The organism is Corynebacterium hansenii, assembly GCF_030408795.1.
Classification (GTDB): Bacteria; Actinomycetota; Actinomycetes; order Mycobacteriales; family Mycobacteriaceae; genus Corynebacterium; species Corynebacterium hansenii.
This window is the reverse complement of sequence record NZ_CP047211.1, coordinates 1952474-2006599: the sequence shown is the minus strand read 5'-3', so window position 1 is coordinate 2006599 and position 54126 is coordinate 1952474. Positions and strand designations below refer to the sequence as shown.

Below are 54126 nucleotides of genomic sequence, written 5' to 3'. Positions count from 1 at the left end.
CTGCTCGGCTCCTCGGCGGCCGTCGACATGGCGATGACCAAGGTCGGCTCCCCGTACTCCTGGGGCGCGGCCGGCCCGGACTCGTTCGACTGCTCGGGCCTGATGTACTGGGCGTACCAGCAGCTGGGCAAGGAAATCCCGCGCACCTCGCAGGCGCAGCTGGCCGGCGGCACTCCCGTCGACCGCGCGGACCTGCGGCCGGGCGACCTCATCGGCTTCTACGAGGGCATCACCCACGTGGGCATGTACGTGGGCAACGGCATGATCATCCACGCGTCGACCTACGGCGTGCCCGTCCAGGTCGTGCCGATCGAGCAGGGCGGCCCCTACATGGGCGCCGTCCGGTACTGATCGGCGTGCGCGGGCCGGTGGGCGCCCGATGACGGCTCCGGGGCGGGGGAGCGCGTCGCCGCTCGGCGGCGACGGGGCTGACGGCGTTTCCGCGGACGGCGGCCCGCTTTGCGACGGCCCGCGTGGCGCGCATCCGCGCGTCCTCCTGATCACCAACGACTTCCCGCCCCGCCAGGGCGGCATCGAGTCGTATCTGCGCGACTTCTGCGGGACGCTCGACCCGGGTTCGCTGACCGTGCTGGCGTCCACGCGCGTGTCGGCCGCGGAGACCCGGGCGCATGACGCGGCGCTGCCGTACCGGGTCCACCGATTGCGGGACCGGGTGCTGCTCCCGTTGCCGCACGTGGCGCGGGCGGCGGCGCGGATCATCGCGGAGGAGGGCATCGACGTCGTCTGGTTCGGCGCCGCGGCTCCGATGGGCCTTGTGGCGGGCGCGTGCCGCAGGGCCGGCGCGAAGCGGATCATCTCCACCACCCACGGCCACGAAGTCGGCTGGTCCATGCTGCCGGTCTCGCGCCGCGCGCTGCGGATCATCGGAGACGGCTCCGACGTGGTCACCTACATCTCCCGGTACACCCGCAACCGCTTCGCGGCGGCGTTCGGCCCGCGCACGGCGTTCGAGCGCCTGCCCTCCGGGGTCGACGTCGAGCGTTTCCGGCCCGACCCGGAAGCCGGCGCCCGCATCCGCGCGCGCCACGGCATCGCCGCAGATCAGCCGCTGATCGTCTGCATCTCCCGCCTGGTGTCCCGCAAGGGCCAGGACTCCCTCATCGCGTCGCTGCCCGCGGTTCTCGAGGACCTGCCCGATGCCCGCCTGATGATCGTCGGTTCCGGGCCGTACGAGGGCCGCTTGCGCGCGCTGGCCGACGCGGCCGGGGTGGCGGACCACGTCATCTTCACCGGTGCCGTCCCCTACGGGGAGCTGCCGGACCATTACAACGCCGCCACGGTCTTCGCCATGCCCGCGCGCACCCGCGGCGGCGGACTCGACGTGGAAGGCCTGGGCATCGTCTATCTCGAGGCGCAGGCCTGCGGCGTGCCGGTCATCGCGGGCGACTCCGGGGGCGCCCCGGAAACCGTCGTCGACGGCGTCACGGGCGTCGTCGTGGACGGCCGCGACCGCGATGCGCTGGCGGCCGCCGTCACCGGCATCTGCTCCGACGCCGAACGCGCCCGACGGATGGGGGAGGAGGGGCGCCGACACGTCGTGAAGCACTGGACCTGGGAGGTCATGGGCGCCCGGCTGCGCCGTATCCTCGCAGGCGGCGCGGCCCGCGGGTAACCTCTTAGGGCATGAGCGACCGAACGCAGGGACAGATCCTGATCAACGCCCCTCGGGAGCGGATCCTCGACGTCGTCGGAGACGTGACGGCGTACCCGGAGTGGGCCACCGGCACCACGGCCGCCGTGGTCACGGAAGAGGGCGACCGCCCGCTGCGGCCCAAGCGCGCCAAGTTCACGCTGGAGACCGTGCTCAGGGACGTGTACGAGCTCGCCTACGAATGGACCGAAGACGGTGTGAGCTGGTCGCTGCTGTCCTCGCAGCTGCAGAAGTCGCAGTCCGGCAGCTACTCGCTGACCGATGCCGGCGATGGGGCGACGAAGGTGCGCTACGAGCTGGAGATCGTCACCGCCGTGCCGATGCTGGGCTTGCTGCGCCGCAAGGCCGAGCACCGCATCGTGGACACGGCGCTGAAGTCGCTGAAGCGCCGCGTCGAGGGCCTGTCTGAGTGACGGCCGACCACGACGGGCGCGGCGCCGGCGAGGCCGGGGCGCCGCGGGAAACCGAATCGCAGCAGGCGGCCGAGTCCCCGCGAGAGCCCGGGCCACGGCAAACCGAGTCGCGGCAAACCGGACCACGGCAAACCGGGCCGCAGCGGAAACCCGGGCCATCGTCCTCCCTGCGCCACCCCGTGTACCTGGTGCCGGGCGCTTTCGGGGATCGCACGGCGGAGGGCTTCCTGCCGCCCGACCTCAGGTGGGCGGAGGTCGGCCCGGATCCCATCGCCGACGCCGTCGGGCTGCTGCGGGGCCTGGATGCCGACGCCTCGGCGCTTGACGCATTGACCGGTTTCGCCGGGCTGGAGCGTCTTCTGGTGTGGGCCAAGGCCCAGGCCATGGCGGCGGAGGGCCCGGTGGGCGTGCGCATCGGCCTGACTCCGGACCGGCAGTTGTCCTGGTTGCGCAGGGTCCAGGGGCCCGCGCAACTGTCTGATCTGCTCGACCTGATCAGCCCCCGCGTCGATCGCCACCGCGCGATGCCCGACGTCTTCGGCGACCGCGCCCGGCGAGCGAGGCTTCTCGAGGCCCTGTGGTCCTGGGGACGCGCGTGGCAGCGCGCCGTCGACGCCGGGAGCCTGCATCTGCGCGGCGACGGCCCGCCCGACCCGCGCGTGGCGGGCGTGGCGGCGTGGGCCGGCGTCGTCGTCGACGGGGTTCCCGACGGTTCGCCGAAGCCCCGCCTGACCCTCGCCGACCTCGGCGTCGGAGGCGACGGTGCCCGGCTGTTCCGCATGCGCGTCCACGCCCCGCTGCACCTCGCGTTGCCGGAGTCGTCCGGGGCGGATGAGGCCGCGGCTGCCGGCGCCGGGTCGGCCGAAGAGGTGACGGAGGGCCGTCGTCAAGCTTTTTCGCTTGACGACGGCATTGATCCGGCGGATATCCCCGGATCCACCGTGGGCGTGGACGTGTCGGATGGCGGTGTGGTGGTGCAGGTCGCCGGGTTCTCCAGGAGGTTCGCGGCACCCGCGGTCCTGGGCGCCTGCGAAATGGAGAAGGTGCGCGTCGCGCCGCCCGATACGTGGGCGGACGGCTGGGGGGATATTCTTGTTTGGTTCCGCGCGGACCCAGCGCGACTTCCGTGACCCCGACCGGGCCGCAACCCCGAATCCGGCCCCGGCCATCTTCGGCCATCACCCATGAGGAGCCACCCGTGACGATGCCCCCCGAAACCGCGACAGCGGGGCCGACCATCAGCTTCGACATCGGCGGCACCAACCTCCGGGCCGCCGTGGTGTCGGCGGAGGGGCACGTCATCGACCGCATGCGGCGGTCGTCGGACGGCACGGCGGAGGACCTCGAGGACGGCATCGTCGCCATGACGGGAGAACTGCTCCGCGACCACCCCGATGCGGTGGCCGTGGGCCTGGCCGTGGCCGGGTTCCTGGATTCCGCCCGCCGCGTCGTGCGTTTCGCGCCGCACCTGCCCTGGCGCGACGCCGACGTCGCCGCGCGGCTGGGGGAGCGGCTGCCGCTGCCGGTGACCCTGGAACACGACGCCAACTCCGCCGCCTGGGGCGAATACCGCTTCGGCGCCGCCCGCGGGGCCGACGACTGGGTGCTGTTCGCCCTGGGCACCGGCATCGGCGGCGCGATGATGAGCGGCGGCCGCATCTACCGCGGAGCCCACGGCACCGCCCCGGAATTCGGCCACCTCACCGTGGTGCCGGGCGGTCGCCCGTGCTCCTGCGGCAAGCGCGGGTGCCTGGAGCGCTACTGCTCCGGCACGGCCCTGGCCGCCACCGCGCGCGAGCTGGCCACCACCGGCCGGTTCGGCGGACCGCTGGCGCAGGCGTGCATCGACGGCACCGCCACCGGCTCCGACGTCATGCTCGCCGCGCAGGGCGGCGACCCGCTGGCCGTCGCCGCGGTGGGGGACTTCGCCGATTGGCTCGGACGGGCCCTGGCGCTGGTGGCCGACGTCTTCGACCCGGAGCTCATCGTCATCGGCGGCGGCGTCGCGCAGGCGGCCGACCAGTACCTGGAACGCGCCCGCGCCGTCTTCGCCACCGAGATCACCGGAGCCGGCCACCGCCCGACCGCGCGCATCGAAGTCGCCCGGCTGGGGGCGGACGCCGGCATGATCGGCGCGGCCGACCTCGCGCGCGCCGAAGCTGAGGGTAAGGTTAGCGACCGTGAATAACCCCTGGTACAAGTTCTTCAACTAGAGCACAAAAACCGCCCTGACCAGCACCACTGCCACTACTGGACGACCCGCAAACCCGGCAAATCCCGCACAAATCCCGCAAGAACATTCGCCGCCGCCTCCACCACATGCCCCTCCCGCGACGGCCACCAGTGAGCGTAAATGTCCAACGTCACCATCGCGCTGCTATGCCCCAGCCGATGCTGCACCGCCTTCACATCCACCCCGGCGGCAATCAGCGACGTCGCATGCAGGTGCCGCAGCGAATGCGGCGTGATCGAATCCGGCAGCCCCAGCGCCTCTCGCGCCGCCCGGAACCGCTGCTCGATCCATTGCAGCGTCATCCGCCGCCCATCCGAGCGCATCATCACGAAGCCCTCCTTCGTCGGGTACTCCGCCGCCCGCTTCCGCATCTCCCGGATCACCTCCGCCGGCACACCGATCGTCCTCGGCGCCGCATCCGACTTCGTGCCCCTCAGGTACACCGTCCCCCGCGCGACGTCGATATCCTCCAGGCGGATATCCAGCAGCTCCGACGGCCGCGGGCCGATTGCCGCCCCTGCCCGCACCAGGTACCCCATCTCCGGCACCGCGCGCATCGACGTCCACGGGGCCAACTCCCCGCGCCCGGCAGCCTCGCGCTCCGCCTTCGTCATCCGCCGCCGCCCGGACTCGAAAACGTCGATCATGGCGTTGGCCATGTCGGCGGTGAGCACCTCATCCGGCGCGACCTTGCGGATCACCTTCCTCGACTTCAGCACATCGGCAGGGCTTTTCCGGATCCGCTCATCGACCACCGCCGCGGTGAGCATCGCCTTCATCTCGCGGACGTACCCGCCGACCGTGCCGTCCGACAGGGGCTTACCGCCCTTCCATGGCCTGCCGGTGCGCAGCTGCTTCTCCCACTGCCGCATGTGCCGCGGCGTGAGCTTGCCGACCTCGATGCCCCCGAAGTCGCCCAAGTTGCGGCTGAACGTGATCCTCCCCGCAATCGTGTTGGGCACGTCAGACCGATCGATCCAGTCCTCCGCCAGCTCCAGGAGCGTGATCGTCCCGTCTGCGGGGTCGATCCACTCGCCACGCCGAAGCTCCCGCCGCGTCTCCTCGAGGAACGCCACCGCGTCCCGCTTGTAGTGGAAGGTTCGTGATCGGTGCCTGCCGGCGGTGTCCCGGTACCGGGCCTCCCACCGGGCCTCGCCGGACTTGAGAATGATCTTGCGGGGATTCGCTGCACTCACGGTAAGCTCTCCTTGCTGCCCCTACGAAGGGGGCGGTTGCCTCCGGCCCTGCCGCTCATGCTGTCCAAGGCGTGCGGCAGGGCCGGATTTTCTTTTACTGCCCGGGCTGCTTTCCGAACGGCGGCTGCAGCTTCCCACGGACGTTGAAGTACCAAATGAAGAACGCTGCCTCGGCGACGAGGAAGACCACGCCGATGCCGGCGAAGGTCAGCAGCAGCGCGGCGACGTTGAACAGCACCAGGACCGTGATGAACAGCGCCATCGAGCCGCGGCCGCTTTGCGTCAGCGGCGCCGGATCGACGCCGAAGTGCTCGCACACGCGGTGTGCCTGGCCGACGGTGAGGTAATCCATGCGCGGCGCGCGGGCGGCAGGGAAGTGCTTGCCGATCGACCCGCGAACGTAGCCGCGCTGAAACGGCGTCGCCCTTGGCGTGCCGTCCGGTGCCAGCAGCTCGAACCATGGCGGGGCCATTGGCGCGGGCGGCAGTGCGGAAGGGGGCGCGCCGTACGGATTCGGTGCGGGCTCCGGGGCGGCATCCCGCCGGGCCTCGATCGCATCGAGCTGCGCGATAGCCTCCGCCCGATCTAGGGCGAGCGATTTCTCGATGTCCGGATCGATGCCCGCCTTCGCCCGCGCCTGGGCAATCACCTCGTTGGGCGAAGGCAGATCGAGTCGAACGGAGGCATAGAAGTCTTCCCAGTCCCGGCAGGTCCACACGCGGGCGTCGACCTCGATGGTTTCTCCGAAGATTTCTTCGATGTAGGACATGGCTTCGATCCATGGCGCAACTTCGGCTGCGGGTATTTCACCGAACTTCCCGAGGTCATGCTCTGCTTCGACGGTGCCAACGAATTCGGTGAGGCGGACGGTGGTGGTGAACGACGTGCCGGGGGCGTGTCCGCCCTCTTCGGCTAGCTGGCGGATTTCATCGAATGCCCATGATTCGCCGTCGAGGTCCTGGGAGAAGGTGCCGGGGCCGGTGATTTTCATGCTGGGGTCCTTTCGTGGAGGGATTGCCACACCTGGAGGGTGTGGAGGGTGACGCCGAGCTCGCGGGCGAGTGCCCCAGGGTGGGGGCCGTAGAGCGCTTCCGCCGCGGCGTAGGCGTCGGGGGAGATCAGCCACCGCGCCGCGGTGATATCCGCCGCCCGCTCCATCCGGGCGTCCGCCCAGCCGATGCCCGTGGGCTCGTCGCCGGCCATCGCGTGGGCGAGTTCATGCGCCAGGGTGCATCGGTAGCGGGTGGGGCCGAGGTCGCAGCGGATGCTGATCGTGCGGGTCTGGTGGATGTACCGGCCTTTCGGGCCCGCGGCGTGCGATTCGACGCGGGCACCGATGGCGGCTGCTAGGTCGTGTAGGTCATCAATCGTCAAACTCGATGTCCTCCTCGGGGTTGTCCGGGCTGCTGTCAGCCACGTACGGGAGGTCATCGTCGGACACCGCCCGGATCGCGGGGGTGTCGTCAGGGCGTTGCGGCAGGTCGAGGACGGCCGCGTCGGGGTTGATCTGGTCATCTCCCATGCCGAAGAGGTACGTCGCTTCCGGGTCGGAGCGGCGGAGGATCGCGTCGAGCAACTGCTGATTCGTCGCCTTATCAAGGGCGTGGGGGATGCCCGCTCCTTCGACCTCCCAGGGGCGGAGGTACCCGGTCTCGATGAGCCCCTGGGCGGGAAGTCGGTCGTAGGCGCGGCACAGGGCAATGACCATCTCGGGGGAGAGGGTGTCGCGGCTGAGCTGCCTGGAAAGGGTGCTCTCCGATTTGCCCGCTTTTGCTGATGCTTCGCGGCGGGTGTCGTCGCCGATGAGTTCTTGAATCCATGCGTGGAAGTCCATGCCACGAACGGTACTTGATGAATGTATTCAACCGCAATAGACGCAGCGCAATCGGGCTAGCGGGGGTGGCGCGAGGGGGTGGCCTGGAATCACAGGCTTGCGATGCGTATCCGATGGGCGCAAACTGTATTCCAGCACCACGGAGACGGCCTAGCCGGGGAAGCGGTTGCAGGAGATGTTTGCAGAACTGAATTAGTGGAACGCGCTGGTCATGCACTTGCCGTCGCTATGGGCGCCCTGATTGGAAGAAGGGCGTACGCGGCGGACGACGGAACCGGCAGGGGTCGCGCCCTGCCGTGGTAGAGGCCAGCGCAGTACAAATCCAAGCCCGCGCATGGGCCCCACGCGGGAGTGGGGCGCGGTTCGAATCCGCACGCGGGCACCAGGGGCGGGGGACCACCAGATCAGGAGTCCTCCCTTTACAACCAGGACACCAGCCACACCCCGTGGCACCTGGCCCCCGCCCCTACCCACCGACGAAAGGAGGGCACATGGTTGCCTACCGATTCCAGCCCGGAGCGCTGGACATCATCGCCCAGGAAAAACGACTCACCAGCGAGCAAGCGCTCGCCACCGCCCTGGGCATCACCACCGACCAACTCGGCAAGCTCCGCCACGGAGCCACCGTCGGCGCACCAATGGCGCTGCACGTCTCCACCCTGATGGACACCCCCGGCATCTGGCACGGACTCACCATCACCCACGACAAAATCGCCGCATAAGAAAGGAGGCCCCAGATGACCAGCAATCACCTGGAGCCAGTCAACGGGGACGCATCCCCCTTTGACACCATCAAGCGTACCCGGCCCGACGGTTCGGAGTTCTGGTCGGCCCGCGACCTCATGCCCCTGTTGGGCTATGACAAGTGGGAGCGGTTCAACGGCGCCATCGAACGCGCTACCGCTTCTCTCGTCGCACAAGGGCACCGCGCAGACGAGGAAGCTTCCCGGCTCCGGGAACCTTCCGGCGCGACGAATCAAATGCGCGAGGATGTGCACCTGTCTCGCTTCGCGTGCTATCTCGTCGCGATGAATGGCGACCCGCGTAAGCGGGAGATCGCCGCCGCCCAGGCATACTTCGCGATCCGCACCCGCGAAGCAGAAACAGCGCCCCAGCGCTTCGAAATCCCCGCAACCTACGCCGGAGCGCTACGCGCCGCAGCCGAACAAGCCGAGCGGGCGGAACTCGAAGGCGCCCGCGCCGCCAAAGCAGAGCGACGAGCCGACGCACTCAACGCTTTCAAGCGTGGCATCGAAGGCAGCGACGGCATCACCCCGACGGACTTCGGCAAGAAGTATTTCTCCGACGTGCCCGCAAAGCAATTTCAGGAACACCTGTACCGGCACGGCTGGCAGATCGACCAGCGCGGCGCGCGCGTCAACCACGAAGGAAAGGCCCGCCCTGGCCCCGACCACGGCAAACCAAAGGCGAAGGGCCGCCCCTACATCTACAACCACGACAAGGGGGTTCACGGCGGCAAGCGCCGGTTCAACCCTCGAATCCGTCCGCAGATGGAGCTGGAGTTTCGCGACCGCCTCGCCGCAGAGGGACTGCCCGTCAACCAGCACAGCACTGGATTGGTGCTGATCAGCAACGAAGAGATGAAGGAGCTTGGAGCATGACTGACTACTACTACCGAGTGCAGATCACCGCTCAGCCCGAGTGGGAAAAGCGGATTTGCTTCAACACGTACAAATACGGGCCACGTGCAGGGGAGCGGTACTACACCGAGGAGATGTGCCCCGTCGGGTGGGAACCGCACGACGACTACATCAAGCAGTTCGGCACGTCCAAGTGGATTGAACCCAACCTCGACAAGGCGTGGAGGTCGCGGTCGTCGGCGGCTATCCGTCGGGACATTCTGGAAGCCGCCGGGTACAAGGCGATCATCCAGCGGTCAGCGCCGATCCAGTGGCCTGCCGATGGGGAGGAGCGGATCAGCAAGTCTGCCGCCAGTGAGGTGCTTGATGCGATAGCGGTGCTGTCCCGCGCCGGTCTGGTGAACGCCGATGAGTTGATTCGCAGTCGATGAGTTGATTCGCAGTCGATGACGGCCCTGCGGCTGGCCCCGGGCCGGCGAGCTGCGCACACCCAACGACGAGAAGGAGAACAGCAGATGGCCATCATATGGGCAATTGGCCTGGTGGCTCTGGGTGTACACCTAGTGTGCGGTCTGGTCTACCTAGCGGCCACCCTGGCAATTCACGATCCAAATAAGGGCGGTTTGGTGTCTTACACCATTTCCCAAGATCCTTAGGCCGGAAGACCTTCTCCCACCCTCGCGCCATAGCGACGCGCCGGCGCCAGAGTCGCCTCCGATTCCACTTCCAGTACTCCGTGTGCCGTTCCTCCAGGAGTCGACAACGGATCGCCTGGGGGAGTACGCCACCGTTGTAGTGGGACACCCAGTTCACGTGGATGTAAGCCTTCTCCGCTTCATCGTGTGTGAGTCGGAATACGCCACTGAGCGGCGGCGATGATGCGTGAAAGAGATCTACGGGGCCATCCAATACCCGAAACCGATCCCCGACGGAGATCGACAAATCGGTGGAGTGCCGAGTCCCGGGCCCGCCAAGGATGACCGTGCACTCAAATCTCTCTGCCGGCTCAGAGCCATTAACGGACACCGACGACCGCGACCTTTTCACCGTGATCTGGATTCCGCCGGCTTGCTCCAACTGCTGCTGCGCGAGAGACACCTGCCGCTTGGCGAGATACACGGAAAAAGGTGCGCCCATTGCGGCAATGCCCGCGAAAACCGCCCCAGCCACCGTCACGGGATCAGCCACGAACCCACCAACCCATCTATGTGAGTGCCCGCCCCGGGTTGCAGCCGGGGCGGGCGTTTTCAGTCCCTACCAAAGGAAACCACCATGAAATCTACCATCCAGCCCTTCGACTTCCGAGGGCACGAGGTCCGCGTCATCCAGGGCGACGACGGCGAGCCCCGATGGGTCGCCGCCGACGTCGCCAAGGTCCTCGGATTCTCCGAAGCGTCCGCGATGACCCGCCACCTCGACGCCGACGAAAAGGGTCTGTCGAATTGGCAGACCCCCGGCGGCGAGCAGCAGATGATCACCATCGCCGAATCCGGCCTGTACTCCGCGATCCTCCGCTCCCGCCGCCCGGAAGCAAAGGACTTCAAGCGCTGGGTCACCCGAGAGGTCCTCCCCCAGATCCGCAAGACCGGCTCCTACTCGGCACCGCTGTCGGACGATGAAATCGTCCACCGGGCGCTGCAGCTGACGTACCGCAAGGTCCAGGAGCTCGAAGCGAAGGTCGCCGAGGACGCCCCGAAGGTCGCTTACCACGACGAGTTCGTCGCCGACGAGGACCTGATCCAATTCCGCACCCTGGCGAACCAGCTGGAGGTGGGGGAGAAGCACCTCCGGCAGGTGCTGATGGCCCGCGGCTGGATCTACCGCCGCGACTACCAGCGCTGGTCGAACAAAAAGAACGGCCTGGTCACCGAGTACCAGTGGCGCGCCGTCGCCGACAAGAAGCGCTACTTCCGCCTGATCCCGGCGCACGACGCGCCGCGGCTGGCCGGTGAAGTGCGGCAGACGCTGAAGATCACCCCGGCCGGTGCGGTGGCGATCGAGCGGGCGATGCGCCGCTGGGCCGCCGAGGACGTGGCCGCATGACCCACGCCACCGCCCAGAAGCTCAACACCCTCGGCCGCCTAGCCGAGCTGACGGACCTGCAGGCCGCCGAGTACATGCCCGGCCGTGACCTGACCCGCTCGTCCCTGGCCGACAAGTGCCGCCGCGAGGGGTACTCCGCCCGCGCGATCACCATCGCCTACGTCGTCGGCACCGCCGGCCTGAATCCCGGAGAGGAATTCGAATCATGACGACCTTCATCACCATCTTGTTCGACGTGGCGGCGCTGCTGCTGCTCGTCGCGATCCTGTGGGAGCTGCGGACGATGACGCGTGTGCGCGTCGAGATCCGCCGCATCGCCCCCAAGAAGACCGCCAAGGCGGATTACAGCTTCTCCGGCCTCGATTCCGACGAGGCCCGCGACGCCTTTCACCGGGCGATGCGCCACCTCGACCGGGAGGACGGCCGCCGATGAGCGCCCCGGAGATCATGACCGGCCCGGAGATCCGCGAGTACCTGCGGCTCAGCGGGCCGCAGCTGACGCGCTTGGCGACCCGCCCGACGAACCCGCTCCCGGCCCGCAAGGTCGCGGGCATGGGGTGGCGCGCCCGAAAAGCTGACCTTGACCAGTGGTTTGACAACTTGAAGGACGCAGCATGACCTACACGAACTATTCCGACGAGTTGGACTTGATGCTCGCCGTCGGCGTGCCCGTCACCGTGCGCACGCCTATCAACGCACGCCCGCCCCGACGGTGGGCCACCGCCGCCACGTGGGCCACGCTCGCCGCCGCCGCGCTGGCGCTCACCCTGTGGATCGGCCACCAAGCAGACCAGCACCTCGCCGCCGCCCTGGATGCGGGGTGGGGATGATGACCGCCACCCCGACCCCGACGTCCCTGTGCGTCGTCCGCCAGCCCGCCAAGCCCGGCACCGCCGAGTGGGCGCGAATCATCACCGCGTCGAAGGTCGCCGGCATCGCCGGGGAATCCGCCTACGAGACGCCCTACAGCGTGTGGAACATGCTCAACGGCATCCGCGTCGAGGACTCCTCGATGGAGGATCGGTTCCTCACCGGCCACGCGATGGAGCACGCCCTGGCGTACTGGTGGGCCGAGCGCAATCCGGGGTGGCGTCTGTCGCGTGGGGAGGTGCAGGTGCAGAATCCTCACCTCGGGTTCGACAACGCGGCGACGCTGGACCGGGTGGCCACCATGGTCAACCGCTCCCGCGGGCCGCGTTTTTCCAGGTGTGTGCAGTTCAAGACGGTGCGGGACTGGGAGGAATTCCAGAACCTCACCGAGGAGACGCTGCCGGTGGACTGGCTGATCCAGGAGACCTGGGAAATGCTGTGCTCCGGCCTGGTCGAGCACCCCGCCGTGATCGTCGTCGCCGGGCCGTACTACGAGTGGCGCGAGTTCGAGGTGCCGTACGTGGCCGAGTTCGCCGCGGACCTCGTCGCCAGCGTCCACGCGTTCATCGCGACGCTCGACGGGCACCCGCCGACGCCGACGGCGCCGAATGACTACCGCATCGCGAAGCTCCGCCACCCCGACATTGACGACGACGCCGACCCGGTGTCCGTCGACGCGGATCTCGCCGCCGCGTGGGATCGGGCGAAAACCGCGTCGAAGGACGCGGCCGCCGCCAAACGCGCGGCCGACAAGGACGCGGAGATCGCCGGAGCGCGGCTGCTGGAGGAGATGGGCCGCGCGGCTGTCGCCATCGACCCCGATGGGCATGTCCTCGCCAAGCGCGTCGCTACGAAACGAGGCGTGCAGCTGCGGCACGTGCCGCTGCCGAAGGAGGTGGCGGCGTGACGACGAATCCGCAGATCCTCGACGGCGTGTGGCGCATCTACACCGCCACCGACACCCCGGAGGTGCACCCGTCGCTGCTCGGCTCCCTGCGCCGTGGCGGGTGGGTGCAGATGTCCGGCCCCGTCCGCCTGACCGAGAAGGGACGTCAGCTCGTGCAGTCCCTGGAAGCGGCGCACACCAAGTGCGGTATGCCGCTGCCGGCGGGCCGCACGGGAGGTGACGTCTGATGGGCCGGAAGATCCGCGAGGGACACCACGCCCTCCGCGCCCGGTCGCGCGGTGATGCGCTGCGCAGGCTGGGTAATCCGCTGCCGGGCACGTTCGTGCGGGTGGAGCCGCAGCTGGCTGTGTACGCGGCGACGGTGTTTCCGCTGGCGGCGGCCGCGTTCAGCGACGACCAGGTCGACGCCGTGCTTCATGCGGTGCTCCCGCACCGCGCGGACTGGCAGATCATCCGCAAGCAGGGCGGGGCGATCCGCGAGGTGCGGATTGCGCTGCAGGACGGGTCGTACCACCGCGCCAGGCCGGGGGACGTGCTGATCACCACCAGCAACCGCGACCGCTTCGCAGTGCTGCCGCCGGAGGTCGCCGCGACGTTGCTGACCCGCACCCCGATCACCAGCTAGGAGCCCCCGTGACCGTCATCAAAGCCGCGGTTGCCCTGCACCAGGCGTACGAGAAGCGCCAGCAGCGCCGCAATAGCTTTTACGCGCCCCGGCGGTGGGAGCAGCTGGACGATGCCAGCCAGGTCGAGCACCTGGGCATCGCCGAAGCCGTCGCCCACGGCCGCACCCAGTACCAGGACAAGCGCATTCCGACGTGGGTGCGCGACGTCATCAAGGAGCACCTGTGACCGAAGACCCGCGGTTCCCCCGCGACTACAAGCGCCTGCATGGCGCCCCGTTTGACGACGATCCGGGCCTGTGGCCGTACCTCATCGTCGTCGCCGTCGGCGTCATCGCCGCACTGGCAATCCTCATCACCACCTACATCTAGGAGACCACCATGACCACCCAGAACCTCCCCGACACCGCCCACCAGGGCGAAGCCATGCCCCTGACCGCCCCGTCCAGCTCGCAGGCCCTGGCTTCCCTCAAGGAGCAGGCCGAAGCGATGGGCGCGGCGATGCAGGTCGCCGAGGCGATGTGCTCCACCGAGCTCGTCCCCAAGCAGTACCGCGGCAAGCCCCACGACGGCGCGGCCGCCATCCTCTACGGCGCCGAGCTCGGCCTCAACGCGATCCAGTCGCTGCAGCAGGTCATGGTCATCAACGGCAAGCCCGGCGTCGAGGCCCGCACCATGGTCGGCCTGCTCCGCGCCCACGGCTACCGCTTCGACGTCACCGAAAACACCGACACCGCCGTCACCGTCGTCGGCACCGCCCCGACCGGCGAGACGTACACCGCCCGGTGGACCATCGACATGGCCCAGCAGGCTGGGTACACGAAGAACAGCCTGTACAAGCAGATTCCCGCGGCGATGCTCTACGCCAAGGCCGCCACCGAGGTGTGCCGCCGCCTCGGGTCGCACATCCTGTCCGGCATCGCCTACAGCGTCGAGGAGCTCCGCCTGTCGGAGCCCGTCCAGGCGCAGGCGACGCGCGCGGACCGGCCGACCGCCGGCGGTGGTGCGGTGTCGGCGATTGAGGCTGCTCGCAGCCGCATGCACGCCCGCCAGGACGAGCAGGCCCCCGTCGACGTGTCGGAGATGCAGGAAGCCCCGGCCGTCGACGCGCAGGCCGTCATCGACGGCAACGCGATGCTCCGTGAGCTCCTCGATGGGCTTGTGGCGTCGCGATCCGAGGAGGAGATGCAGTCCAAGGTCGGCGCGCATGTGTCGAAGCTCGGTGACGACGAGGCCGCGCTTGCGGTGCTTCGTGAGGCGTGGACCGAGCGGGCCTCCGAGCTCGCCGCGGAGGTGCAGCAGTAATGGCGCAGGGAGACACCCCGATCACGCTGGTCGGCAACGTCGTCGCTGATCCGGAGCTGCGCTACACCCCGTCGGGTGCCGCGGTGGCGAACTTCCGCGTGGCGTCGACGCCCCGGGTGTTCAACCGCGACGCCAACCAGTGGGAGGACGGCGACGCGGTGTTCCTGACCTGCAACGTCTGGAAAGAACAGGCGGAAAACGTCATGGAAACGCTGGCCAAGGGCATGCGCGTCATCGTCACCGGCACGCTGCACCAGCGGTCGTACGAAACCCGCGAGGGGCAGCAGCGCACCGTCTACGAGATCAAGGACGCCGAGGTCGGTCCGTCGCTGAAGTTCGCCACGGCGCAGGTGATCCGCAACCCGCGCGGCGGTGGCGGGCGCCCGGCCGTCGGCCAGCCCAACCCGGATCCGTGGGCGTCGTCCAAGCCCAATAGCGGCGGCGACCAGCCGCCGTGGGTGACCAACGACTAGTGAGAAAGGAGTCCGCCAGTGGCTCGTGAATATGCCCAGATCCGACTCAGCATCTGGAACGACGATGCATTTCGGGCGCTGACCCCGGCGGCGCAGTGGCTGTACTTCCTGTTGCTGACCCACCCGACGCTCACCAGCGCCGGTGTGGGGGACTGGCGGCCCAACCGTCTCGCCGCGCTCGCCCAGGGTCATGACGTGGAGGTGGTGGAAAACGCCGGCGCCGAGCTGGCCCATCACCTGTACGTCGTCATCGACCAGGAGACCGAGGAGTATCTGGTGCGGTCGTTCCACCGCAATGACGATCTCCTCAAGATGCCGAACATGGCCACCGCCGCTGCACGCGCCGCGGCGGAGGTCGCGTCGGCGGGGATCCGTGGGGTGCTCGTGCATGAGCTGAATCGGCTCAAGCGGGAGCGTCCGGGGATGAAGGGGTGGGGGTCGCAGGAGCTGTCGGAGTTGATGGCCGGGGACTCGATTGACCCTTCGGTTTACCCATGCTGGAACCCATCGGTTAAGGGTTCCGGCAACCCTTCGGTTAACCCTTCGGCTAACCCTTCCCCGAACCCTTCCGTTAAGGGTTCCGTTAAGGGTTCCGTTGACCCTTCCGGTAACCCTTCGGTTTACCCATCGGTTAAGGGTGAAGGCATCCCTTCCGGTAACCCATCGGTTAACCCAAGCCCTTCAACAGCAACAGCAACAGCAACCCTCAACACACAACACTCAACCTTGGGGGGAAAGGCGGTCGGGAACGTTACTGGGGGAGCGGAGCCGGGTTTTTCCCCTCCCCAGAATTTTCAGATTCCCGACGCGTGGCTGGATGATCCCGGCGCCGCGAGGTGTGCGACGCACATCGGAGATCCGCATCCCCCGCCGTGCGGTGGGTGCGCCGATGCACGCAAGTCGGCCGAGCGGGCGTCGTGGGGCAGGGCGGCACAGCGCCGGCAGCAGGCCGCCGCCAAACGCGCGGCGATCGAGGGATGCGAGCTGTGCGACGACGGCGGGTGGATCCTCGACGTCCAGCCCGTCACCCGCTGCACCCACGACCCCGACCGCAACTCCGAGATCGTCATGCAGCAGATCACCGAACGCGAGGAGAGGGAACGCGCCGCGCAGGAGGCCCGCGAAATCGCGCGGAAAGCCGCCGCAGACGCCCGAGAAAGGCGCACGGCATGACCGAGTACACCCTGTGGCTCCCATACGCCCTGCCGCCCCTCACGGCCAACCAGCGCATGCACTGGCGCCGTAAAGCCGACACCGTCCGCGACATCCGCTACGCCACCAACGTCCTCGCCCGCAACGCCAAGCTCCCCCAGGGCGTTGACCACGCCACCGTCGCCCTGCACTACGTCCCCCGCGACCGACGCCGCCGCGACGCCGACAACCTCGTCCCCACCCTCAAAGCCGCCTGCGACGGCCTCGTCGACGCCGGCCTCACCGCCGACGACACCCCCGACCAGATGACCAAGCACATGCCCACCATCGACCCGCCGCAACGCGACGCCCCCGGACCCCGAGAATCCCGCCTCTACCTCACCATCACCACGAAGGGAGCACCGCGTGCTTGACGCCACCCAGGCAGAACGCCTCGGCAGGAACCTCGCCCTCATCGTCCGCTACGCCCCCCGCCTCAACGGCACCAAAACCCGCAGCCAAGGCGGCACCGACAACGCCGGCCGCGCCCCCAACCTCCCCGGCCCCCGCCCACCAATGAACCTCCACCCCCTCGACCTGCAGACCGAAGCCGAGGAAATCCTCCACGGCTGGCTGACCAACCTCGCCAGCGACCTCGGCCTGCCCCCCGCGTGGTTCATCGGCCCCACCCGCCACCCCGGGCACCTCGCCGCCCGCCTCGGACAAGTCGTCTCCCACGTCGCCCAACGCGAATGGGGCCCCGACGCCGCCGACGAAATCGACCACATCACCGCCCGCATCGTCGCCTACGTCGACCCACCCAGCGACACCCCAGCCGCCGAGCCGACCCGCCGAACGATGACCGCCGACGCCGCCGAGCAGCTCGTCACCGCCGCCCAAGCCCAAACCGTCCTCGACGGACTCGGCTACCGGTGCACCACCGACCAAATCCGCAAGTGGCGCGAACGCGGACACATCACCCCGCAGGGCGCCACCCGCGCCGGGCGACTGCTCTACCGCCTCGGCGACATCTCCGCCCGCCTCACCCACAAATCCGCCTAACCACCAGGAGGACCCCGCCATGACTACCCCGCGCGAAGGAATCTTCGACCTCAACACCACCCCGCCGGTCGAAGGAACGCTGGCGATCACCGACGACGCCATGACCGTGTCGATGACCATCACGCCGGGCATCATCCCCCGGCCCGTCGCGATGACGCTGCTGTCCCAGGAGCTCGCCCAGTTCGCCGCCGAGCTGGGGGAGAAGGCCACCGTCGCCGGCGACACCTGGATGAAGCAGGTCGCCCGCGACATGCGCAACAAGGCCCGCGGCACCGACAACGACACGCAGGGAGGTGACCAGCAGTGAGCAACCACGTCAGCGTCACCGGAACCTTCCAGCACGGCTTCGGCCGGGTCTGGGAAGTACACGACGACCGCCTGCCCATCGACCCGAACGTCGGACGATTCTCGGATTGGGCCGACGCAGTGGCCTTCGCCCACAAGCTCGCCCGCATGGGCCACATCCCCGGCGGAACGATGGACGCATGGGCCGGGCGTACCGACCGCCCGTCGGTCGTCGCCCGGATCTACTACACCAACCCCGACGGGCAGGAAGTCCGCGAGGCAACGCTCGACGTCCCCGATCCCGACGGCTACCTAGCCACCCAGCTCAACGGCATCACCAACCGCTACGGGCCGCCGTGGTCCCCCAAAGGCCACCAGGTCTACCTGGATGACGCGAGGCTACTGTCCGACCGGAAGGTCACCGGCAAACGCACCCAGTGGCGCTTCCCCGACGACCACCAGCCGTTCGGCGGCGGCCGCCCGGTAGCTGCAGAAACCACCGTCATCGCCGAGATCGACCGGCCCCGCATGGAGCACCGCAATGGCTGACCTCACCGCGCGGGAACGCGCAGCCATCGCCGGGGAAATCAACACCGCGCTCAAATGGGCCCGGAACTGCCCCAGAGATGCCCTGGAAACGCTGCTCTGCCCCTTCCCAAGTGGCCTCGATGTCACCGAGTACGAGCGGTTCGCGCCGTTCGCCGTCGTCCTGGGGCTCCTGTGCGAAGCCCGCGGGATCCCCCTCTCAGACGTCGTGAAATCAGCGGACGACTACACGAGCCCCGAAGAAGTCCTCGTCGTCAACGGGCGCCGCTACCGCCTCGAAACGGAGGTCCGATGAGCACTCTCGATATCTGCTGGGACGGCACCGGCAAGCAGGCCGCGGAGATCGTCCAGCACCTACGCCGCGACGGGTACTCGGCCGCGTTCACCCCCGGCCGCCGCGAGATCGTCGTGATCGACCGCGCCGGCACCCTGACCCGCATCCCGCCCACCGACCCCTGCGCCACCTGCGCCACCTGCACCATCCGCGACCAATGGTGCTGCGACCCCTGGGAAACCCGAGACGAACACGAAGGAGACGACCGATGAGCTGGTCGCCCGCCGATGATTTCGACGATGACGGCAACCACTGCCCCGGCCCCTACCGCCGCACCCGCTTCAGCACTCGCCCCCAGTGCCAGCCCGGCTGCTGCGGAATCGGCCCCCGCCTCTGCGAGGAGCCCCGAGACCCCGACGGCGACCTGCACGAGGGGGCCGACCAGTGACCCCCGACGAAGCCCGCGACCTGCTCGACGGCACCACACCCGGCCCGTGGGACGTGGGCGGCGCGCCCGATGAGCATCCCGCCGTCGTTAAGCACCGAACCGTCGACGGTGGCCCGCTCATCGCCTGCGACAACATCGCCCAGGAAATCCACAACGAAGCCGACGCGGCCCTGATTGCCGCCGCCCCGGACATGGCCGCCATGATCGCCGGAATGCGCGAGGAATGGGGCGTGTCATGCGGCGGGGAGAAGCCCGGAGCGTGGTGGGCATCCCGCGAGGAAGCAGACCAGTGCGCCAAACGCATGGGCATCTGCATTCACTACCCGCTCCCCATCGTCGTCGTCCGCCGCTACGTCACCGAACCGGAGGAAGCATGAGCACCTTCGCCCGTATCCGATGCGCGATCCTCCGCGCCGAAGCCCGCGCCCTCCACATCCTCTGGGGCAAACCATGATCAACCTCCCGCAGCCCACGCTGTTCAGCGTGGTGCACGTCGAGGCGCAGCACCTCCGGCCCCGTCAGATCGTCAGCCGTCCCCGCGGACCGCTGCTCGAGGTGATGGAAGTCGCCGACCTTGGAGCCGTCGGTGTCCTCGTTCGCGGCCGCGACGTCGATCACGCGGGGCTCGTGGAAATCGGCTGCTCCCGATTCACCACCTTCGAGGTCCACCAATGACCGCGCCGCAGATGGAGCTGCTCACGTCGACGCTCATCGCACCGGCACCCGCCCACGAGTGCGGCGAGCTCACCGCCCAGGACGACGGCCACGGCTACGAACCACCGGCCCGCCGGGCGTCGATCGAATCCGCCAGCCTGCATGACGGTTTCGCCGGGCGGCTGATCTGGTGCCGCCCCGACGACCGGGCCTCAACGGCGGCGTCGGTGCGGTGGCGTCGCCTCGTCAGCACCGACACCGACCACCCGGACTGGACCGCCCGCAGCGTCACCGCCGCGGACCCCGACGGCACCACCCACCGGTGCGGCCTCGCCCAAAAATGCGCCATCGCCGTCACCCCAGGCGAGCTGGCCCGCGCCCACCACTGGCGCATCCACGAAGGCAAAACCACCTACGAAGGCCACGACCTCGAACCCACCGACTACATGACCAACCACTACCTGTAGAAGGAAAAGCAGCATGAACCGCAGCAGGAAAATTCACCTGGCGTACGTCGCCTTCAACGTCATCGCCATGGCGATCATCGCTGGTATCGCGTGGGAGTCACCCGCCCGCGACCTAGCCGACTTCCATCTCGCAATTGGAATCTTCATCGGCGCGTCCATCTACCCGATGGACCAGGCGATCAACGGCCCCTCACGTCAGGACAAGTGAATCGTTCACCGCCGAACGTACACTGGGAGACCCCGCCAAAAGGAGTGAAGCATGTTTTATCTACTGCACCCGTCCAAGCCCGCAAGGTTCTTGAAGTACCAAATAACCGACAACATGACACTGACGGAAACGTCCGTCGAAGAGCTGTCGGAGCCGACCGAAGGCTTTGGGCACGCCCACGAGTGGCTTCCAATTGCGCTGCGTAGCGGGGAAGCTCTCCCCGGATGGCTCGCGATCCCCGCATGGATCCCGGACTACGTCCGCACTGTTCAACAGCACGGGGAACTCACGAAGGAGACCGCCGATGGCCTTCGCCGGCTCGGCATTGAACCTGGCCCCGATTACTTCGAAGCAGCCGAAGCTTTCCAACGCGGGGAAAACGAAGAAGGCGACGACCTTCGTGAAATCATCTCGCGCCCAGTGGATACCAAGTTGGAAGACCACTGGAAAAACCTGAAGACGGAACTCTCCTAAAACGACCCCACAGGACAGGTCACCCCCAGCTGCCATCATGAACCCATGACTATCCGCTTCCTGGACGGCAACGTCCGATACCCAGTTGACATCCGACACGACGACGAAAGCAACGCCTACGTTCACACGGGAACCACCCCAGCCGGACTGATGCCAATCGAACACGTTGAACTCATATCGACCGACATTCCCACCGGCGAATTCACCGACAACCCCAGCGAAGGACCAGTCGACCTAGAGAAGCTCCTCGAAACCCGCCAGTTCGTCGTCTACTGGACCAACGAAGAACTCGACGCGGCCCCGGCCGACGACCTTGTCATCTCCGGAAAATACCTCTGGAAGCGAGAACACCTCCCAGAAGTGTTCTCCGGATGGGCATGCGGCGAACTGTCTCGCATGGACCTTGGCCCATACGTCGCGCTCACCCCACGCCGGAAAGAAACCCCCCCGACCCGCCAATAAGCCCGCGACCTGGACTGTCCGGTTACATCGTGTAAGCTAAGCGCTAGCGCGTGAAATGAACCCCCGGGAGGCCCTGTCTCCACGGGGGGTTTTCTCATGCGCTCGTCATGGTCCCTCCCCGTCGACCATCAGCGACACGACGCTGCGACAGGGGAGGTCGGGTGAAGGTCAAGACCCCCGGGGCCCCATCCACCCCGGGGGTCGACTGCCCCCCACCCCATGGCAACCCCGCCCCCACCAACACCCCCACCCCCGGGGTGCGTCCTCGTAGCCCAACCGGCAGAGGCAGCGGCCTCAAACCCCGCACAGAGCAGGTTCGACCCCTGCCGAGGACACCAGGCGCGAGCGTGCGGCACACGCCACAACAACAGGACACCAACCAGCGTGTCGACCAACGCTCGCGCCCCAAACCCAATGCACATCACCATCATCAGCCACGGCACCAAACGCGCACCACGCACCAACCGCACCATCGACTGCCGGCACCTACCCAACCCGCACGACGTCGAAGCACTCCGGCCACGCGACGGCCGCGACCCCATGGTCACCGACTGGCTCACCAGCCACGACGAAACCCGCGCGCTCATCGCCACCGAAGCCAGCCGCATCCCGACGATCACGGCAGGGCAGCTGACCATCGGCACCATGTGCAGTGCAGGCCGACACCGAAGCGTCGTCATCGCCGAAGCGCTCGCGCACGAACTCACGGCACGAGGGCACGACGTCGAGGTGCGGCACTCATGTCTCGAGGAGGTCGACATGGCCAAGTCCGGGAAGACGACCACCGAGCGTGGGCTCGGGTGGGATCACCAGCAGCAGCGCGCACGCCTGCTCAAGCTCCACGTCGACGGCACGCCGTGCTGGTGGTGCGGCGAGCCGATGTACCGATCCCAGGCCCTCGACGCTGACCACACTCAAGCACGCAGCAACGGCGGTAGGAAAGCCGACCGGCTGCTGCACGCGTCGTGCAACCGGTCGAGGCAGAAGGGGGAGCGCGACGACCAGCGGCCGGCGCTGCGTCGCCTCCCCGCCGCCCGGGCATTCCACTGGCCCGAAAGGTAAGGCAACCCTAAGGGGCCCTGTCCAAAATCCTGGAGGGCCCCGCGCCTGACCCCCAGCGCCTCGGGTAGCCAGGCTCTCTCTCCCGACGCTGAACCGGGGGCTCGCGCGCGCGTGAAGGAGGTTCACCAATGAACGACGTTCAAGGCTGGGTTGAAGCCGAACACATCGAATCCGAACCGGTCACCGGCCGCATGCGCGCCCACGTCCTCGAAGCCATCGAAGCCGCCGACCACCTGGAGATCACCGACGACGCCGCCGTCGAGCTCGCACTGCAGCTCGCCGAGATCATCGACAACGCCCGCGACTCCGGCGACCCCGCTGCCTTCGAGAAGACCAGCTTCGGCCCCATGCCGACCCTGCACAAGGTGTTGACCTCCCTCGGGCTCAACCCCGAGGGCCGGCAGAAGCTCAACCTCGACTCGGGCGAAGACAACGATGAGTGGTGACGGTGGCCGCGGCACTGATCGGGTCCCGCGAGCCGCGAGTATTCACCCCGCCGCTGGTCGAATTGACCCCCGAGACCTCACTCGGATTCGACATCATCTGGTTCGCCAAGGAGATCCTCCGCGAGCCCCTGACGCCGTGGCAGCAGTGGTTCGTCATCCACGCCTTCGAGCTGATGACGCTGGACGCGAAGCAGGCGCTGTACCCGGATCGCCCTGACCTGTGGGACGAGCAGGTACCGCGGTTCAAGACGGTGCTGCTCATGGTCGCCCGCCAGAACGGCAAGACTCACGTCGTCAAGGTCGTCATCAAGTGGGCGCTGTTCCGCCAGCGCCTGAAGTACATCCTCGGCGCCGCGCAGACGAAGAACGACGCCAAGGAGCTGTGGGAGGAGATCGTCCTCGAATGCGAAGAGCACCCCGGACTGAACAAGCGCATGAAGCGCACGACGTTCAACAACGGCTCGGAGGCGCTGCGCTCGAAGTGGGGCGCGTACCGCATCGCCGGGCTTGACCGGAAGGCCGGGCGCGGCAAGACCGTGAACCTGTTGTTCATGGACGAGTTGCGAGAGCACAAGACCTGGGAGGGCTGGGCGGCGCTGTCGTCCACGACGCTGTCGCCGGTGTTCGGCCTGAACCTCACGGCGTCCAATGCCGGCGACTGGCGGTCGGTGGTGCTCAACTCGCTGCGCGACGGCGCGCTGGCCAACATCGACACCGGGGGAACGGAGGCGACCGTGGGGCTTTTCGAATGGTCCGCTGACCCCGACCTCGCCGTCGATGACCGCCGCGGCTGGGCGCAGGCTAACCCCGACCTGGGGCACGGGCGCATGACCGTCCGCGATATCCAAGCCGAGTTCGAGGCGAAGTCCGAGCCGGAGTTCCGCACCGAGAACTTGTGCCAGCGCGTCGATGACCTCGAAGAGGTTGAACCGGCGATTACGCCGGAGCGGTGGGCGGAGCTTCGGTGGGCCGAGCCCGCGTCGACCGGCCAGGCGTGCCTGGCGATCAACGTCAGCCCCGGCTCCGACCTGTGGACGGTCGCCGCCGCGGTGAAGACCACCCGGGGCGTGCACGTCGAGATCGGCCGACACGCCGAAGCGACCGTCGCGCAGATGGTCGACTTCATCAAGGCCGCAGTCGAATCCGGCGACCCGGTGGCCATCGTCATCCCGCGCAATTCGCCCGCGGCGGTGCTCGAGCGTGCGTTGATCGACGCGGGCGTCGAACCGGAGATGATGACCTTCCCGCAGATGAAGCTGTCGACGGCGGAGATCCTCAAGCGGGTGTCCGACGGGACGGTGACCCACGGCGGGGACCAGCGCCTCGATGAGGCCGTCGCCGTCGCGGTGACGAAGGCCTTCGACTCGGGGGCGTCGGTCGCCTGGTCGGAGACCATGTCCGAGGGGGACATTTCGCCGCTGGTCGCCGCGACGTACGCGGCATGGGGGCTGGGGGAGTACACGGCAGAGGTGGAGATTCCACCGGCTGCCATCGGATTCCAAGCACAGCAGACGACGACGTCGTCGGCGCCGCGAGACTTCGCGGTGCCACGAGGGTCGGCGCTGGGCATGAACTGGTGATGGAGGTGGAGCATGGCGGATGAGACGCAAGCCCCTGCGCCGAAGGAGATCGGCTACGTCCACGCCGGATCGGAGGAATCGATCCGCGGCGTCGATGAGGAGCACGTGGACGAGCTCCGGTGGCCTCAGTGCCTCGATACGTACGCGGAGATGCGCAAGGACTCGTCGGTCGCATCGCTGCTCAAGGCGGTGACCCTGCCGATCCGTGCGACGCCGTGGCGCATCGATCCGGCCGGCGCCCCTGATGAGGTCACCGAGTTCGTTGCCCGCCAGCTCGGCTTGCCGATCATCGGCGAAGAGGCCAAGGACGCGCTTCCTCGGCGGTCCCGTCGGTTCTCCTGGCCGGAGCACCTCCGTATGGCGCTGTGGATGCTGCCGTACGGGGCGATGTACTTCGAGCAGGTCGTGGAGATGGACGACCAGGGCCGGTGGGGGCTGCGGAAACTTGCGCCCCGCATGCCGAAGTCGCTGGCCGACATTCAGGTCGCCCGCGACGGTGGTTTGATCGCCATCGAGCAGAAGGCCCCGACCGGAGGGACCTTGATCCGACCCACGCGGTCCAGCGGCCGGACGATCATCCCGGTCACCCGGCTCGTCGCCTACGTCAACGACCGCGAGGGCGCGGACTGGACGGGCGAATCGCTGCTGCGGCCGGCGTTCAAGCACTGGATGCTGCGCGATCGGCTGCTCAAGGTCGAGGCCGTCACCCACGAGCGCAACGGCATGGGAGTGCCCGTGTACATCAACCCGCCGAACGCGTCGGATGAGCAGATCGAAAAGGGCCGCGCCATGGCCCAGGCCTACGCCGCCGGCGACCAGTCCGGCGTGTCGCTGCCCTTCGATTCGAAGCTGCAGCTGCTCGGCGTGACCGGACAGTTGCCCGACCCGCGCGGCGCGATCGAATACCACGACGCGATGATCGGCAAGACCGGTCTGGCGCATTTCCTCAACCTCGACGGCAAGGGCGGTAGTTACGCGCTGGCGACGACGCAGGGCGACCTGTTCACCACGTCGCTGGCCGCGACCGCCGACGCAATCGCCGACGTCGCCAACGAGCACATCGTCAACGATCTCGTGGACTGGAATTTCGGCGAGGACGTCCCGGCGCCGCGCATCGTCTTCGACGACATGAGGTCGACGTCGGTGGAGGTCGCCAACGCGCTGCGGACGCTGGCCGACGCCGGACTGATCCGCCCGGATCGAGGCATCGAGGAATGGCTGCGCCGCGAGATGGGCGCCCCGGCGAAGGACACCCCGCCGCCGGAAACCCCGTGGACACCTGACCAAGGAGGTGGAGACGATGCCGGAGACACCAACAGCCCCGAATCGGCCGATCCTGCGTGACGTCCCCGACGTCGAGTTGCTGAAGGTCGGGGAGTGGCCCGCGTCGACGGGCCCGTTCACCGCGACGCCGGAAGTCCTTGCCGCGGCGGTGCGCGCCGCGCAGTCGTCGGCGGTCGGACGGCCGGTGATCAAGCTCGGCCATGTCGACCCCCGCTTCGACGGTGAACCCGCTGTCGGCTTCGTGGATAATCTGCGGCTCTCGCAGGACGGTTCGACGCTCGTCGGGGACCTGCGTGGATTGCCCGCGTGGCTGGCGGACATTCTGCCGTCGGCGTACCCGAACCGCTCGATCGAGGGCTCATTCAACTACCGAGACCAGACCGGCATGGTGCACGAATTCGCTCTGACCGGCCTGGCATTGCTGGGCGTGTCCCCGCCGGCGGTCGGCACGCTGTCGACGCTGCGCGACGTGGCCGCCCTGTACGACGTCGCCGCCGGGCGAGATGGCCCGGCGGCAGGAGAGGTGGCAATCATGCCCGACAAGATCATCGCGTCGGCGTCCGTCGAGGACGTGCGGCGCGACTTCTACGAGAAGGGTCCCGGCGCTGACGACTTCTGGTGGATTGAGGAGCTCTTCCTCTCCCCGCCGGAGATCATCGCCATGGACGACACCACCGGCGAGCTGCACAAGGTCGCCTACGCCGTCGGAGACGACGACGCCATCGAGTGGGGGGAACCGGAGACGGTACGACGTGAGTACGTCGCCGCGTCGACGCGCACCCCGGACGCCCGGTGGGAATCGGCCGCGGAATCCCGCGGCCGCGAGTACAAGCCGGTCGCTGCGGCGGCCGAGAAGGAGGAACACCTGATGGAGTTCACCGAAGAGCAGGCCGCCGCGCTGGTCAAGGCGCTGGGCCTGGACGAAGGCGCTGACGCCGCCGCGATTGTCAAGGCCGTGGAGACCATGGCCAAGGACGCGGAGAAGAAGACCGACGACGATGAGGCCGACGACGGCAAGGGTAAGGCCCCGGCCGCGCCGGTCGCCGCGTCGACCATCCACGCCGCCGCCGACCAGCTGGGCCTGGCCGTGGTCGACAAGCATGCGCTGGCCGCCGAGCGCGCCGAGCGCGACAAGCTCGTCCGCGACGCCCGCGAACGCGCCGTCGGCGACGCAATCGCCGCGGGCAAGCTCATGCCCGCCCGCCGCGACGCCGCCCTGACCCAGATGGAGAAGGGCCTGCTCACCGCCGACGATCTCGACTCCATGGAGCCGCTGGTGACCATGGCGGGCCGTGAGGTCGGACATGGCCTCGGCGCCGACGAGGACGACGACGGCGCGAAGCTGTCGGCCGCCGCCGACCGTGCCGGCATGTTCGGCCGCCCCACCACCTAAGGAGAAGCACTCATGTCGAATCCCACTTTCCGCTCCGGCCCGGTGACCCAGAAGGCCGCCGCCGCCGTCGAGAAGCACCGCCTGGTTACCCTCGGCGAGAACGGCATCTCGCACGCCGGCGCCGACGGTGTCGTCTTCGGTGCCGTCACCGAAAACGCCGCACCGGACACCGCCCGCGAGGCCAACAACCTCGCGATCACCGCCCCGTCCGTCGTCGCCGTCCACATCGGCGGCGTCGTGCCGCTGGCCGTCGCCGACGGCGCGACCGGCCTGACCCTCGGCGCGACGGTCTACGCCGCCGCCGACGGCAAGGTCTCCAACACCGGCACCGTCAAGGCCGGCGTCATCGTCGCCACCCCGGGCGACGCCCCGTCCACCGTCCGAGTGCACCTGCGCCTCGACGCCTAAACCACCGTCAGCTGAAGCAACACCCCAGGCCAACCGGCCTCCGGGGTGTTTTTTCATGCCCAATTCCAAGGAGGACCAATGGGCAACATCATCACCTCCGCGTACGACGGTGACCCGATCACCGTCGACTCGCTGATCAAGGATCCCAAGTGGATCGCCGAGCGCACCATCCAGAACCTCGACGGCGCGTTCCTCGAGGACCTGCTCTTCCGCAACGCCGGCTCCAACGACTCCGGCGTCGCGGCGTTCCGCGAGGCCGCGTCGCCGTTCCTCGCCGACGACGCCGAGGTCGTCGCCGAGTTCGGCGAGATCCCGGTGTCCGGGCTGAACCTCGGCAAGGTGCGCACCGTCATCGGCCAGAAGGTCGCGATGGGCATCCGCGTGTCCTACGAGCAGCGCCACGAGAACCGCCTCGACATGGTGAGCAAGCAGCAGACCGCGCTGCAGAACACCATGATCCGCTCCGGAGTCCGCGCGTCGCTGGCCGCGTTCGACGCCGCCGAAACCCCGACCGCCGCGGCGACTGCCGCCTGGTCCGGCGGCGCCGGCGACCCGGCGAAGGACGTCCTCGACGCGATCGAGCAGATCCAGGCGGCGAAGCCGGACAACGCCAAGGACGACGAGGTGTTCGGCTACAACCCGAACACCCTCGTGCTGGCGCCGGTCACACTGACCGCGCTGCTGCGCAACGAGCAGGTGCAGAAGTTCTACATCGGCGACAACGCCGCCGAGAACCCGCTGTACACCGGCGTGCACCCGAAGACGATCTTCGGCCTGACCGTCGCGACGTCGCGGTTCATGGACCCGACGAAGGCCATCGTCCTCGAATCCGGCGTCGCCGGTTTCCGCTCGGACACCATCCCGCTGCAGATGACGCCGCTGTACCAGGAAGGCGGCGAGTCCGGCATGGGCGGCCCGAACATGTCCTGGCGCTCCGACGCGGTGCGCAAGCGCATCATCGCCGTCGATGAGCCGAAGTCGGTGCTCACCATCACCGGGGTGACGGCGTAATGCGTGTCCGCCTGACCGTCGGCCGCTGGGATCAGCGCGTCGACGGCGAGTACGTGCGCCGCTACCGCGGTGACGTCGTGGACGTCGACGCGGACACCGGGGCGTGGCTCGTGCGGGCAAAGGCCGGCGTCGACGTTGACGCCGAGCCTGTCCCGAAGCAGCCCACGCCCAAGCGCAAGGCCGAGGTGAAGGTGGACGCCGACGATCCGGTCGACGCCGAGGCGGAACCCGCGCCGGAGCGGCCCCGCCAGACCGCCAACAAGGCCGAGTGGGTCGCGTACGCCGTCGCCCTCGGCATGGCCCCGTCCGCCGCCGAGGACCTGACGCGCGCGCAGCTCATCGCCGCCACCGCCCAGGCCTAAGCACCGCACCCAAGGGAGGCCCGCATGGAGACCTACGCCGAGGTCGCAGACCTCGAAGCCGAGTGGCGCCCGCTCACCGCCCCTGAAAAGGCGAGGGCGGGAAAGCTGCTCGAAATGGCCGGGATCCTCATCCGCCGGCGCGTCGCCGTCGATGACGAGGAAACCCGCGCCGTGGCCCGCTGGGTCAGCCTCGACATGGTCTTCAACGCGCTGGCCGTCCCGATGGAACAGCGCGGCAAGACGCAGTGGGCCACGACCGTCGGCGCGGTGTCCGAATCCGCGTCGATGCTCAATCCCCAGGTCACGCTGCAACTGCTGGCCGGGCACCTCGAACTGCTCGGCCTGCCGACCATGCCCGGCGCCAGTTACGCCTTCGGGTGGCGCGGCGAGGAACCCCTGTCCGAGTACGAGCCCAGGTACCGCTGGTGAAAGGGGGCCGCTGATGTACGACCGTCGAATCTCCATTGTCACCCCGGGCACCACTACCGACGGCTACAGCGGCGTCACGGTGCCCGACTGGGCAACCGCGACCGTCACCGAGGTGCCCTTCGGCGTCGAGGTGCAGCCGAGGATGACCACCGAGGACACCGACGACGGGCGCCGCGTTTTCATCCAGGTCGGATGGCGCGTGATCTCCCCGCCCGGGCACGTCATCCCCCTCGGCGACCTTGACCGCATCCGCGTGGAGGGCATGGCCGACGACCTCGACGTCGTCGGCAACCCGGGCACGTGGGAGCACACCTCGATGCGGCACTCCGAAATCGACGTGGAGGTGGCCCGTGGCTGACGTCCGCAACGAGATCGACTACGACGCGATCTTCCAGGAGGTCATGTCCATGCCCTCGGTGCTCGCCAAGGTCGAGCAGAAGGCGGTGAACATCGCCGCGAAGGCCCGCGCCATCGACGCCGCCGAAGGCGGCAACGCGATGATCACTGTCCGCCGAGTGCACGTCCCCTCCGGGCGCGCGATCTACAACGTCGAGTCCACCGACGTCGCCGGCGAATACGGCGACTCCACCACCGCGGCGCGCAAGACGCTGCGCCGCGCGGCGGGAGGTTCCAGACGATGACCGACACCCTCGATGTGCTCCAGCACGTGTGGGCCGAGCTGCGCGCCGACCTCGACGGAACGTGGGTCGGCGACGTCCTGCCACCGGCAGAGCAGCTCGACCCTCGCCAGGTCTACGTCGTCGTGGACGAGCTGCCCGGCGAAGAGGTCGCACCGTGGGGAGGACATGCGCCGCTCATTGCGGATCACGTCCTCGACGTCGATATCCACGGTCCGTCGCGCATCTCCACGAAAGCGGTGCGCGATCAGGTCAAGGCAACCCTGTCCGACTTGCCGAACCGTCGGCACGTCCCGATCACGCGCACGCGGTGCCCGTCGACGTGGCACCCGCGCCCCGACATGAACCCGAAGCTCAAGCGCGTCGGCGCCGAGTTCCGATTCACCGCGCGCATCTAGCGCCAACCACCACATCATCCAGCCCCGCCGGTCGCCGGTCGGGGCTTTTCTCGTAAGGAGCAAGCCTCATGGCCCTGCAGAACACCCTCGACGGATTCGCCGCCGCGCTGGCCCACGTCGGCACGACCGGCGCCGTCCGCTACGCCGACCTCGGCTCGCCCGTTCCCCGCATGGAGCCGTCCTTCGATGACGGCATCTTCACCAACATGGGCTACATCGGCCCCGACGGCATCGAAGTCAGCTTCGATGAGGACGCGACCGAGTTCATCCCGTTCCAGGAGATCGCGCCGATCCGCCGCGAGATCACCAAGTCCATCACGGCGATCAAGTTCGTCCTGTGGCAGACCTCCCGCAAGAATCTGTCGTTCTTCCTCGGCGGCGAGGTCCAGGAGGACGGCCAGGGCGGCTGGTACATCGACGTCGGCGGCAAGCCGAAGTTCGACCGCAAGCTTTTCGTGGTCGACGTGGTCGACGGCGACGACGCCGCCCGCATCATCCTGCCCAACGCCCAGCTCACCGAGCGCGGCTCGGTGACCTTCAAGTCCGACGAGATCATCGGCCTCGAGGTCACCATCACCGCGTACCCGGCCGACGCGTCGGAGTACCCGGACGACCCGACCATCGCTGGCAAGCAGTCGCGCTGGTACTTCTCCGAGTCCTGGGACGAGTCCGGAGCCGTTGGCTCCGAGACCGGCGGCGGCGCCCTGTCCATCGCCACCACCGCCCTGCCGGCGGGCACCGTCGGCACGCCGTACACCGCGAAGCTCGTTGCCTCCGGCGGCGTCGGCTCCGCGCTGTGGGAGATCGCTGGCGAGACCACGCTGCCGGAGGGCCTGGATCTGTCCACCGACGGCACGATCTCCGGCACCCCGACCGCCGCGGGCGAAACCGACCTGCAGCTGCGCGTCGAGGACCTGGCCGACAACGCGGCGGAGAAGAAGGTCAAGCTCACCATCTCCAACGCCGCGGCGTAGCCGCGCGCCCCGGGCGGTTGCCGGTTCGCGCCCCTCAATCACCGGCCCCCCTTTTCACACCTTCTACCCGAAAGAGGTACACACCCATGCTCGATCTCGACCAGATTGTCGCCCAGCGCGAAGAGGCCACCGGCGTCGCCGACGGCCGCGTCCCCTTCGGCTTCACCGCCAAGGATGGCCCGAAGAAGGGCGAGCGCCTCGAATTCTCCTTCATGGACCCGGTGGCCCTGCCCGACGACGTCGCCGACGAGCTCGAAGAGGTCGCCGACTCCAACACCGAGGTCGGCCTGCTGCTCATGGGCGAGGAGGAGTACGAGCGCTTCCTCGAAGCCGGCGGCTCCGGCGCCCTGTTCGGCCAAGTCGTCAACGCCTACCGCGAGTCCGTCACCGGCTACATGGAGGACGGAAACCCTACTCGTGGAAATCGCTCCTCGCGGCGCATGGCGGCGCGGAAGCGGCGGAAGCAGCACTAGAGGCTCACTACGGGTGGGACGTCATGGCCGGGTTCTGGCGAGGGCAGGTCACGCTGCGGAAACTCCGCGTGCTTCTGACCTACCTGCCGCAGGACGCGGCCACCCGCTGGCACCTCACCGATGACCGCCCCTTCACCCTGGCCGACAGCACCAGGTGGGCGTCCCAGTGGGCGCTCACCCGTGTCGCGCAGGCGTTGATGGGGGAGAAGGCCACCGGCAAGGACGTCTACGACGGCATGCCGAAGTACCCGTGGGCCGAACCCGAGGGCGGCGGAGGAAAGAAGTTCGGCTCGCTCGGCGACCGAAGCCACGGGGAGGTCATGGCCTACCTGGAATCCATGGGCGTCAGCCCAATGCACTAGATCAGGGGGTGCCCCAGCATGGCCGGAGATACCGTGTGGATCGGCGTCAACGCCGAAGTCCGCGGCTTTATGAAGTCCGTCGACCAGGCGGCCAACCAGGCCGCCCAGGCGGGCGGGAAGCGGCTCGAAGACGGCTTCCGCAAGGGCGGCGAGCAGGCCGGAAAGGCCGCCGCCGATGGGCTCAAGTCCCAGGCGAAGACCATCGAGCAGGTCTCCACCAAGCTGGGCACTGCCCGCAAGGCCGAGGCGGAGGCCGCCGCGCGCGTCCTCGCCGAGGAGAAGAAGCTTGACGCGCTGCGGTCGTCGGGGAAGGCGACCGCGTCGCAGCTGGAGGCCGCCGAAAACCGCGTGGCCAACGCCAAGCGCCGCCAGGGCGACGCGACGCAGCAGGTCACCCGGTGGCAGCGAGACCTCACCTCCGCGCAGGAAGGCGGCGCGACGTCGTCTATCTCGCTGGCCAACGCCGAGGACCGTCTCGCGGCGGCGAAGACCCGCGCGGCGAAGGCCTCCGGCGACGTTCGGACCGCCGAGCTGCGCGAGTCGGAAGCCAAGGACAAGGCATCCGCCGCGGCGCAGAAGGCCGAAACCGCCGAGGTGCAACTCGCCCTGGCGAAGATGGACCACGGCAACGGCTCGCGCGAGGTCAAGCAGGCCGAGCGGGAGCTGGAGCAGGCCCGCAAGCAGCTGATCACCTCGACCAACCAACTCGCCACCGCCGAAGGCAACTCGATCAAGGCGAAGGCGCAGCTGGCGACGGCCAACGACCAGGTCCGGGCGAAGTCCACCCACCTCAAGGCCGTGCAGGCCGACGTCGCCAACGCCGAAAAGCGCACCGGCACCGAAGCCGCCGCCGCGGGCCGCAAGATCCGCGGCATGGGCAACGACATGACGTCGACGTCCGGGCCGTCCCGGGGCCTGATGACCAACCTCGGCGGCATCGCCGGTAAGGCCGCCATCGCCGCCGGCGCGTTCATCGGTGTGCAGGGCGCGACCAGCTTCCTGTCGTCGGGCTTCGATCGCCTGATGAACATCCAGCGCGCCGAGGTCAATTTCCAGGCGATCGGGCTGACCGCCGAGCAGACCGAAGCGCAAATGGCGCGCCTGTCCGAGCAGGTCACCGGCACCTCGGTCAGCCTCGCCGACGCGGCGAAGTACAGCGCGATGTTCGCTCAGGCGGGCGTCGAGCTCGGCGCGCCGATGGACGACGCAATCCAAGCATTCACCAACCTGTCCGCTGCGGCCGTCGGCACCGGCATCGATGTTGGCCGCATCATGCAGCAGGTCGCCGCCAGCGGCAAGATCGACGCCGGCGTGCTCAACCAGCTCGCCGACGCGAACGTCAACGCCGCGCAGTACCTGTCGGAGTTCACCGGCAAGTCCGTCGCCGAAGTCCGCAAGCTCGCCTCCGAAGGCAAGATCAGCTTCGAGGACCTGGTGGGCGCCATCAACGGCGGCATGGGCGACTACGCCGCCGCGATGGGCGAGACGCTGCCGGCGAAGATGGCCAACGCCAAGACCGCGTTCGCGACCTTGTCGGCCGGGATCATCGAGCCGTTCATCGGCCCGCTGACCACGGGCATTGAGTTCCTCACGTCGATGCTCAAGACCGTCAAGCCCGCCATCTCGGGGTTCTTCTCCGGCCTGCTGGGCTCGAAGACCGTGATGATCGCCCTTGGCGTCGCCGCGTCGGGGCTGGTGGGTTCGCTCATCGCCGTCAAGGTCGCCGCCGCGGGCGTCCTCATCGCCGGGAAGGTCCGCGCGATGGTCGCCGCGTTCAAGGCATGGCAGCTGGCGACGAAGGGGCAGACCGTCGCCCAGATCGCCCTGAACATGGCGATGAAGGCCAACGTCATCGGCGCGATCATCGGCGTCGTCGTGGCCCTCGGCGTCGCACTGTGGGCCTTCTTCACGAAGACGGAGAAGGGACGCGAGCTGTGGTCCCGGTTCACCGACTTCATGGGCTCGGCGTGGGAGCGGATCAAGGCCGCCTTCGCCGCCGGGCTGCAGGCGATCCAGCCCGTCTGGGACGGCATTTCCTCCGGCGCCCAGTGGGCGTGGGACAAGCTGACCGGCTTCTTCGGTTGGATCAGCGACGCCTTCTCCGGCCTGAAGTCCCTCATCGTGGACGGGGACTTCTCCGGTGCGCTGCGCGACGCCTTCGGCATCGAGGAAGACAGTCCGATCGTCGGAATCATCCTGGGCATCCGCGACGGCTTCATCAGCCTCAAGGACGGCGCAGGCGAGGCGATCGGCTTCCTCAAGTCGATGTGGTCGGAGTACACCGACGCCGTCAGCACGAAGTACAACGAGAACATCGTCCCCATCCTCGACTTTTTTAAGGAGAAGTGGGGCCAGCTCAAGGCCGCCGTCGAGCCGATCATCGACTCGATCAAGGAGAAGTGGAACGTCTTCACGACGGCCCTGCGTGAAACCTACGACGCCCACATCGCCCCCGTGGTCGACGCCTTCAAGCAGAAGTGGGACGAGCTCAAACAGCGCTTCGGCGCCTTCGTCACCGAAATGTGGGAGCCGCTGATCAAGCCAGCGCTCATCGCGCTGGCCGCGCTGCTCCTCGGACCGATCATCCTGGCGATCACCGCGGTGGTCGCGATCATCGGCATCGTCGTCGGCGTAATCATGGGCCTGGTCTACGTCATCGTGTCGCTGCCCGGCTGGGTCATGGGCGCGGTCAACGGCGTCAAGCAGTGGTTCTCCGACCTGAAGGCCAATGTCGCCGCGTGGTTCACCGAGATGGGTGCGTCCATCTCCGGATGGTGGAACGAGCACATCGCGCCGCTGCCCGGCCAGGTCGGTGACGCGATCTCCTCGGTCAAGCAATTCTTCTCTGACCTGTGGCGTTCCGTCATGGACTGGTTCCGCGACATGGGCCAGTCCGTCGCGGACTTCTGGAACAACCACGTCGCCCCCCTGCCCGGCCAAGTCGCTGGCGCGGTCGGAGATGTGCTGGCGAGGGTCGGCGAAATCCCCGGCAAGGTGAAGAACGTTTTCTCCGACGCCGGACGCTGGCTCGTCAATGCCGGCCGCCGAATCCTCAACGGCCTGTGGGAAGGCATGAAGGCCGCGTGGAGCAGCGTGAAGTCCTGGATCTCCAGCACGCTGAACTTCTCCGCCATCGGGTCGCTCATCGGCCTGGCCGGTGGAGGCGTCATCGGGTACGCCGACGGCGGGATCACCGCCTACGCCCAGGGCGGCATCGCCCAGCTCGAGTCGTACGCCAACGGCGGCCGCCGCAAGGAGAACCACGTCGCCCAGATCGCCCCGGCAGGGGCGTGGCGCGTGTGGGCCGAGGACGAAACCGGTGGTGAAGCGTACATCCCGCTGCACCCGACGAAGCGCACTCGGTCGACGGCGATCCTCGCCCAGACCGCCGACATTTTCGGCATGGGCCTGGTCGACAAGCGCACCGGAGCGCCGGTCGAGTCGACCTACCGGGGCAGCCTCGGCCCGGCACGTGGCGCGGTGCAAGCGTTCGCCGACGGCGGGGTGCGCACGGCGTCGGAGGTACGTCGCTTCGTGGAGGGCGAAAACGTCGCGGGCATCGCGATGGACCGCTCCCTACAAGGCGCGCCGTACACCAACAGCCCGGGGCCGGGCGCGTGGGGCGACTGCTCCTCGACGCAGGGTCGAATCTTCGACTTCATGATCGGCAAAAACCCGATCGGCCCCCGCGCGTTCTCGACGCACTCGCAGGAGCAGTACATCCGCTCCAACGGTGGGCACATCGGCAAGGGCCCGGAGGGGTCCTTCCGCATGGGCTGGAACAACCGCGGCTCGATGGCCCATACCTCCGGCACCCTGCCGGACGGCACGAACGTCGAGATGGGCGGTGGCAACGGTGGCGGCGCGATCGGCGGCGGTGCCGTGGCGTGGGATCACCCGCAGTTTGACCACTGGGGATGGATTCCCACGTCGTCAGCGCAGGAAGCCGCGGCGACGTCCGCCATCGGTGACCTGTCGGACATGCCGGCCGTCGACGACGCTACGTCCACCACTGGTGGCTCCGGCGCGTCGGGCTCCAACCCCGACGTCGGCGCGGGCCCGGCTGCTGTGGCCGAGTCTGCGCCAACGACGTGGTCGGAGCTCGCTGGATCGTCGGCGAAGGCAATCGTGTCGGGGCAGGTCAAGGACGCGCTGAGCGTCTTCGGCGTGCCCGACGAGATTCCGCCGCTGCTCCAGGCACTGCGGTCGGTCGGTATCGCCGTGGAGGAGCGCGACAACGCGGCCTCTCAGGAGGTCGTCGGCGCGGAAGCGTCCGGAACCTCCACCACGGCGACGTCGACCGCTGGCGACGCTGCCGGTGACCTCGCCGGTCTGTCGGACGCCGCCCCGCCGGCGCCGGAACCGGCGCCGGCGGGCCCGGACTGGGGAATGCCGTTCTTCGTCCGGGAGATCAGCCGCGCGGCGCAGTCCAAGGGCCTCGACCGTGAGGCTGCGGTGATCGGAACGGGCACCTCGCTGGTCGAGGCGTCTGATCCGATCCTGATGTGGGCCAATCGGGCGGTGCCGGAGTCGCTGAACTTCCGGCACGACCGCATCGGCTCGGACTACGACTCGGTCGGCATTTTCCAGCAGCGCGACAACGGCGCGTGGGGCACCGTCGCCCAGCGCATGAGCCCCTTCGAGTCGGCGCTGATGTTCTTCCGCGAGCTCGTGAAGTTCGACTGGAAGTCAATGAGCCGCGGCGCGGCAGCGCAGAAGGTGCAGCGCAGCGCGTTCCCGTCTCGGTACGAGCCCGTCATGGGCCGCGCCGAGGAGCTGGTGGCCCAGTACGGCACCTTCGGCTCGGCACCGGGCTACGCGTCGGGCGGCTACGTCTCCGGACGAGGCGGTCCCCGCGATGACGCGATCCGCGCATGGCTGTCCAACGGCGAATACGTCGTCAACGCCGGCGCGGTGCGCGACAACCGGGCGTTGCTCGAGGCCATCAACGGCGGCGCCAACGTCGCCGGGATGGTCGCCGACGGCGTCATCGAGACCGGTGCTGCCGCAGGCAAGGCCGGGGTCTCCGGCATCGCGGGGATGGCGAAGTCGGCGGCCGGAACGCTCGGCCCCGCCGCGGCCCCCGCGGCTGCGGCTATCGGCATGGCCGAGGGCTGGGCGGGCATGGCCGTCGATGAGGTCGCGGCCGCTGCGGGCCGCGTCGCGCACGCCGGCATCAACACGCTCGCCGAGGGCGCGGCCAACGCCGCGGGCTCGGCGGATCAGATGCCGGTCGTCGCGGCCCGCACCCCGAACCCGGCGCCTGCCGAGCGCGCACCGGGCGAGCTCGTCGGAGCGGGAGTCGCCAACGGCGACGCCCGGGTGGTGAACAACCACTACGAGTTCAACCACCGCGACGAGGACGCCGCCTGGCGTCGTTTCAAGGAGCAGCAGTGGCGCGACGCTCAGGGCTTCGGGCCGCTGCGATGACCGATTGGAGGTGAGCTGTGCAGCGCAAGCCGATCAGCATTCTCGTCCGCGGTGTCGATGGATCCGAGTGGATCCTGTCCGGCCCGGGGCGTGGCAACCGAGGAGTTGTCCTGGCCCCGGAAGCGGATGGGCTGATTGACCCGCCCGTGTCGACCATCTGGAAGTCGAGCGCGACGCAGATCGGCTCGACCTACCAGGCCGCCCGGTACGCCGCCCGCGATCTTCAGCTGAAGCTGTGGATCTGGGATGACGACCGGTGGGACTGGCAGGTCACCGATTCGCTGTGGCGCCGGGCGTGGTCGTACGAGCGGGACTCGGAGCTCATCGTCCGGTCGGATTCGGGGGAGCGGCGACTGCGCTGCCGCCTGTCGCAGACCCCGGAGGTCAAGCTCGGGCAGGAGGGCGGTCACGCCGGCGGCCACACGGAGATGGCGCTGTCGCTTCGCGCCGGGAACCCGATGTGGACCCAGGAGGACACCACGGACGTGTGGCGATTCGACGGAATCCACTACACGGGTTTCGTCACAGTGACGAATCCGACGGATACCCAAGCATGGGTCAAGTACGTTTCTGTGGGGCCCGCTTCGCTGATTCTTCCCGATCATTCGTTCGAGGATCGGGAAGGGTGGCCCGGGTACGAGCACCGCGACCGTCGGGTCGTCCTCCCCTTCCAGAACCGCCACCAGAATCTGCTCATCGACACCGACCCGATGACCGAGCAGGTCGTCTCCTCGGACGGCAGCCAGTTCTGGGCGCGGATGAACGGCCAGGCCTTCGTGTACCCGGTGCCGCCGTGGACACCGCCGACGCGCATCCCGGTAGTGGTCAACCCGCTGCCGTGGCTGCCGAACCTCTGGGCCCGCCTCGGCATCCCCTTCGACATCCCCGTCGACGCGCTCGTCGCGATGGCCGAGGCACTGACCAAGCTCCTGGAGCCGCTCGGCACCGACACGGTGCTGTCCTGGACACCGGAGCGTCTCGCCCAGGAAATCGACACCGCGATCCGGTCGGTGCTGCCCGGCTTCGTCGGGGAGTGGGCCGACGTCCTGCTGGAAGCCCTGTCGATCCCGACGCTCGGCGAGATCATCGCCGAAGCGTGGGGATCGGTGGCCACGATGGCCGGCTCGGGCGTGCAGGTACGCGTGCCCACGCAGTGGACACGCCCCTACGGGATGGAGCTGTAGATGACGACCCCAACCACCACGGTGCCCGGCGCCACCGAGTACCCGTGGGACGACGCTTTCGAGAAGCAACTCGAAGGCATCTACCACGCATGCCTCAACCAGAAAATGGCCCGGGCAGCTCGCCGCCAGCAAATGCCGGTGACGATCCTCTACGACGGCGACTACAACGCCCGCGGACGCGTCGCCGGCGAGTACGACTCCAAGTTCACCTGGCGCATCAACGAGGCCGGGACGGCGACGATCACGCTGCCGGAAGCGCACCACCTCGCGGTGTGGGCGCTCGACGTACACGGCCGCAAGACCGAGAACATCCACGTCATCATGGACCGCGACGGCTCCCAGTGGGCCGGGCGGATGACCGGCGTGGAGTACAGCTTCCTGGACGACGGCACCCGCGTCATCGTCCTGGATTTCCTCCACGACCTCGCGGAACTGGATCACGTCCGCTGCTGGCCGAACCCGTTTTCCCCAGCTGCGGCGCAGTTCCCGAAGAGCTTCGTGCTGGCGGGCCCGGCGATCACCACGCTGAAGATGACGCTGGCGCTCAACTTGTACCGCCTGCACGGCAACCTGTGGCAGGTCGCAGACAACCCGCTCGACCCCGTGTCGTGGCTGGAAGGCGTCCTGCCGTGGGACTGGACCGTCGTCGTGGAGCCCGGCAGCATCATCGGCGACTCGTCGCAGTGGTGCATCATCAGCTCCCGCATGAAGAGCTTCATGGAGCTGGCGCGGCCGATCCTCGCCGACGCCGGGCTGATGATCACCACCCGGCGGTGGCTGCCCGGCCAACCGAAGCCGAAGGGCTGGCTGGCGCCGATGAAACCGGGGCAGCTCATCGTGGACATCGTGGACAAAAGTGGCGTCTTCGAGGGCACCGCGACCGGCGGCACGATCTTCGGAGGCATGCTGCGCACGGCCACGAAGCTCGCCGACAACGTCATCGATGACCTCGTCACGGTCATCGCGTCGCCAGCGGAGCCCGCCGAGTACACCGTGTCGAAGTGGCTCGGCACCGCGCCGCGCCAGCCGTGGGTCGTCTTCCGCGACGGCCAGTACACCGCGATCCGCAACGGCAAGTACCGCCGGGAGCCGGCCACCGCGGTGACGATCACAGGCGGTGGCAAGTCCGCCCCAGGCGTCAACGAGACCATCAGCATGACGGTGCAGCTCGTCGGCAACATGATCGGAGCCGTCTTTTTCCTCGACACGCTCGGCTCCATCGCCGATACGGCGCTGGCGCCGCTCTACGAGGATGTTTTCCTGGCTTTCGGGTCGGTGAAAAGCCCCATCCGGGCCATGCGACTCGGCAAGCACCACTACCTCGAGGACTGGGCACAGGGCATGGAAACGGCCTGGGCGCTGTCCGGTGTCGTCGGCTTCCGTCAGCGCTTCTGGGAGACGAGGTCTCGGGAGTCGTACACGATCCAGGTCGGCGATGGTGGCCCGTACCTCCTCGGGGCTCCGGGGCGCGGGCACTTTTGGCTCGGTGACCGCATCGGCGTGGAGCTCAAGCCGGTGCGTGGCCGAATCGTGGTCGAGCAGGTGCAGGAAATCACCCTGGCCTGGTCGCGCGACGCTGCACCTGGATACGACCTCACGGTCGGCGATCCCCGCACGGGGCAAGCGCCGATCGCCCGGCTACTCGACCAATCGCGCCTGTTCTTCGAGGCGTGGAAAGACCTAGGGGTGAGCAAGTAAATGTCCTGGTTGAAGCAGCAAAACGCCGACATGGACGACCCGAAGCAGCATGTGCTGTGGGCGCTGTGCGGCATGCCCATCGACGCCGGCGGAACGCAGATTGCGCTGCCGATGCATTCTGCGACGTTCGTCTCCGAATTCCTCCACGAGATCGGGTTCCGGCACCACCCGGAGCTGCAGACGCTGTACCGCCGCCCGGACGACACGGTGTCGGAGTCGGCGCCGCTGGGCGTCGAGTGGCTCGAATGTGAGCCGGGCAAGGTGCCCGACGTCGCTCCGGACTCGCTGGCCGGTGGCGTCAGCCTCGACGGCATGACCGATGAGGAGATCGCGGTGCTGCAGGCGGCGATCGATGCGCGTCGTGGTGGTGCGTCGTGACCGCCCCGGAGCCGATGATCCCGCCGGAGATTCCCCGGTTCTCCTCGATCCAGGATCTGCGGCAGTGGAATGAGCAGCGGATCAAGGACCGGAGGAAGCGCCCGGCGGCGTCCTTCCTGGATAAGGCGCAGGACGGCATGACGAAGGGTCTCCTCGCGGGTATTGCTGACGCGCTGAAGGGGACACCGCCCCCGGGATTTGAGGCGATAATCGACGCTTTCACCGGCAACTCCGGCGCTGGCTTGCCCGCGATCACGTCTGCGCTAACGGATCAGCAGTCGAAGGTCCAGGAGCTCTACGACGAGCGGGGCCGTGCCCACGTGTACAGCCGAGAGAACCTCGCTTACCGAGGTTTCCAGCAGCACAACCAGCGAATGCGGATCCCGTTCACCGAGCAGGTCGGGCCGCTGGTCGGCGTGACCATCGACCCCGCCGGAGGACTGGTCCTGCGTACTGCGGGGTCCTGGCAGGTTCAGGCGAAAACCGGCGTGTCCGGGACGATGGCCGTCGGTGCGAACTGGGCGCGGATGTGGATCGAGGCGTACCGGGCTGATGGTTCAAAACTGGCCGAGTCGTTTGCGACGTCGGTGCCGGGCGCCGACCAGGGCACCACGTCGGACGTGATGGCCCTGGTGATCAATCCCGAGGAGGCGGCGGCCGGTGTGACCGTGAGGGTCTACGCCGACGCGGGCCGGTGGAGGTACATCCTCGGCGGCCCGGGCTACACGTACCTGCTGGCGCAGAAGCAGTCCAGTACGAGAGTGCAATCGACAACTGACCCGGGTGACCCGGGTGTGTGGGAGGAGCAGCCATGACCATTCTCACGGGGCATTTCCGTGATATTGCGCGCCGAGCGTCACAGGGCACTGTGACGCTTGCGTCGACGATGACCAGGCCTGCCCAGGATGGGGTGGGGGAGGTGGTAACGCAGGAGCGGCATGTGCTCAACCTGGTCCGCGGTGCGTTTACGTCCCCGGAGCTTGATCCGGGGCCGGTCCGCGTGGAACTCAACGCGGGGGGCATGCATAAGCGGTGGGATCTGCTGCTGCCGGAGACGGGTACCCACGACATTCTGACGCTGATCGACGCGCAGGTCGAGTACAGCCCAGCCGTCGTGGGTCAGGCGCAGGCGGCGTCGGCGGAGGCCGCCAGATCGGCAGCTGCAGCGGCGGACAGCGCGGAGCGGGCCGCGACGTCGGCAACTGAGGTAGAGACGGTCGTCGCCGACGGCGCGGCGGCGGTACGCACGCAGCTGCAAACCGACATCACCGCCACCGCCGACGCGCGGGTTGCTTCCGAGGCCTCCCGCGATGAGGCGGCAAGCTCCGCACAGACCGCGACGGACGCGGCCGCCTCGGCGACGTCGTCTGCGTCGACGGCCAGCACCGCCCAATTGGAGGCCGTGTCCGCCCGCGACGAAGCGAAGACCGCAGCGGCCACCGCGACTGAGATCAGTGCATCCTTCGAGGAGGGCGGGTGGATCGACAAGGGCATGAAGGCTCTTGTTGCGCGCGCTGAGACCGGGGCGGACCGGGCGGAAGCGGCCGAAGAAACCGCTACCGGTGCCGCGTCTCGCGCGGAGACCGCCGCGTCGACGTCGGTGCAGGTCCAGTCCCGGGTGCAGGCCGCCATCGATGATGGCGCGGCAGCCGTGCGGTCCGCAGTCGGGGCAGACGCCGACCGGGCCGAAACGGCACGCGATGACGCAGAAGCCTCCGCGTCGGCTGCTCAGCAGTCTGCGGCGACAGCGTCGGCCGCGCAGATCGCAGCCGTCGACGCCCGCACCGGCGCCGAGGACGCCCGCGACAAAGCAAACACCGGCGCATCGTCCTCCGAGTCTCACGCAGTGGAGGCAACTACTGCGGCGGCGACGGCCACGGCGAAGGCTGAGGCCGCCCAGCTCGCCGCTCAGGAAGCTTCCACCGTTGCCCAGCAGATCGTTACCACCGCCGTTTCTACGGCCATCGCCGAGCTCGTCGATGGCGCACCGGCCGAGCTCGACACGCTCCGCGAGATCGCCACGGCCCTGAAAACCCAGCAAGACCTCGCCTCCGCACTGACCACCCAGATCGCCAGCAAAGTCACCGGCGCCTACGAAATCGTCGAATCCAACCAAATCCCCACCGGCGCACCGGCCAACCGGATTACCCTGGTGGTGACACCGCTATGAGTGGAGACGGACGACTCTGGGTGGGCGGCCGGGAGCCCGAGCAGATCTTTCTCGGCACCCGCGCCGTCAACACGGTATTCCTCGGCGACCACCAGATCTGGCCACCGATCGGCCGCGTAGAAGTCCACCAGTTCGCCGACCCCAATGGCCCCGGCCCACTCGGGGCATGGAGGCTGCCTGTCCCGTGGTGGGCGGCCTTCGCTGTCCCCGCACTTTGGGGTGGCGGAGGAGGCGGTGCCGGCGGCGACGGAGCATTCCGACGAGACGGCGCAGGCGGAAAAGCCCCAGAGAACGGCGGGGCGCAGCTCTCGCTCCTTGACGTCTCTCGCTCCAGAGGCGGAGAGCTATCGATCATCGTTGGGCGCGGTGGTGCCGGGGGAGCCGTCGAGCGGTCGGGCAGTCCCGGCGGTGACAGTCGAGTCGTCTACGGATCCTTCAGCGAAGTGAATAAGGGTGGGGCAGGTGGATCCGGGTACGGCGATGCCAACGGCGCCACAGCCAACTCCCTCGACGTTACCGATGCAGCTCCCGAGTACCCGAAGGTGACCGGTGGGGCCGGAGGCTCGCGCGACGGAATCGGCGGCGCGCCGGGCGGTGGCGGTGGTGGGGGAAGCGGCGGCACCTTCGGCGGGGCGAACCCAGGACAGTCTGGGGGCAATGGTCTGGTCATCGTCGCCTTCTACTCGTCTGTCCAGCCCTGGATGTAACCCTGCGCAATTCGCGCAAAAACCGGAACCCCCGCACATCAACCCGTTCGAAGCCCCGCACCAGACGTGGTGCGGGGCTTCGTCATGCAACCCGAAAGGAGGGCACGAGTGACCAGTACCGTGCTCGATTTTTCCGCCGGGATCATCCCGGCCAAAGCGGTACGCGACGCCGGCCACATCGGCTCCGTCCGCTACATCAGCCCCCCGCGTGAATCGTGGATGCGCGGCAAGCCCGCCACCGCGGCGGAAGTCGCCGACTACAAGGCCAATGCGCTCGACACCGCTTTCGTGTGGCAGTACGGCGGGGCCGACAACCCCGACGCCATGCGCGGCGCACGCGGCGGCGAACTCGACGCCAAGGCCGCCGATGAACAGCTGAAGCTGATCAAGCGCACCGGCTACCCGGTGTTCTTCGCCGTCGACTTCGACATCACCCTCAAGCAGTGGAACAGCGTCGCCGTCGAGTATTTCCGCGCCGCGTGCAAGGTGCTGGGCCGTGATCGCGTCGGCATCTACGGGCACTCCCGCGTGTGCGACTGGGCCCGCGAGGACGGCGTCATTGGTTCCGCCGGCGCCGGAAAGTTCCTCATGTGGCAGACCCGCTCGTGGGTCAATGATCCCGACGCGAAGGTCAAACTCCCGCCGGACTACGTCCACCCGCTCGCGGTGCTGTACCAGCGCACCCACAACGTGCCCGGGCCCGCCGGGATGCAGGTCGACGTCAACGACATCCTGCATGTCTATTGGGGCCAGCACCCGCCGCGCCCCGACCAGTCCCAAGACCAGACGGTCACCGACCCCGCGCCGACGGCGCCGTCGCTGCCGACCGGGCCCGCGCCGAAGCCGACCGCGCAGTTCAAGTGCGACGCCGACGTGCTGACGTGGCGGGACAACGGCATCGCCCGCCGCGCGCGCCGTGGCATCTGCATCCACACTGACGAGTCCGCCTACAACTACGCCACCGGCCAGCTCCGGCCGACGGCGTGGACGGCCGATCAGCTCGCCGAGTACAACCGCCGCCGCGATATCTCCGGCGGCTCCTACCACCTCGGCATCGACCGGGCGGGCCGCACCGTCCGGCAGAACGACGACGTCTACGGCACATGGTCGGTGGGCAGCTTGGGCAACGACGAAATGTTCCACGTCTGCTGCACCGGCACCGCCTACCAGACCCGAGAGCAATGGCTGTCGCTCGGCAAGGCACAGCTCGCCAAGCTTGCCGACGTCCTCGCGCACTACTGCCGCTTCCACGACATCGAGCCGCGCCGTATCGCCCCGGCCGACCTCCGCGCGGGCCGCAAGGGAATCCTCGGGCATTGGGACTGCTCGAAGTTCTACGGCGGCTCGGATCACTGGGATCCGGGCGGTTACGACGGCACCACTGGCGTGCCCCGCACGGCGGGCGGCTTCCCCTGGGACTACGTCCTCGGGCTGCTGCGCAAGCAGCTCGAAGCCCCCGCACCGACCCCGGCGCTGCCGCATGCGCCGACCACCGACACGAAGGAGACCATCATGAATGACCAGGATCGCGATCTGCTCAACCGCATCCACGACCAGCAGGCCGGCATGCGCGACGACGACGGCGTGCAGCGCTACCGCGGCTGGGAGCAGCTCGGCGGCCGCACGCTGGTCGATGGGCTCGCCGCGATCGGGGAGAAGCTCGGCGTCGACGGTTTCCGCGCCCCGCTGATCGGTGACGCCGCCGCCGGCGACCCGAAGTAGTCCTCACTGCCCGTCAGTGACGGGCTCACTTAAGAAACTGATGCCGTCACTTAAGCAAGTGAGGGCGTCACTCGCATCAACTGACGGCCGCCCCGCCCTGGGCGGTCTTTTTCATGCCTAGGAGGCACACATGCTCGATTCCATCCGATCCACCGTCCCGGTCGGTCAGCGTGCGACGTGGTACGCCGTCGCCGGTGCCCTGGTCACCGCCCTCGTGTCCTGGGGTGTGCTCGATTCCACCGCCGCCCCCGCGGTCGTGGGTGTGGCCACCGCCGTGGTGACCCTGCTTTTCGCGGTCATCCACTCGGACACCCCGTGGCGCATGGCCCTCTACTCCCTGATGGCTGCCGTGACGGTGCTGATGACCTACCTCGGCTACGGCTCCGACATGCAGTGGGAATCCATCCTCGCCATCGCCGCACCCGTCCTCGGCATCGGCACCGCCGCCGCCACCACCGGCGGCGGCGACTACGTCGGCGAACACCGCATGGGGGAATGATGACCACCCCACGCACACCCCGCGGACGACTACTCGACATCGCCGCACTCGCCGCAGTGAGCACCTGGTGCGCCCAAACCGCCGCCGCCTACCTCGTCCCCAGCGGCTCCGAGGTCAGCCAGCTGTCGCTGGCCGGCACGCTCATCAACCTCAAGGCGTGGGGAGTGGCGTGGATCATCGTGGCTGTCATCGTCGCCATCGGCATCTGGTCCCGCACCATGCGCATCATCGGCCTGGCGATTTTCGTCGGCATGAACATCGTGTGGGCCGCCAGCTTCCTGGAGGCGTGGGCGGTGGGCGCCTCCGGCCGCGCATGGGTGAGCGCAAAAAACTACGGGCTCATAGCCACCCTCGGCGTGTGCATTGCGGCATGGACTGGAGGAGGCGGGCGGCTGGATGCAGATCTCAGATAGCGCAATCGTCGGTGCGGCCATCACTGGAGTCCTTGGCCTCGTCGGGGTGATCGTAACCGCAGTCATTGGCTTCCGATCGAAGCTTGCCGAGGACACGACCCGGCGGATCGAGCTGCTGATGCAGGATCAGAATCAGGACATTTCTGATTTGCGCGGGGAGGTTAAGGATCTCCGCGGCGAGGTCGAAGCGGTGCGAGAGGAGTCCCGCCGATGGCGGTCGCTGCTCGACATCGCACTGGCGAACATCCGCTCCTGGGTCGCCTGGAACGCCGGCGGCCGCCACGGCGACCCACCCGGTGTCCGCGACGAGCTCGTGGAGCACCTCCACCCCGGCCCGCACCCGCGCGAGCCCCCGACACCTTCATGACGAACGAGCACGGCCCCGGCCGCCGCCCGCTTTGACGGGCAGCGGCCGGGGCCGTTTTCGCATTTCGGGTGCTAAAGGAAGGGCCGCGGGTCCACCAGGAACGCGATCATGATGGCGACAAAATCCGCCGCGCCCGCGAGGGCGAGCACCCATGCGGCGGCGGCCGTGATCCACCAGTAGCCGCCGCGTCGAGCTGCGACGAATCCGATGACGATGAGGGCGGAGATGATGAGGGCAAGGATGATCTGTGTCATGCGAGGATCGTTTCACGCGGGTGTTCCCCGCCCGGCTCGCTCGACGCGCGGAATCGTGCCGCGCGGGATATCTTCTGCGTAACCGCTGCGCGACGCCCACCCCCCCCGGGTGGCGCCGGCGGCCAGGCCCGCGCTGGTTGAGCACCCCCCGCTCCCGCGCGGGCCGACCTACCTAAAACAAGCAACCCCCTCACCGTCTGGTGCGGGGGTTGCTTCACAAGGGGGTCACGCGAGCGTGAGGTCTTCCCGCCGCGCGAAGTATCGGGAGTGAGAGTGCTCAAGAGACTCGCGGTTGGGGCTGGTAACAGCCACAATTTCGACGTTGGAATCCACGCGAGTGAGGTCGCGGGTCATGCGCTGGATGGTTGCCTCGACGATGCTCGGGAACTGGGTGCAGTCCACGGCTCCGGTGAGTCGGTTGTACTCGATCAAAAATCCTGGCATTTCAGACAACTCCTTCCTGTCGGTTCGCGGGTGGCAGGCGGCGAACCGTGTCTGCCAACCGGCTGAGCCGCTGGCGCGCCTCCTCACGGTTTTCGTGGGCCGTCGTCAGCCTTTCCTTGATCTTGTCAATCTCGACTTGCAAGTCATCGGGGTACGGCTCGGGAACCTTGTGGAGGTCAAGCATAAGCTCTTCGCAGCCTGAAACCCAGTTGTTCCATTCCGTGTCTGACTTGTGGAGGGCTTCGGAAGCACGCCAAAACTTTCGAACGATCGGGCCATGCGCTTCTTCTACTTCAGGAGAAAACTCCTGTTTGTAGCGTATTTCTCGCCCAACGACGTCGGCCAGCACTTCGTACAAGTTCGCCCAAGTCGATTGGTACGTAGTTCGCAACTGGATCTCTGTGCGCCCAGCTGGAAACGTGGCGTGAAGGTGCACCGCTCGGTAGCCGCAGTGACTTCCATCGCGAAGATCTCTCAGCGTGACGGACGCGCCTTTGGCCTGGAGCGTCCCGGCGACGTGATCCGCCAGCCGTGACTGTTGCGAGAGTCTCATTGGCGCGTCGATGCGGAGCCCGACGATATCCTGGATGCCGTTCAGGGAAGTTGTGTTGCGGCGGAGCTTCTCCCTGGTGGTGTCTTCGGTCTTCACCCGGCCGGACAGTTCAAAAGAATCCCTGGTCAGAGGTGGGAATGCCCCGAAGGGTGGTGGGGGCTCGCTGTTGGCGAAGCTCTCTAAGCAGTCGTCAAGTTCAAGCCACACCGTGGCGAGAAGCTCGGCATTCCACGTCATCCACTCTTGGTAGAGCTGAACGTCGTGCGGAGTGTCGTACTTGAGGGCCTTCCCGAGCTTCTTTAGCTGATGGTTCGAGTGGGGGAACGTTTCACCGAGCATGTATCGAGATTAGCGGCAACAGGGGAGTGTCCTTACCGCGTGGTTGCAGCGCTCGATGCTGACTGCAGAAGTGGGGTATTGCTGGCTCGCGTTTGGCTCACTTTTGGCTCACTATGGCGCAGAACCAGGCGGAAACAGGCGTGAAAACGTCCCTGGTGAAAGACGAAGCGTCGGGCGGCTTGAGCACGTTCACGTGCATGTCCAGGTGAGTAGGACGCGCGCAAGGTGCTATCGGCACGCTCGTTCAGGAGCCCTTGCCTGAGGGGTGATCGTGGGGCGCAGAGTTAAGGGGCGAGCGGACTGATGTGCGATTCGCACTGGCTCACCACGGGCGCACGGTCACGCCCCGGCGCACCCCGCACCCCCAACCGGACAGCGCCGGGGCAGAGGGGCGGGGGGCAATGTGTAACGCACGCCGAAGGGCGCGTCGGCGGCGCAAAATCCCGCAAAAATCCCGCACGAGCGCCGTAAACCCAGGACACGGAGGCCATGCAGTCCACTGGGGACACCCGCATAAAGCGCCCTGAACTGGAACAACACCAAAAGCCCTGTACACTCAGTCGGGTGAATAACCCCTGGTACAAGTTCTTCAAGTACGTGCTCATCGGCCCGTTCCTGCGGGTGTGGAACCGCCCCACCTTCGAGGGCGGCGAGAAGGTGCCCGAGCAGGGCCCCGCGATCATGGCGTCGAACCACCTTGCGGTCATGGACTCGTTCTTCTTCCCGCTGGTGCTGGACCGGCAGATCACGTTCCTGGCGAAGAAGGAGTACTTCACCACGCCGGGCATCGTCGGGCGGATCCAGAAGTTCTTCTTCTCCAACACCGGCCAGGTGCCCATCGACCGCAAGTCCGGAGACGCGGCGCAGGACGCCCTCGACGCCGCCGTGAAGGTGCTCGACCGCGGCGACGTGCTGGGCATGTACCCCGAGGGCACGCGTTCGGCCGACGGCCGCCTGTACCGGGGCAAGACCGGGCTGGCCCGCGTAGCGCTGCAGACGGGAGTGAAGGTCTTCCCGGTGGCGATGATCGGCACCGCCGACGTCAACCCCATCGGCACCTGGGTGCCGCGCCCGAAGAAGGTCGGCGTGGTCATCGGCGACCCGCTGGACCCCGCCGACTACCGCGACCGCGGCGACGAGTACGCCTGCGCCCGCGCCCTCACCGACGATCTGATGAAGGCGCTGGCCGCCATGTCCGGGCAGACCTACGTCGACGCCTACTCCGCGGACGTGAAGGACTCCCTGGCCAAGGGCAACGGCTACCCCGAGGGCACCGAGCCCGGCGGACGCCTGGAGATCGAGCCGGGGCAGAAGGCCGGGTAGGCGCCCCACCGGGCGGGACCGCCCGACGCACGGGCTATCCTGTCCGTCGTGCGATATTTCTACGACACCGAATTCATCGAGGACGGCCGGACGATCGATCTGGTGTCCATCGGTGTCGTCGCCGAAGACGGGCGCGAGTACTACGCCATCTCCTCCGAGTTCGATGCCCGCGCCGCCGGCCCGTGGGTGCGGGCGAACGTGCTGGGCCAGCTGCCCAACCCTTCGTCGGCGCTGTGGAAGCCGCGGTCGACCATCCGCGACGATCTCGAGCGCTTCCTGCTCGCCCCCGGCGCCGGCGACCCCGAACTGTGGGCCTGGGTCGGCGCCTACGACCATGTCGTGCTGGCGCAGCTGTGGGGCGACATGACCCGCCTGCCGCGGCGGATCCCGCGGTTCACCCGCGAGCTCAAGCAGTACTGGGAGATGGCCGGCGAGCCGCGTTTGCCCAGGCAGGACGACGGGCGTCACGACGCCCTGGCCGATGCGCGGCACAATCTGGTGCGTTTCCGGGCGATCTCGAAGGTCCGGCCTCCCCGCTGAGCGCGGGCCGTCGCAAGGCAACGCGGGCCGTCGCGAAGCATCTTGCCCCGCCGCGGGCACGGTGCGTCGGGGCCGGGGACGCCGGGCCAAGGCCGCCGGGGCATGGCCGCCCGGACGGGGGCAGCCGACACGGGGCCGCCGATACCTGACTGCCGGTACATGACTGCGGGGAAGCCGGGAATCCACCGGCGATCGGAATCGAAATCCGCCGTCCGTCGGCGGCATCCACATGGTCGGCTACGATTGCATCCGTGAGTTGGACCATTGACCTTCCCGTGAACGATCTGCCAGATCTGCCCCCGCTGCCCGACGGCATCCGCGAGCGCTTCGACGACGTCCTGTCGCGCAAGGCGCTGCAGCAGCCGTCGTGGGACCCGGCCGCGGCGGCCAACGTGCGCCGGATCCTCGAATCCGTGCCGCCGATCGTCGTGGCGCCGGAGATCCGCAAGCTCAAGGAGGAGCTGGCCGACGTGGCCATGGGCCGCGCCTTCCTGCTCCAGGGCGGCGACTGCGCGGAGACCTTCGAGTCCAACACCGAGCCCCACATCCGGGCGAACATCAAGACGCTGCTGCAGATGGCCGTCGTCCTGACCTACGGCGCGTCGACGCCCGTGGTGAAGATGGCCCGCATCGCCGGCCAGTACGCCAAGCCCCGTTCGGCCGACCGCGACTCCGAGGGCCTGCTCAGCTACCGCGGCGACATGGTCAACGGCGTCGAGGCCACCGAGGAAGCCCGCGTCCACGACCCCGCGCGCATGGTCCGCGCCTACGCCAACTCCTCGGCCGCCATGAACCTGGTCCGCGCCCTGACCGGCTCCGGCACCGCCGACCTGCACCGCCTGCACGAGTGGAACCGCGAGTTCGTCACCAACTCCCCGGCCGGCGCCCGCTACGAGGACCTGGCCCGCGAAATCGACCACGCGCTGCGCTTCATGCAGGCCTGCGGCGTGTCCGACTCCAACCTGCAGACCGCCGACATCTACTGCTCGCACGAGGCGCTCGTCGTCGACTACGAGCGCGCGATGCTGCGCCTGGCCCACGACGAGTCCGGCGACGACAAGCTGTACAACCTGTCCGCCCACCAGCTGTGGATCGGCGAGCGCACCCGCGGCCTCGAGGACTTCCACGTGGCGCTGGCGGCGCTGATCGGCAACCCCGTCGGCGTGAAGATCGGCCCGAAGACCACGCCGGAAGAGGCCATCGCCTACGTGGAGAAGCTGGACCCGCTGTTCCAGCCCGGCCGCCTGACGCTGACGTCGCGGATGGGCAACGACAAGGTCCGCACCGTGCTGCCCCCGATCGTCGAGGCCGTCGAGGCCACCGGCCACAAGGTCATCTGGCAGTGCGACCCGATGCACGGCAACACCTACGCCGCGTCAAACGGCTACAAGACCCGCCACTTCGACCGCATCGTCGACGAAGTCCAGGGCTTCTTCGAGGTCCACCGGTCCATCGGCTCCCACCCGGGCGGCCTGCACATCGAGCTCACCGGCGAGGACGTCACCGAGTGCCTCGGCGGCGCCCAGGACATTGCCGACGTCGACCTGCCGGGCCGCTACGCCTCCGCGTGCGACCCGCGCCTGAACACCCAGCAGTCGCTGGAGCTGTCCTTCCTGGTCGCGGAGATGCTGCGCAACTAGGGGATCGGCGCGCCAGCCCGGCCCAACCACCGACGAAGCCGGCTCCCGGGAAAGGGAGCCGGCTTCGTCGCGTTGTGGATGGGGCGGGGCATCGCGGGAGAGGGCCGCCCCGCCCATTCGATCGGGCCCGTCGTCCGTGGCCTACTGCGTCGGGGGCAGGAGGACGGAGTCGATCAGGTAGACGGTCGCGTTGCCCGTCTTGATGCCGCCGCAGGCGATGGAGGCGTCGTTGACCTTCATCATGTCGCCGTCCCCGGTCACCTTCAGTTCCGCACCCTGCACGGTGGTGTGCGAGCCCTTCACCGCGTCGAGGCCCGCCCGGCCATCGACGACGTGGTAGGTGAGCACGCCGGTCAGCAGGTCGGCGTCGGTCTTCAGGGCTTCCAGGGTGTCCGCGTCGACCTTGGCGAAGGCGTCCTCGGTCGGCGCGAAGATGGTCCATTCGCCGTCCTTCAGCGTCGCCACGAGGTTGACGTCGGGGTTCAGGCCGCCGGTCAGCGCGGAGGTGAGGGTGGCCAGTTCCGGGATGTTCGGGATGGCGTCGACGATGTTCTGGCCGGAGATCGTCTCCAGCGACGCAGGGCCATCCGGGTGGGCGTCGGCATAGGCCCGGCAACCCGGCCCGGCGGGGGCGCCGTCGCCCGCGGCCGAGGTCTCGGTGGCGGTGCTTTCCGCCGTGGACGAGGCGGTCGATGGTGCGGGGGCGTCGACGTCAATGGCTTCGTCGCCGCACGCGACGAGGGCGAGGGCGGAGACGGCGAGCATCGCGGCGGCGCCGGCGGTGCGTCGGTTCGTGGTGCGCATGTCGTGTCCTTTACGGATGGAGGGGCCCGTGCGCGGGCCCGGCGTGGATGGGGCGCGGTTCCCGTCGGCTCGCCGGTGGGGGGCGGAGCGGCGAAAACCCTTGTCGGTCCTGCAATCCGCGTTCCGCGATTGCCGGCCGTCACGGTGTGTTCGGAGCCGAAGGGACCGGGGATGGGTTTGGGCCGGAATTTTTTCCGGGGAAGCGTCCCGCACTACTGTCGGGGGTGACTGGACCGCACCCGCGTCGCCCCGCCCCGGGCCCGCGCGTGCCAGGCCAAGAAGGGAGGGCACGTGCCCCCACCGGTTTCGCCCGAACCGCGGCCGCTTCGCGTCATTGCCGAAGGTGAATTGATCGGCAGGGTCGCCGCGGGTGATCGTGCGGCGTTCGCGGAGCTCTACGATCGGTTCGGCGCGCGCGTGTACGGGATGTCCCTGCGCATCGCGGTGGACCCGAAGATCGCCGAGGACGTCGCGCAGGAAGCGTGGCTGGCCATCTGGGATTCCGCCGCGACGTTCGACGCGGACCGGGGTTCGGTGGCCGGTTGGGTCCTGGCCATCGCGCACCGCCGGGCCGTCGATGCGGTGCGCAGCATCGAGGCGGGCCGCAGGCGGGACGATGCCGCAGCCGACCGCGATGCCGCGGGTCGGGCGGGTGGCGGCGCGGACGAGGAGGTCCTCGCCGACGACGAGCGCCGGGAAGTCGCCGAATGCCTGGGCACGCTGTCCGAGTTGCAGCGGCAGGCGCTGGATCTGGCCTATTTCGGCGGGATGACGCAGAAGGAGATCGCGCGGATGCTCGATGCCGGATTGTCGGCGGTGAAGTCGCGGATCAGGGATGGTTTGATCGCACTGAGGAGGTGCCTGGACCAATGACCGGCTACGACATCGGCGACGGGCCCGCCGGCGGCGGCGCCTCCGATTCGGATTTGTGGGCCGCGCTCGTCGCGGTCGATGCGGTCGACCCGGAGGACGAGCACGTGGTCCGGGAACTCCGCGAGCGCGATCCGCTTTTCGACGACCGCGTGGAACGCTATCGCCGTGACGCGGCGGATTTGGCCGCGTCCGCCGCAGCCGAACCACCCCCGGAGCTGCGCGGATCGGTCCTGGATGCGGTGGCGGAGCGGCCGCCCGCGGCGGAACCCGCCGCCGTGACCCCCATTGGTTCGGGCCGACGCGGTCCGGCGGGCGCGGGTGCGGCGGATCGCGGGCGCATGTGGTCGTGGGGCCTGGCTGCGGCTGCGGCGGTGGTCGTCGCCATCGGCGGCGGCATCGCATGGCTGTCGATGCCCGACCGCGGATCCGATGGGGCGGACGCCGGATCCGTCGTGGCCGGCCCGTCCGCGGCCCCATCGACGATGGTGGAGAAGGCCGACGTCGCCGGCGGCGAGGTCACGGTGGAGCGGGTGGAGGGCCACTCCGACGCCGTGGTCCGTTTGACGGGCGTTCCCGCCCCCGAAGCCGGTACGGCGTACCAGATGTGGCTGGTCGCGCGGGGCTCGAGCCGTTCTGTCGGCGTGATGGGCCCCGAGGACGTCACGGATGACATGACGGTGAAGATCGACGGCGTGGACGCCGCCGACAGCCTGATGATCTCCGTCGAGCCCACCGGCGGCTCCACGGCGCCGACGCGGGCCCTGGTGGAGATTCCGCTCGAGCGCTG

Annotated in this window: 73 protein-coding genes and 1 tRNA gene (2 of these 74 only partly in view); 66 read left to right on the top strand and 8 right to left on the bottom strand. The window is 68.4% G+C overall.

Going from position 1 to position 54126, the window contains the following annotated elements; genetic code table 11:
* From CHAN_RS08820 to CHAN_RS08800, 5 genes are all read left to right on the top strand, one after another.
* A protein-coding gene (locus CHAN_RS08820) for an NlpC/P60 family protein (RefSeq protein WP_290288839.1) crosses the window boundary here: on the top strand, window positions 1–351 show its 3' portion. It extends 681 nt beyond the left edge of the window; the window shows 351 of its 1032 coding nt (coding positions 682–1032); its start codon lies beyond the left edge, outside the window; it ends in the stop codon at window positions 349–351.
* A gap of 28 nt (window positions 352–379) precedes the next feature.
* On the top strand, window positions 380–1633 hold the full coding sequence (locus CHAN_RS08815; RefSeq protein ID WP_290288837.1) for a glycosyltransferase family 4 protein: 1254 nt from the start codon (window positions 380–382) through the stop codon (window positions 1631–1633).
* Between the two features lie 11 nt (window positions 1634–1644).
* On the top strand, window positions 1645–2085 hold the full coding sequence (locus CHAN_RS08810; protein ID WP_290288835.1) for an SRPBCC family protein: 441 nt from the start codon (window positions 1645–1647) through the stop codon (window positions 2083–2085).
* Window positions 2086–2273: 188 nt separating this feature from the next.
* A complete protein-coding gene (locus CHAN_RS08805) occupies window positions 2274–3215 on the top strand; it encodes a hypothetical protein (RefSeq protein ID WP_290288833.1) in 942 nt (313 codons plus the stop codon).
* A gap of 74 nt (window positions 3216–3289) precedes the next feature.
* Window positions 3290–4273 carry an ROK family protein gene (locus tag CHAN_RS08800; RefSeq protein ID WP_048742191.1) on the top strand — a complete coding sequence of 328 codons (984 nt, stop codon included), beginning with the start codon at window positions 3290–3292 and terminating at the stop codon, window positions 4271–4273.
* Window positions 4274–4332: 59 nt separating this feature from the next.
* On the opposite strand, the gene CHAN_RS08795 is transcribed toward CHAN_RS08800, so the two are convergent.
* The 4 genes from CHAN_RS08795 to CHAN_RS08780 all read right to left on the bottom strand — a co-directional run bounded on the left by CHAN_RS08795 (window position 4333) and on the right by CHAN_RS08780 (window position 7348).
* The gene (locus CHAN_RS08795; RefSeq protein WP_290288832.1) at window positions 4333–5514 is read right to left on the bottom strand and encodes a tyrosine-type recombinase/integrase; all 1182 of its coding nucleotides are present in this window, start codon (window positions 5512–5514) and stop codon (window positions 4333–4335) included.
* 94 nt (window positions 5515–5608) lie between these two features.
* Window positions 5609–6505 (bottom strand): hypothetical protein, encoded by an 897-nt coding sequence (locus tag CHAN_RS08790; RefSeq protein WP_290288830.1) that lies wholly within the window; start codon window positions 6503–6505, stop codon window positions 5609–5611.
* A complete protein-coding gene (locus CHAN_RS08785; protein ID WP_290288828.1) occupies window positions 6502–6888 on the bottom strand; it encodes an ImmA/IrrE family metallo-endopeptidase in 387 nt (128 codons plus the stop codon). Before CHAN_RS08785 ends, CHAN_RS08790 begins: the two co-directional genes overlap by 4 nt.
* Window positions 6878–7348 carry a hypothetical protein gene (locus CHAN_RS08780; RefSeq protein ID WP_290288826.1) on the bottom strand — a complete coding sequence of 157 codons (471 nt, stop codon included), beginning with the start codon at window positions 7346–7348 and terminating at the stop codon, window positions 6878–6880. The genes CHAN_RS08785 and CHAN_RS08780 overlap by 11 nt, the downstream gene beginning before the upstream one ends.
* A gap of 491 nt (window positions 7349–7839) precedes the next feature.
* Between CHAN_RS08780 and CHAN_RS08775 the strand changes: the two genes are divergently transcribed.
* The 56 genes from CHAN_RS08775 (at window position 7840) to CHAN_RS08500 (ending at window position 46569) form a co-directional block, all read left to right on the top strand.
* On the top strand, window positions 7840–8070 hold the full coding sequence (locus tag CHAN_RS08775; RefSeq protein ID WP_290288824.1) for a hypothetical protein: 231 nt from the start codon (window positions 7840–7842) through the stop codon (window positions 8068–8070).
* A gap of 15 nt (window positions 8071–8085) precedes the next feature.
* The gene (locus CHAN_RS08770) at window positions 8086–8970 is read left to right on the top strand and encodes a BRO family protein (RefSeq protein WP_290288822.1); all 885 of its coding nucleotides are present in this window, start codon (window positions 8086–8088) and stop codon (window positions 8968–8970) included.
* Window positions 8967–9380, top strand: a complete 414-nt coding sequence (locus CHAN_RS08765) for a hypothetical protein (RefSeq protein WP_290288821.1) — start codon at window positions 8967–8969, stop codon at window positions 9378–9380. Before CHAN_RS08770 ends, CHAN_RS08765 begins: the two co-directional genes overlap by 4 nt.
* Before the next feature lie 841 nt (window positions 9381–10221).
* Window positions 10222–10992: a phage antirepressor KilAC domain-containing protein gene (locus tag CHAN_RS08760; protein WP_290288818.1), complete on the top strand. Its 771-nt coding sequence runs from the start codon at window positions 10222–10224 to the stop codon at window positions 10990–10992.
* Entirely contained in the window at window positions 10989–11201 is a 213-nt protein-coding gene (locus tag CHAN_RS08755) for a hypothetical protein (protein WP_290288814.1), read from the top strand. The genes CHAN_RS08760 and CHAN_RS08755 overlap by 4 nt, the downstream gene beginning before the upstream one ends.
* Window positions 11198–11425, top strand: coding sequence for a hypothetical protein (locus CHAN_RS08750; protein WP_290288813.1), 228 nt, complete (start codon window positions 11198–11200; stop codon window positions 11423–11425). The genes CHAN_RS08755 and CHAN_RS08750 overlap by 4 nt, the downstream gene beginning before the upstream one ends.
* A complete protein-coding gene (locus CHAN_RS08745; RefSeq protein WP_290288811.1) occupies window positions 11422–11610 on the top strand; it encodes a hypothetical protein in 189 nt (62 codons plus the stop codon). Before CHAN_RS08750 ends, CHAN_RS08745 begins: the two co-directional genes overlap by 4 nt.
* Window positions 11607–11822 (top strand): hypothetical protein, encoded by a 216-nt coding sequence (locus CHAN_RS08740; protein WP_290288809.1) that lies wholly within the window; start codon window positions 11607–11609, stop codon window positions 11820–11822. Before CHAN_RS08745 ends, CHAN_RS08740 begins: the two co-directional genes overlap by 4 nt.
* Window positions 11819–12769: a hypothetical protein gene (locus tag CHAN_RS08735; protein WP_290288807.1), complete on the top strand. Its 951-nt coding sequence runs from the start codon at window positions 11819–11821 to the stop codon at window positions 12767–12769. The genes CHAN_RS08740 and CHAN_RS08735 overlap by 4 nt, the downstream gene beginning before the upstream one ends.
* Window positions 12766–12996 (top strand): hypothetical protein, encoded by a 231-nt coding sequence (locus CHAN_RS08730; RefSeq protein WP_290288805.1) that lies wholly within the window; start codon window positions 12766–12768, stop codon window positions 12994–12996. Before CHAN_RS08735 ends, CHAN_RS08730 begins: the two co-directional genes overlap by 4 nt.
* Complete coding sequence (locus CHAN_RS08725; protein ID WP_290288803.1) at window positions 12996–13394, top strand: hypothetical protein; 399 nt, start codon at window positions 12996–12998, stop codon at window positions 13392–13394. Before CHAN_RS08730 ends, CHAN_RS08725 begins: the two co-directional genes overlap by 1 nt.
* Before the next feature lie 8 nt (window positions 13395–13402).
* The gene (locus tag CHAN_RS08720) at window positions 13403–13621 is read left to right on the top strand and encodes a hypothetical protein (protein ID WP_290288800.1); all 219 of its coding nucleotides are present in this window, start codon (window positions 13403–13405) and stop codon (window positions 13619–13621) included.
* Entirely contained in the window at window positions 13618–13764 is a 147-nt protein-coding gene (locus CHAN_RS08715) for a hypothetical protein (RefSeq protein WP_290288798.1), read from the top strand. Before CHAN_RS08720 ends, CHAN_RS08715 begins: the two co-directional genes overlap by 4 nt.
* Before the next feature lie 9 nt (window positions 13765–13773).
* Entirely contained in the window at window positions 13774–14697 is a 924-nt protein-coding gene (locus CHAN_RS08710) for a hypothetical protein (protein WP_290288796.1), read from the top strand.
* The gene (locus CHAN_RS08705) at window positions 14697–15170 is read left to right on the top strand and encodes a single-stranded DNA-binding protein (protein WP_290288794.1); all 474 of its coding nucleotides are present in this window, start codon (window positions 14697–14699) and stop codon (window positions 15168–15170) included. The genes CHAN_RS08710 and CHAN_RS08705 overlap by 1 nt, the downstream gene beginning before the upstream one ends.
* Window positions 15171–15188: 18 nt before the next feature.
* Entirely contained in the window at window positions 15189–16343 is a 1155-nt protein-coding gene (locus CHAN_RS08700) for a hypothetical protein (protein ID WP_290288791.1), read from the top strand.
* The gene (locus CHAN_RS08695; protein WP_290288788.1) at window positions 16340–16735 is read left to right on the top strand and encodes a hypothetical protein; all 396 of its coding nucleotides are present in this window, start codon (window positions 16340–16342) and stop codon (window positions 16733–16735) included. The genes CHAN_RS08700 and CHAN_RS08695 overlap by 4 nt, the downstream gene beginning before the upstream one ends.
* Complete coding sequence (locus CHAN_RS08690) at window positions 16728–17363, top strand: MerR family transcriptional regulator (RefSeq protein WP_290288785.1); 636 nt, start codon at window positions 16728–16730, stop codon at window positions 17361–17363. The genes CHAN_RS08695 and CHAN_RS08690 overlap by 8 nt, the downstream gene beginning before the upstream one ends.
* A gap of 19 nt (window positions 17364–17382) precedes the next feature.
* Window positions 17383–17670 carry a hypothetical protein gene (locus tag CHAN_RS08685; protein WP_290288783.1) on the top strand — a complete coding sequence of 96 codons (288 nt, stop codon included), beginning with the start codon at window positions 17383–17385 and terminating at the stop codon, window positions 17668–17670.
* Complete coding sequence (locus CHAN_RS08680) at window positions 17667–18197, top strand: hypothetical protein (protein ID WP_290288779.1); 531 nt, start codon at window positions 17667–17669, stop codon at window positions 18195–18197. The genes CHAN_RS08685 and CHAN_RS08680 overlap by 4 nt, the downstream gene beginning before the upstream one ends.
* Window positions 18190–18489 carry a hypothetical protein gene (locus CHAN_RS08675; protein ID WP_290288776.1) on the top strand — a complete coding sequence of 100 codons (300 nt, stop codon included), beginning with the start codon at window positions 18190–18192 and terminating at the stop codon, window positions 18487–18489. The genes CHAN_RS08680 and CHAN_RS08675 overlap by 8 nt, the downstream gene beginning before the upstream one ends.
* The gene (locus CHAN_RS08670) at window positions 18486–18740 is read left to right on the top strand and encodes a hypothetical protein (RefSeq protein WP_290288774.1); all 255 of its coding nucleotides are present in this window, start codon (window positions 18486–18488) and stop codon (window positions 18738–18740) included. Before CHAN_RS08675 ends, CHAN_RS08670 begins: the two co-directional genes overlap by 4 nt.
* Window positions 18737–18916, top strand: coding sequence for a hypothetical protein (locus tag CHAN_RS08665; protein WP_290288771.1), 180 nt, complete (start codon window positions 18737–18739; stop codon window positions 18914–18916). The genes CHAN_RS08670 and CHAN_RS08665 overlap by 4 nt, the downstream gene beginning before the upstream one ends.
* A complete protein-coding gene (locus tag CHAN_RS08660; RefSeq protein WP_290288770.1) occupies window positions 18913–19293 on the top strand; it encodes an XkdD/Y8K6 family phage-associated protein in 381 nt (126 codons plus the stop codon). The genes CHAN_RS08665 and CHAN_RS08660 overlap by 4 nt, the downstream gene beginning before the upstream one ends.
* Window positions 19294–19366: 73 nt before the next feature.
* Window positions 19367–19591, top strand: a complete 225-nt coding sequence (locus CHAN_RS08655; protein ID WP_290288769.1) for a hypothetical protein — start codon at window positions 19367–19369, stop codon at window positions 19589–19591.
* Window positions 19588–20037 carry a hypothetical protein gene (locus CHAN_RS08650; protein WP_290288768.1) on the top strand — a complete coding sequence of 150 codons (450 nt, stop codon included), beginning with the start codon at window positions 19588–19590 and terminating at the stop codon, window positions 20035–20037. The genes CHAN_RS08655 and CHAN_RS08650 overlap by 4 nt, the downstream gene beginning before the upstream one ends.
* 13 nt (window positions 20038–20050) lie before the next feature.
* Window positions 20051–20245, top strand: coding sequence for a hypothetical protein (locus CHAN_RS08645; protein ID WP_290288767.1), 195 nt, complete (start codon window positions 20051–20053; stop codon window positions 20243–20245).
* A 51-nt stretch (window positions 20246–20296) separates the two neighbouring features.
* Window positions 20297–20719 carry a hypothetical protein gene (locus CHAN_RS08640; RefSeq protein ID WP_290288765.1) on the top strand — a complete coding sequence of 141 codons (423 nt, stop codon included), beginning with the start codon at window positions 20297–20299 and terminating at the stop codon, window positions 20717–20719.
* A gap of 45 nt (window positions 20720–20764) precedes the next feature.
* The gene (locus CHAN_RS08635; RefSeq protein WP_290288763.1) at window positions 20765–21181 is read left to right on the top strand and encodes a hypothetical protein; all 417 of its coding nucleotides are present in this window, start codon (window positions 20765–20767) and stop codon (window positions 21179–21181) included.
* A gap of 261 nt (window positions 21182–21442) precedes the next feature.
* Window positions 21443–21519, top strand: a tRNA-Leu gene (locus CHAN_RS08630).
* A 46-nt stretch (window positions 21520–21565) separates the two neighbouring features.
* Window positions 21566–22243, top strand: coding sequence for a RapZ C-terminal domain-containing protein (locus CHAN_RS13700; protein ID WP_353959808.1), 678 nt, complete (start codon window positions 21566–21568; stop codon window positions 22241–22243).
* A gap of 128 nt (window positions 22244–22371) precedes the next feature.
* Window positions 22372–22689: a terminase small subunit gene (locus tag CHAN_RS08615; protein WP_290288761.1), complete on the top strand. Its 318-nt coding sequence runs from the start codon at window positions 22372–22374 to the stop codon at window positions 22687–22689.
* A 2-nt stretch (window positions 22690–22691) separates the two neighbouring features.
* A complete protein-coding gene (locus CHAN_RS08610; protein ID WP_290288757.1) occupies window positions 22692–24269 on the top strand; it encodes a terminase large subunit domain-containing protein in 1578 nt (525 codons plus the stop codon).
* A gap of 12 nt (window positions 24270–24281) precedes the next feature.
* Complete coding sequence (locus CHAN_RS08605; protein ID WP_290288753.1) at window positions 24282–25613, top strand: phage portal protein family protein; 1332 nt, start codon at window positions 24282–24284, stop codon at window positions 25611–25613.
* The gene (locus CHAN_RS08600; RefSeq protein WP_290288751.1) at window positions 25570–26946 is read left to right on the top strand and encodes a hypothetical protein; all 1377 of its coding nucleotides are present in this window, start codon (window positions 25570–25572) and stop codon (window positions 26944–26946) included. The genes CHAN_RS08605 and CHAN_RS08600 overlap by 44 nt, the downstream gene beginning before the upstream one ends.
* Before the next feature lie 12 nt (window positions 26947–26958).
* Entirely contained in the window at window positions 26959–27354 is a 396-nt protein-coding gene (locus CHAN_RS08595; RefSeq protein WP_290288749.1) for a hypothetical protein, read from the top strand.
* A 78-nt stretch (window positions 27355–27432) separates the two neighbouring features.
* Window positions 27433–28365 (top strand): phage major capsid protein, encoded by a 933-nt coding sequence (locus CHAN_RS08590; protein ID WP_290288747.1) that lies wholly within the window; start codon window positions 27433–27435, stop codon window positions 28363–28365.
* Window positions 28365–28727 carry a hypothetical protein gene (locus tag CHAN_RS08585; RefSeq protein ID WP_290288744.1) on the top strand — a complete coding sequence of 121 codons (363 nt, stop codon included), beginning with the start codon at window positions 28365–28367 and terminating at the stop codon, window positions 28725–28727. The genes CHAN_RS08590 and CHAN_RS08585 overlap by 1 nt, the downstream gene beginning before the upstream one ends.
* Before the next feature lie 24 nt (window positions 28728–28751).
* Window positions 28752–29156, top strand: coding sequence for a Gp19/Gp15/Gp42 family protein (locus CHAN_RS08580; protein WP_290288742.1), 405 nt, complete (start codon window positions 28752–28754; stop codon window positions 29154–29156).
* A 13-nt stretch (window positions 29157–29169) separates the two neighbouring features.
* Window positions 29170–29514 (top strand): hypothetical protein, encoded by a 345-nt coding sequence (locus tag CHAN_RS08575; RefSeq protein ID WP_290288737.1) that lies wholly within the window; start codon window positions 29170–29172, stop codon window positions 29512–29514.
* Window positions 29507–29797: a hypothetical protein gene (locus CHAN_RS08570; protein ID WP_290288734.1), complete on the top strand. Its 291-nt coding sequence runs from the start codon at window positions 29507–29509 to the stop codon at window positions 29795–29797. The genes CHAN_RS08575 and CHAN_RS08570 overlap by 8 nt, the downstream gene beginning before the upstream one ends.
* Complete coding sequence (locus CHAN_RS08565) at window positions 29794–30192, top strand: hypothetical protein (protein WP_290288728.1); 399 nt, start codon at window positions 29794–29796, stop codon at window positions 30190–30192. Before CHAN_RS08570 ends, CHAN_RS08565 begins: the two co-directional genes overlap by 4 nt.
* A 68-nt stretch (window positions 30193–30260) precedes the next feature.
* The gene (locus tag CHAN_RS08560; RefSeq protein ID WP_290288725.1) at window positions 30261–31166 is read left to right on the top strand and encodes an Ig domain-containing protein; all 906 of its coding nucleotides are present in this window, start codon (window positions 30261–30263) and stop codon (window positions 31164–31166) included.
* A gap of 86 nt (window positions 31167–31252) precedes the next feature.
* Window positions 31253–31639, top strand: coding sequence for a hypothetical protein (locus tag CHAN_RS08555; RefSeq protein ID WP_290288722.1), 387 nt, complete (start codon window positions 31253–31255; stop codon window positions 31637–31639).
* Window positions 31640–31662: 23 nt separating this feature from the next.
* Window positions 31663–32001, top strand: a complete 339-nt coding sequence (locus CHAN_RS08550; RefSeq protein ID WP_290288719.1) for a hypothetical protein — start codon at window positions 31663–31665, stop codon at window positions 31999–32001.
* Window positions 32002–32019: 18 nt separating this feature from the next.
* Window positions 32020–37431 (top strand): tape measure protein, encoded by a 5412-nt coding sequence (locus tag CHAN_RS08545; RefSeq protein WP_290288716.1) that lies wholly within the window; start codon window positions 32020–32022, stop codon window positions 37429–37431.
* A 146-nt stretch (window positions 37432–37577) separates the two neighbouring features.
* A complete protein-coding gene (locus CHAN_RS08540; RefSeq protein ID WP_290288714.1) occupies window positions 37578–38615 on the top strand; it encodes a hypothetical protein in 1038 nt (345 codons plus the stop codon).
* Window positions 38616–40313 (top strand): Gp37-like protein, encoded by a 1698-nt coding sequence (locus CHAN_RS08535; protein WP_290288712.1) that lies wholly within the window; start codon window positions 38616–38618, stop codon window positions 40311–40313.
* Window positions 40314–40691, top strand: coding sequence for a phage gene 29 protein family protein (locus CHAN_RS08530; RefSeq protein WP_290288710.1), 378 nt, complete (start codon window positions 40314–40316; stop codon window positions 40689–40691). It begins immediately after the preceding gene.
* Window positions 40688–41506: a hypothetical protein gene (locus tag CHAN_RS08525; protein ID WP_290288707.1), complete on the top strand. Its 819-nt coding sequence runs from the start codon at window positions 40688–40690 to the stop codon at window positions 41504–41506. The genes CHAN_RS08530 and CHAN_RS08525 overlap by 4 nt, the downstream gene beginning before the upstream one ends.
* Window positions 41503–42861, top strand: a complete 1359-nt coding sequence (locus CHAN_RS08520; RefSeq protein WP_290288704.1) for a hypothetical protein — start codon at window positions 41503–41505, stop codon at window positions 42859–42861. The genes CHAN_RS08525 and CHAN_RS08520 overlap by 4 nt, the downstream gene beginning before the upstream one ends.
* Window positions 42858–43568, top strand: a complete 711-nt coding sequence (locus CHAN_RS13750) for a glycine-rich domain-containing protein (RefSeq protein WP_452094291.1) — start codon at window positions 42858–42860, stop codon at window positions 43566–43568. Before CHAN_RS08520 ends, CHAN_RS13750 begins: the two co-directional genes overlap by 4 nt.
* Before the next feature lie 108 nt (window positions 43569–43676).
* Complete coding sequence (locus tag CHAN_RS08515) at window positions 43677–45290, top strand: glycoside hydrolase domain-containing protein (RefSeq protein ID WP_290288701.1); 1614 nt, start codon at window positions 43677–43679, stop codon at window positions 45288–45290.
* A 130-nt stretch (window positions 45291–45420) separates the two neighbouring features.
* Window positions 45421–45789 carry a phage holin gene (locus CHAN_RS08510; RefSeq protein ID WP_290288698.1) on the top strand — a complete coding sequence of 123 codons (369 nt, stop codon included), beginning with the start codon at window positions 45421–45423 and terminating at the stop codon, window positions 45787–45789.
* The gene (locus CHAN_RS08505) at window positions 45786–46202 is read left to right on the top strand and encodes a hypothetical protein (RefSeq protein WP_290288695.1); all 417 of its coding nucleotides are present in this window, start codon (window positions 45786–45788) and stop codon (window positions 46200–46202) included. Before CHAN_RS08510 ends, CHAN_RS08505 begins: the two co-directional genes overlap by 4 nt.
* Entirely contained in the window at window positions 46186–46569 is a 384-nt protein-coding gene (locus CHAN_RS08500) for a hypothetical protein (protein WP_290288692.1), read from the top strand. The genes CHAN_RS08505 and CHAN_RS08500 overlap by 17 nt, the downstream gene beginning before the upstream one ends.
* Window positions 46570–46640: 71 nt before the next feature.
* Here CHAN_RS08500 and CHAN_RS08495 read toward each other — a convergent pair whose 3' ends face one another.
* The 3 genes from CHAN_RS08495 to CHAN_RS08485 all read right to left on the bottom strand — a co-directional run bounded on the left by CHAN_RS08495 (window position 46641) and on the right by CHAN_RS08485 (window position 48159).
* Complete coding sequence (locus CHAN_RS08495) at window positions 46641–46823, bottom strand: hypothetical protein (protein ID WP_290288689.1); 183 nt, start codon at window positions 46821–46823, stop codon at window positions 46641–46643.
* Window positions 46824–47048: 225 nt separating this feature from the next.
* The gene (locus CHAN_RS08490) at window positions 47049–47267 is read right to left on the bottom strand and encodes a hypothetical protein (RefSeq protein WP_290288686.1); all 219 of its coding nucleotides are present in this window, start codon (window positions 47265–47267) and stop codon (window positions 47049–47051) included.
* A gap of 1 nt (window position 47268) precedes the next feature.
* A complete protein-coding gene (locus CHAN_RS08485; RefSeq protein ID WP_290288683.1) occupies window positions 47269–48159 on the bottom strand; it encodes a RelA/SpoT-related domain-containing protein in 891 nt (296 codons plus the stop codon).
* 564 nt (window positions 48160–48723) lie between these two features.
* Here CHAN_RS08485 and CHAN_RS08480 point away from each other — a divergent pair.
* From CHAN_RS08480 to CHAN_RS08470, 3 genes are all read left to right on the top strand, one after another.
* Window positions 48724–49482 (top strand): lysophospholipid acyltransferase family protein, encoded by a 759-nt coding sequence (locus CHAN_RS08480; RefSeq protein WP_290288680.1) that lies wholly within the window; start codon window positions 48724–48726, stop codon window positions 49480–49482.
* Window positions 49483–49530: 48 nt separating this feature from the next.
* Window positions 49531–50022, top strand: coding sequence for a polyadenylate-specific 3'-exoribonuclease AS (locus CHAN_RS08475; RefSeq protein WP_048744592.1), 492 nt, complete (start codon window positions 49531–49533; stop codon window positions 50020–50022).
* A 251-nt stretch (window positions 50023–50273) separates the two neighbouring features.
* The gene (locus CHAN_RS08470; protein ID WP_048744590.1) at window positions 50274–51662 is read left to right on the top strand and encodes a class II 3-deoxy-7-phosphoheptulonate synthase; all 1389 of its coding nucleotides are present in this window, start codon (window positions 50274–50276) and stop codon (window positions 51660–51662) included.
* A 141-nt stretch (window positions 51663–51803) separates the two neighbouring features.
* Here CHAN_RS08470 and CHAN_RS08465 read toward each other — a convergent pair whose 3' ends face one another.
* Entirely contained in the window at window positions 51804–52466 is a 663-nt protein-coding gene (locus CHAN_RS08465) for a fasciclin domain-containing protein (protein WP_290288671.1), read from the bottom strand.
* A 348-nt stretch (window positions 52467–52814) separates the two neighbouring features.
* Between CHAN_RS08465 and CHAN_RS08460 the strand changes: the two genes are divergently transcribed.
* Both CHAN_RS08460 and CHAN_RS08455 read left to right on the top strand, forming a co-directional pair.
* On the top strand, window positions 52815–53339 hold the full coding sequence (locus CHAN_RS08460) for a sigma-70 family RNA polymerase sigma factor (RefSeq protein ID WP_241485499.1): 525 nt from the start codon (window positions 52815–52817) through the stop codon (window positions 53337–53339).
* On the top strand, window positions 53336–54126 hold the 5' portion of the coding sequence (locus CHAN_RS08455) for an anti-sigma factor (RefSeq protein ID WP_290288662.1). It continues 1 nt past the right edge of the window; only the first 791 of its 792 coding nucleotides appear in the window; it begins with the start codon at window positions 53336–53338; its stop codon straddles the right edge of the window (only 2 of its three bases are visible, at window positions 54125–54126). The genes CHAN_RS08460 and CHAN_RS08455 overlap by 4 nt, the downstream gene beginning before the upstream one ends.

Coding starts and splice junctions, on each gene's coding strand:
- CHAN_RS08575 (WP_290288737.1), top strand. CDS start 29,170: ATGTACGACCGTCGAATCTCCATTGTCACCCCGGGCACCACTACCGAC.
- CHAN_RS13750 (WP_452094291.1), top strand. CDS start 42,858: ATGAGTGGAGACGGACGACTCTGGGTGGGCGGCCGGGAGCCCGAGCAG.
- CHAN_RS08585 (WP_290288744.1), top strand. CDS start 28,365: ATGCGTGTCCGCCTGACCGTCGGCCGCTGGGATCAGCGCGTCGACGGC.
- CHAN_RS08695 (WP_290288788.1), top strand. CDS start 16,340: ATGACCGAGTACACCCTGTGGCTCCCATACGCCCTGCCGCCCCTCACG.
- CHAN_RS08665 (WP_290288771.1), top strand. CDS start 18,737: ATGAGCTGGTCGCCCGCCGATGATTTCGACGATGACGGCAACCACTGC.
- CHAN_RS08745 (WP_290288811.1), top strand. CDS start 11,422: ATGAGCGCCCCGGAGATCATGACCGGCCCGGAGATCCGCGAGTACCTG.
- CHAN_RS08765 (WP_290288821.1), top strand. CDS start 8,967: ATGACTGACTACTACTACCGAGTGCAGATCACCGCTCAGCCCGAGTGG.
- CHAN_RS08600 (WP_290288751.1), top strand. CDS start 25,570: ATGCCGGAGACACCAACAGCCCCGAATCGGCCGATCCTGCGTGACGTC.
- CHAN_RS08760 (WP_290288818.1), top strand. CDS start 10,222: ATGAAATCTACCATCCAGCCCTTCGACTTCCGAGGGCACGAGGTCCGC.
- CHAN_RS08655 (WP_290288769.1), top strand. CDS start 19,367: ATGATCAACCTCCCGCAGCCCACGCTGTTCAGCGTGGTGCACGTCGAG.
- CHAN_RS08605 (WP_290288753.1), top strand. CDS start 24,282: ATGGCGGATGAGACGCAAGCCCCTGCGCCGAAGGAGATCGGCTACGTC.
- CHAN_RS08775 (WP_290288824.1), top strand. CDS start 7,840: ATGGTTGCCTACCGATTCCAGCCCGGAGCGCTGGACATCATCGCCCAG.
- CHAN_RS08580 (WP_290288742.1), top strand. CDS start 28,752: ATGGAGACCTACGCCGAGGTCGCAGACCTCGAAGCCGAGTGGCGCCCG.
- CHAN_RS08595 (WP_290288749.1), top strand. CDS start 26,959: ATGTCGAATCCCACTTTCCGCTCCGGCCCGGTGACCCAGAAGGCCGCC.
- CHAN_RS08465 (WP_290288671.1), bottom strand. CDS start 52,466: ATGCGCACCACGAACCGACGCACCGCCGGCGCCGCCGCGATGCTCGCC.
- CHAN_RS08725 (WP_290288803.1), top strand. CDS start 12,996: ATGGGCCGGAAGATCCGCGAGGGACACCACGCCCTCCGCGCCCGGTCG.
- CHAN_RS08810 (WP_290288835.1), top strand. CDS start 1,645: ATGAGCGACCGAACGCAGGGACAGATCCTGATCAACGCCCCTCGGGAG.
- CHAN_RS08770 (WP_290288822.1), top strand. CDS start 8,086: ATGACCAGCAATCACCTGGAGCCAGTCAACGGGGACGCATCCCCCTTT.
- CHAN_RS08495 (WP_290288689.1), bottom strand. CDS start 46,823: ATGACACAGATCATCCTTGCCCTCATCATCTCCGCCCTCATCGTCATC.
- CHAN_RS08815 (WP_290288837.1), top strand. CDS start 380: ATGACGGCTCCGGGGCGGGGGAGCGCGTCGCCGCTCGGCGGCGACGGG.
- CHAN_RS08500 (WP_290288692.1), top strand. CDS start 46,186: ATGCAGATCTCAGATAGCGCAATCGTCGGTGCGGCCATCACTGGAGTC.
- CHAN_RS08560 (WP_290288725.1), top strand. CDS start 30,261: ATGGCCCTGCAGAACACCCTCGACGGATTCGCCGCCGCGCTGGCCCAC.
- CHAN_RS08645 (WP_290288767.1), top strand. CDS start 20,051: ATGAACCGCAGCAGGAAAATTCACCTGGCGTACGTCGCCTTCAACGTC.
- CHAN_RS08705 (WP_290288794.1), top strand. CDS start 14,697: ATGGCGCAGGGAGACACCCCGATCACGCTGGTCGGCAACGTCGTCGCT.
- CHAN_RS08740 (WP_290288809.1), top strand. CDS start 11,607: ATGACCTACACGAACTATTCCGACGAGTTGGACTTGATGCTCGCCGTC.
- CHAN_RS08550 (WP_290288719.1), top strand. CDS start 31,663: ATGGCCGGGTTCTGGCGAGGGCAGGTCACGCTGCGGAAACTCCGCGTG.
- CHAN_RS08490 (WP_290288686.1), bottom strand. CDS start 47,267: ATGCCAGGATTTTTGATCGAGTACAACCGACTCACCGGAGCCGTGGAC.
- CHAN_RS08755 (WP_290288814.1), top strand. CDS start 10,989: ATGACCCACGCCACCGCCCAGAAGCTCAACACCCTCGGCCGCCTAGCC.
- CHAN_RS08635 (WP_290288763.1), top strand. CDS start 20,765: ATGACTATCCGCTTCCTGGACGGCAACGTCCGATACCCAGTTGACATC.
- CHAN_RS08685 (WP_290288783.1), top strand. CDS start 17,383: ATGACTACCCCGCGCGAAGGAATCTTCGACCTCAACACCACCCCGCCG.
- CHAN_RS08545 (WP_290288716.1), top strand. CDS start 32,020: ATGGCCGGAGATACCGTGTGGATCGGCGTCAACGCCGAAGTCCGCGGC.
- CHAN_RS08735 (WP_290288807.1), top strand. CDS start 11,819: ATGATGACCGCCACCCCGACCCCGACGTCCCTGTGCGTCGTCCGCCAG.
- CHAN_RS08640 (WP_290288765.1), top strand. CDS start 20,297: ATGTTTTATCTACTGCACCCGTCCAAGCCCGCAAGGTTCTTGAAGTAC.
- CHAN_RS08485 (WP_290288683.1), bottom strand. CDS start 48,159: ATGCTCGGTGAAACGTTCCCCCACTCGAACCATCAGCTAAAGAAGCTC.
- CHAN_RS08535 (WP_290288712.1), top strand. CDS start 38,616: ATGACGACCCCAACCACCACGGTGCCCGGCGCCACCGAGTACCCGTGG.
- CHAN_RS08800 (WP_048742191.1), top strand. CDS start 3,290: ATGCCCCCCGAAACCGCGACAGCGGGGCCGACCATCAGCTTCGACATC.
- CHAN_RS08615 (WP_290288761.1), top strand. CDS start 22,372: ATGAACGACGTTCAAGGCTGGGTTGAAGCCGAACACATCGAATCCGAA.
- CHAN_RS08565 (WP_290288728.1), top strand. CDS start 29,794: ATGACCGACACCCTCGATGTGCTCCAGCACGTGTGGGCCGAGCTGCGC.
- CHAN_RS08555 (WP_290288722.1), top strand. CDS start 31,253: ATGCTCGATCTCGACCAGATTGTCGCCCAGCGCGAAGAGGCCACCGGC.
- CHAN_RS08590 (WP_290288747.1), top strand. CDS start 27,433: ATGGGCAACATCATCACCTCCGCGTACGACGGTGACCCGATCACCGTC.
- CHAN_RS08790 (WP_290288830.1), bottom strand. CDS start 6,505: ATGAAAATCACCGGCCCCGGCACCTTCTCCCAGGACCTCGACGGCGAA.
- CHAN_RS08510 (WP_290288698.1), top strand. CDS start 45,421: ATGCTCGATTCCATCCGATCCACCGTCCCGGTCGGTCAGCGTGCGACG.
- CHAN_RS08505 (WP_290288695.1), top strand. CDS start 45,786: ATGATGACCACCCCACGCACACCCCGCGGACGACTACTCGACATCGCC.
- CHAN_RS08710 (WP_290288796.1), top strand. CDS start 13,774: ATGACCACCCAGAACCTCCCCGACACCGCCCACCAGGGCGAAGCCATG.
- CHAN_RS08780 (WP_290288826.1), bottom strand. CDS start 7,348: ATGGACTTCCACGCATGGATTCAAGAACTCATCGGCGACGACACCCGC.
- CHAN_RS08520 (WP_290288704.1), top strand. CDS start 41,503: ATGACCATTCTCACGGGGCATTTCCGTGATATTGCGCGCCGAGCGTCA.
- CHAN_RS08750 (WP_290288813.1), top strand. CDS start 11,198: ATGACGACCTTCATCACCATCTTGTTCGACGTGGCGGCGCTGCTGCTG.
- CHAN_RS08650 (WP_290288768.1), top strand. CDS start 19,588: ATGACCGCGCCGCAGATGGAGCTGCTCACGTCGACGCTCATCGCACCG.
- CHAN_RS08675 (WP_290288776.1), top strand. CDS start 18,190: ATGGCTGACCTCACCGCGCGGGAACGCGCAGCCATCGCCGGGGAAATC.
- CHAN_RS08530 (WP_290288710.1), top strand. CDS start 40,314: ATGTCCTGGTTGAAGCAGCAAAACGCCGACATGGACGACCCGAAGCAG.
- CHAN_RS08670 (WP_290288774.1), top strand. CDS start 18,486: ATGAGCACTCTCGATATCTGCTGGGACGGCACCGGCAAGCAGGCCGCG.